Source organism: Blastopirellula sediminis, assembly GCF_020966755.1.
Lineage (GTDB): Bacteria > Planctomycetota > Planctomycetia > Pirellulales > Pirellulaceae > Blastopirellula > Blastopirellula sediminis.
Map to the genome: position 1 here is coordinate 3,858,642 of NZ_JAJKFT010000010.1, position 57,671 is coordinate 3,916,312.

The 57,671-nt window shown below is 58.9% G+C and carries 45 protein-coding genes and 1 pseudogene; 18 read left to right on the forward strand and 28 right to left on the reverse strand.

Annotated features, from left to right (window positions below; all coding sequences use genetic code 11):
* Positions 1 to 147: 147 nt before the first annotated feature.
* The 8 genes from LOC68_RS27245 to LOC68_RS27280 all read right to left on the reverse strand — a co-directional run bounded on the left by LOC68_RS27245 (position 148) and on the right by LOC68_RS27280 (position 8,590).
* On the reverse strand, positions 148 to 1,305 hold the full coding sequence (locus tag LOC68_RS27245; RefSeq protein ID WP_230224963.1) for a DUF3472 domain-containing protein: 1,158 nt from the start codon (positions 1,303 to 1,305) through the stop codon (positions 148 to 150).
* Positions 1,306 to 1,598: 293 nt separating this feature from the next.
* Positions 1,599 to 1,784: a hypothetical protein gene (locus tag LOC68_RS27250; RefSeq protein ID WP_230224964.1), complete on the reverse strand. Its 186-nt coding sequence runs from the start codon at positions 1,782 to 1,784 to the stop codon at positions 1,599 to 1,601.
* 346 nt (positions 1,785 to 2,130) lie between these two features.
* Positions 2,131 to 3,324: a type II secretion system F family protein gene (locus LOC68_RS27255; protein WP_230224965.1), complete on the reverse strand. Its 1,194-nt coding sequence runs from the start codon at positions 3,322 to 3,324 to the stop codon at positions 2,131 to 2,133.
* A gap of 25 nt (positions 3,325 to 3,349) precedes the next feature.
* Entirely contained in the window at positions 3,350 to 5,083 is a 1,734-nt protein-coding gene (locus LOC68_RS27260) for a GspE/PulE family protein (protein ID WP_230224966.1), read from the reverse strand.
* 22 nt (positions 5,084 to 5,105) lie between these two features.
* Entirely contained in the window at positions 5,106 to 5,432 is a 327-nt protein-coding gene (locus tag LOC68_RS27265) for an STAS domain-containing protein (protein WP_230224967.1), read from the reverse strand.
* Positions 5,433 to 5,453: 21 nt separating this feature from the next.
* Positions 5,454 to 5,939, reverse strand: coding sequence for a response regulator (locus LOC68_RS27270; protein WP_230224968.1), 486 nt, complete (start codon positions 5,937 to 5,939; stop codon positions 5,454 to 5,456).
* A 27-nt stretch (positions 5,940 to 5,966) separates the two neighbouring features.
* A complete protein-coding gene (locus tag LOC68_RS27275; protein WP_230224969.1) occupies positions 5,967 to 7,454 on the reverse strand; it encodes a sensor histidine kinase in 1,488 nt (495 codons plus the stop codon).
* A gap of 242 nt (positions 7,455 to 7,696) precedes the next feature.
* A complete protein-coding gene (locus LOC68_RS27280; protein WP_230224970.1) occupies positions 7,697 to 8,590 on the reverse strand; it encodes a methyltransferase domain-containing protein in 894 nt (297 codons plus the stop codon).
* Positions 8,591 to 8,860: 270 nt separating this feature from the next.
* Between LOC68_RS27280 and LOC68_RS27285 the strand changes: the two genes are divergently transcribed.
* Entirely contained in the window at positions 8,861 to 9,103 is a 243-nt protein-coding gene (locus tag LOC68_RS27285) for a hypothetical protein (protein WP_230224971.1), read from the forward strand.
* Between the two features lie 210 nt (positions 9,104 to 9,313).
* Positions 9,314 to 9,499: a hypothetical protein gene (locus LOC68_RS27290; RefSeq protein WP_230224972.1), complete on the forward strand. Its 186-nt coding sequence runs from the start codon at positions 9,314 to 9,316 to the stop codon at positions 9,497 to 9,499.
* Positions 9,500 to 9,549: 50 nt separating this feature from the next.
* Here LOC68_RS27290 and LOC68_RS27295 read toward each other — a convergent pair whose 3' ends face one another.
* Positions 9,550 to 9,720, reverse strand: coding sequence for a hypothetical protein (locus LOC68_RS27295; RefSeq protein WP_230224973.1), 171 nt, complete (start codon positions 9,718 to 9,720; stop codon positions 9,550 to 9,552).
* Between the two features lie 306 nt (positions 9,721 to 10,026).
* Here LOC68_RS27295 and LOC68_RS27300 point away from each other — a divergent pair, with 306 nt between their 5' ends.
* On the forward strand, positions 10,027 to 11,355 hold the full coding sequence (locus LOC68_RS27300; RefSeq protein ID WP_230224974.1) for an AAA family ATPase: 1,329 nt from the start codon (positions 10,027 to 10,029) through the stop codon (positions 11,353 to 11,355).
* An 83-nt stretch (positions 11,356 to 11,438) separates the two neighbouring features.
* Positions 11,439 to 11,687 carry a hypothetical protein gene (locus tag LOC68_RS27305; RefSeq protein ID WP_230224975.1) on the forward strand — a complete coding sequence of 83 codons (249 nt, stop codon included), beginning with the start codon at positions 11,439 to 11,441 and terminating at the stop codon, positions 11,685 to 11,687.
* Positions 11,688 to 11,783: 96 nt separating this feature from the next.
* Here LOC68_RS27305 and LOC68_RS27310 read toward each other — a convergent pair whose 3' ends face one another.
* On the reverse strand, positions 11,784 to 13,187 hold the full coding sequence (locus tag LOC68_RS27310; RefSeq protein ID WP_230224976.1) for a diguanylate cyclase: 1,404 nt from the start codon (positions 13,185 to 13,187) through the stop codon (positions 11,784 to 11,786).
* Positions 13,188 to 13,230: 43 nt separating this feature from the next.
* On the opposite strand from LOC68_RS27310, the gene LOC68_RS27315 reads away from it, so the two are divergent.
* The 3 genes from LOC68_RS27315 to LOC68_RS27325 all read left to right on the forward strand — a co-directional run bounded on the left by LOC68_RS27315 (position 13,231) and on the right by LOC68_RS27325 (position 18,154).
* Positions 13,231 to 13,473: a hypothetical protein gene (locus LOC68_RS27315; RefSeq protein ID WP_230224977.1), complete on the forward strand. Its 243-nt coding sequence runs from the start codon at positions 13,231 to 13,233 to the stop codon at positions 13,471 to 13,473.
* Between the two features lie 25 nt (positions 13,474 to 13,498).
* A complete protein-coding gene (locus LOC68_RS27320; protein ID WP_230224978.1) occupies positions 13,499 to 14,626 on the forward strand; it encodes an FHA domain-containing protein in 1,128 nt (375 codons plus the stop codon).
* A gap of 108 nt (positions 14,627 to 14,734) precedes the next feature.
* Positions 14,735 to 18,154, forward strand: coding sequence for a protein kinase domain-containing protein (locus tag LOC68_RS27325; RefSeq protein WP_230224979.1), 3,420 nt, complete (start codon positions 14,735 to 14,737; stop codon positions 18,152 to 18,154).
* An 11-nt stretch (positions 18,155 to 18,165) separates the two neighbouring features.
* On the opposite strand, the gene LOC68_RS27330 is transcribed toward LOC68_RS27325, so the two are convergent.
* Together LOC68_RS27330 and cls are read right to left on the reverse strand one after the other, a co-directional pair.
* Complete coding sequence (locus LOC68_RS27330; protein ID WP_230224980.1) at positions 18,166 to 20,139, reverse strand: hypothetical protein; 1,974 nt, start codon at positions 20,137 to 20,139, stop codon at positions 18,166 to 18,168.
* A gap of 170 nt (positions 20,140 to 20,309) precedes the next feature.
* Positions 20,310 to 21,731 carry a cardiolipin synthase gene (gene cls / locus LOC68_RS27335; RefSeq protein ID WP_230224981.1) on the reverse strand — a complete coding sequence of 474 codons (1,422 nt, stop codon included), beginning with the start codon at positions 21,729 to 21,731 and terminating at the stop codon, positions 20,310 to 20,312.
* Positions 21,732 to 21,932: 201 nt separating this feature from the next.
* Between cls and LOC68_RS27340 the strand changes: the two genes are divergently transcribed.
* The 7 genes and pseudogenes from LOC68_RS27340 (at position 21,933) to LOC68_RS27365 (ending at position 31,198) form a co-directional block, all read left to right on the forward strand.
* Positions 21,933 to 23,453: a sulfatase family protein gene (locus LOC68_RS27340; RefSeq protein ID WP_230224982.1), complete on the forward strand. Its 1,521-nt coding sequence runs from the start codon at positions 21,933 to 21,935 to the stop codon at positions 23,451 to 23,453.
* Positions 23,454 to 23,671: 218 nt separating this feature from the next.
* A complete protein-coding gene (gene typA, locus LOC68_RS27345) occupies positions 23,672 to 25,483 on the forward strand; it encodes a translational GTPase TypA (RefSeq protein WP_230224983.1) in 1,812 nt (603 codons plus the stop codon).
* 14 nt (positions 25,484 to 25,497) lie between these two features.
* Positions 25,498 to 25,590, forward strand: a pseudogene (locus tag LOC68_RS28820) (hypothetical protein); the annotation flags it as partial.
* 94 nt (positions 25,591 to 25,684) lie between these two features.
* Positions 25,685 to 27,010 (forward strand): SHD1 domain-containing protein, encoded by a 1,326-nt coding sequence (locus tag LOC68_RS27350; protein WP_230224984.1) that lies wholly within the window; start codon positions 25,685 to 25,687, stop codon positions 27,008 to 27,010.
* An 85-nt stretch (positions 27,011 to 27,095) separates the two neighbouring features.
* Positions 27,096 to 28,295: an SHD1 domain-containing protein gene (locus LOC68_RS27355; protein WP_230224985.1), complete on the forward strand. Its 1,200-nt coding sequence runs from the start codon at positions 27,096 to 27,098 to the stop codon at positions 28,293 to 28,295.
* Positions 28,296 to 28,399: 104 nt separating this feature from the next.
* Positions 28,400 to 29,314: an alkaline phosphatase family protein gene (locus tag LOC68_RS27360; protein ID WP_230224986.1), complete on the forward strand. Its 915-nt coding sequence runs from the start codon at positions 28,400 to 28,402 to the stop codon at positions 29,312 to 29,314.
* A gap of 267 nt (positions 29,315 to 29,581) precedes the next feature.
* A complete protein-coding gene (locus LOC68_RS27365) occupies positions 29,582 to 31,198 on the forward strand; it encodes an HNH endonuclease (RefSeq protein ID WP_230224987.1) in 1,617 nt (538 codons plus the stop codon).
* A 222-nt stretch (positions 31,199 to 31,420) separates the two neighbouring features.
* Here the strand turns inward: LOC68_RS27365 and LOC68_RS27370 are convergent, their stop codons facing one another.
* From LOC68_RS27370 to LOC68_RS27395, 6 genes are all read right to left on the reverse strand, one after another.
* The gene (locus LOC68_RS27370; protein WP_230224988.1) at positions 31,421 to 32,179 is read right to left on the reverse strand and encodes a 3-keto-disaccharide hydrolase; all 759 of its coding nucleotides are present in this window, start codon (positions 32,177 to 32,179) and stop codon (positions 31,421 to 31,423) included.
* 66 nt (positions 32,180 to 32,245) lie between these two features.
* Positions 32,246 to 33,646, reverse strand: coding sequence for a neutral/alkaline non-lysosomal ceramidase N-terminal domain-containing protein (locus LOC68_RS27375; RefSeq protein WP_230224989.1), 1,401 nt, complete (start codon positions 33,644 to 33,646; stop codon positions 32,246 to 32,248).
* Between the two features lie 340 nt (positions 33,647 to 33,986).
* Positions 33,987 to 34,556: a hypothetical protein gene (locus LOC68_RS27380; protein ID WP_230224990.1), complete on the reverse strand. Its 570-nt coding sequence runs from the start codon at positions 34,554 to 34,556 to the stop codon at positions 33,987 to 33,989.
* Positions 34,553 to 36,007 (reverse strand): sulfatase family protein, encoded by a 1,455-nt coding sequence (locus LOC68_RS27385; protein ID WP_230224991.1) that lies wholly within the window; start codon positions 36,005 to 36,007, stop codon positions 34,553 to 34,555. Before LOC68_RS27385 ends, LOC68_RS27380 begins: the two co-directional genes overlap by 4 nt.
* A gap of 287 nt (positions 36,008 to 36,294) precedes the next feature.
* Positions 36,295 to 36,480 carry a hypothetical protein gene (locus LOC68_RS27390; protein WP_230224992.1) on the reverse strand — a complete coding sequence of 62 codons (186 nt, stop codon included), beginning with the start codon at positions 36,478 to 36,480 and terminating at the stop codon, positions 36,295 to 36,297.
* 362 nt (positions 36,481 to 36,842) lie between these two features.
* Positions 36,843 to 38,270 (reverse strand): serine/threonine protein kinase, encoded by a 1,428-nt coding sequence (locus LOC68_RS27395; protein WP_230224993.1) that lies wholly within the window; start codon positions 38,268 to 38,270, stop codon positions 36,843 to 36,845.
* A gap of 943 nt (positions 38,271 to 39,213) precedes the next feature.
* On the opposite strand from LOC68_RS27395, the gene LOC68_RS27400 reads away from it, so the two are divergent.
* From LOC68_RS27400 to LOC68_RS27410, 3 genes are read left to right on the forward strand one after another with little or no spacing between them, the layout of a single operon-like run.
* Positions 39,214 to 41,427 carry a DUF1549 domain-containing protein gene (locus tag LOC68_RS27400; RefSeq protein WP_230224994.1) on the forward strand — a complete coding sequence of 738 codons (2,214 nt, stop codon included), beginning with the start codon at positions 39,214 to 39,216 and terminating at the stop codon, positions 41,425 to 41,427.
* A gap of 12 nt (positions 41,428 to 41,439) precedes the next feature.
* Entirely contained in the window at positions 41,440 to 43,698 is a 2,259-nt protein-coding gene (locus LOC68_RS27405) for a serine protease (protein WP_230224995.1), read from the forward strand.
* On the forward strand, positions 43,695 to 45,113 hold the full coding sequence (locus tag LOC68_RS27410; protein WP_230224996.1) for a DUF1501 domain-containing protein: 1,419 nt from the start codon (positions 43,695 to 43,697) through the stop codon (positions 45,111 to 45,113). Before LOC68_RS27405 ends, LOC68_RS27410 begins: the two co-directional genes overlap by 4 nt.
* Before the next feature lie 208 nt (positions 45,114 to 45,321).
* On the opposite strand, the gene LOC68_RS27415 is transcribed toward LOC68_RS27410, so the two are convergent.
* Both LOC68_RS27415 and LOC68_RS27420 read right to left on the reverse strand, forming a co-directional pair.
* Complete coding sequence (locus LOC68_RS27415; RefSeq protein WP_230224997.1) at positions 45,322 to 45,888, reverse strand: hypothetical protein; 567 nt, start codon at positions 45,886 to 45,888, stop codon at positions 45,322 to 45,324.
* 568 nt (positions 45,889 to 46,456) lie between these two features.
* Entirely contained in the window at positions 46,457 to 46,978 is a 522-nt protein-coding gene (locus LOC68_RS27420) for a hypothetical protein (RefSeq protein ID WP_230224998.1), read from the reverse strand.
* A gap of 291 nt (positions 46,979 to 47,269) precedes the next feature.
* On the opposite strand from LOC68_RS27420, the gene LOC68_RS27425 reads away from it, so the two are divergent.
* On the forward strand, positions 47,270 to 48,142 hold the full coding sequence (locus LOC68_RS27425; RefSeq protein WP_230224999.1) for a transposase: 873 nt from the start codon (positions 47,270 to 47,272) through the stop codon (positions 48,140 to 48,142).
* A 47-nt stretch (positions 48,143 to 48,189) separates the two neighbouring features.
* Here LOC68_RS27425 and LOC68_RS27430 read toward each other — a convergent pair whose 3' ends face one another.
* The 8 genes from LOC68_RS27430 to pilM form a co-directional block, all read right to left on the reverse strand.
* Positions 48,190 to 50,922: a c-type cytochrome domain-containing protein gene (locus tag LOC68_RS27430; RefSeq protein WP_230225000.1), complete on the reverse strand. Its 2,733-nt coding sequence runs from the start codon at positions 50,920 to 50,922 to the stop codon at positions 48,190 to 48,192.
* 202 nt (positions 50,923 to 51,124) lie between these two features.
* Entirely contained in the window at positions 51,125 to 51,589 is a 465-nt protein-coding gene (locus LOC68_RS27435; protein WP_230225001.1) for a MarR family winged helix-turn-helix transcriptional regulator, read from the reverse strand.
* A gap of 258 nt (positions 51,590 to 51,847) precedes the next feature.
* The gene (locus LOC68_RS27440; protein WP_230225002.1) at positions 51,848 to 52,351 is read right to left on the reverse strand and encodes a hypothetical protein; all 504 of its coding nucleotides are present in this window, start codon (positions 52,349 to 52,351) and stop codon (positions 51,848 to 51,850) included.
* Entirely contained in the window at positions 52,348 to 54,585 is a 2,238-nt protein-coding gene (locus LOC68_RS27445; protein ID WP_230225003.1) for a type II secretion system protein GspD, read from the reverse strand. The genes LOC68_RS27440 and LOC68_RS27445 overlap by 4 nt, the downstream gene beginning before the upstream one ends.
* A gap of 36 nt (positions 54,586 to 54,621) precedes the next feature.
* Positions 54,622 to 55,260, reverse strand: a complete 639-nt coding sequence (locus LOC68_RS27450; RefSeq protein WP_230225004.1) for a hypothetical protein — start codon at positions 55,258 to 55,260, stop codon at positions 54,622 to 54,624.
* A gap of 59 nt (positions 55,261 to 55,319) precedes the next feature.
* Entirely contained in the window at positions 55,320 to 55,886 is a 567-nt protein-coding gene (gene pilO / locus LOC68_RS27455) for a type 4a pilus biogenesis protein PilO (protein WP_230225005.1), read from the reverse strand.
* Positions 55,887 to 55,900: 14 nt separating this feature from the next.
* Positions 55,901 to 56,596, reverse strand: coding sequence for a hypothetical protein (locus LOC68_RS27460; protein WP_230225006.1), 696 nt, complete (start codon positions 56,594 to 56,596; stop codon positions 55,901 to 55,903).
* 21 nt (positions 56,597 to 56,617) lie between these two features.
* The gene (gene pilM / locus LOC68_RS27465) at positions 56,618 to 57,661 is read right to left on the reverse strand and encodes a type IV pilus assembly protein PilM (RefSeq protein ID WP_230225007.1); all 1,044 of its coding nucleotides are present in this window, start codon (positions 57,659 to 57,661) and stop codon (positions 56,618 to 56,620) included.
* Positions 57,662 to 57,671 lie beyond the last annotated feature (10 nt).

Below are 57,671 nucleotides of genomic sequence, written 5' to 3' on the forward strand. Positions count from 1 at the left end.
GTTGCCTGATCAACTTCGGGCGCTCCAAGGAAAGTGCTACAAGCGCGGTGGATGCGTGCGAACGAAGCTAGATATGCCAGTTTGCCTCTGGAGTCAACCCCAAGTGGCGGATTCTCGCCCCGCTGCGGATGGGCGCTGCGTAAGGTGCTATTGCGCGTCGGCCGCCAGCAGCGACAACGTCCGTACCTCTGACTTGCGATCGAAAATGTCGATCAATTGCAGCCGTATGCTGCATTGGCGCTGGTCGACCTGGAGTGAAGAAAGGTCGATCACCACTGACCGGGCATGAGGAATCTTTTCGGCAACGCGAGCCAGCGGCTCTCCTGCGGCCGAATCGTCCGCGAAGAGTTGAATCTCATAGGCGAACTGCGGCGTGGTCGTCTCTTCCGTTTCCCAAGCGACCAGCAGATTGCCGTCATCGTTTTGCGTCAGCTTGGCGCTTTGAATCTTGATTGTCTCAAAGGCGGGCTCAGTCTCGGTTCGCTCGATGGCGAAGTTTGACGGGTTGGTCGTTGACATGGCGGTGTCGGCGCCGCCGCTCTGCATGAAGTAGTACTTCCCCGTGCTATCGCTCTGCACGCCGCCGTCCCAGTTGGTGCGGTAGTTGTACGACCGTTTCCCCTCGACCAGATCCCAACTATTGACCGAGTAGTGCGCTTTGCCAAAGGGGAACCACGTGCCGTCCGCTTTTCGTTTCCAACCGTTGCGGAAGTTGACGGTGCGGGCGTTCTTGCCGGTGTCGAGCCAATCTTCCAGGAAGGCGTCGGTCTGTCCTTCGAACATCGTTTCCGCCGCGACGTCCATGGTGACCAGATGCGTCCACTTGCCGGTATCGCCGGCGCGGGCCCAAAAACCGAACTGCGTGTGGTCGCCGACCGGCCAGGTCCGCGCGACCAGCGTGTACCAAACGTCGACGTTCCAGCCCAATTCAAAATTCCACGACTTCAGGCCTGTCCCTTCGCCCCCAAATTTCTCGGTCTTCGTGCCCGGGCCGTGATGTATCGCCTTGATCGGAGCGGATTGCGCTTGGTTATCCCAGATCGAAAAGATGAAATTGTGCGCTTTCGGATGGGCTTGAACGCCTGCGTAGCCGCCCCCTTTTCCGCTCCACCCCAACGTTTCGTAATAGGTGTAGGTCGCTTCGCCGGCCTTGGGCACGCGGACCTCGTTAATGATCACGTCGCCGGCAAAGCGGTCGTCGAAATGCATGTGCGACGAGGGAGCGGCGTTCTGGGCGTTCGCGGCTGGCGAACAAAATCCAAGCAGTGAGAGCAGCGCCAAAGCGACGCAGATAAACCGGTTCATTTCCAAGAGACTCGCGTTTGGGATCGTCTGTTCCGCCCACGAAGATGGGCGAGAACGCTACGATCATCGTACTCGGAACGCGATGCTTCTCAACACGGCGGGCACTTCGGATGGCTAGACTGGCCCAGAGATACTAGCCCGAGGCGCGAGCCGAGGGAATGGGGTTAGAATCATTTGAGAGGAGCGCGTCTTCTCCAGGCCGCAGTGCGAACGGCGTCTCTTTTTGTAGCGCAAACCACTCTCCCTCGGCTCGCGCCTCGGGCTAGTATTTTGCGCTGCGGCCTACCCTGCCCTTACGCAGCGCGGCGTTGGTCTTCTTGGACCGGAACCGGGACGGGAATCAGTTCCGGTTCGGGGCGAACGACGAGCGTCGCGAGCAGTTCTTCGAGACGGCGGTTGAGATTATCGAGCTCTTCCAGCACGTAGTCTTGGCGGGCGTTAATCTCTTCGACGATGTTGTTGCCGAGCGGTAACTTCAAAGGGAGGCTCCTCGTCGATGGTTGGCTCAAATCTGCCTACCGAAGATCGTCCAGCCGAGCCGCCAGAATGAACGTGCGGATGCGCCTCTTGTGAAGATCGCGCCCCCAGGGTGAGAAACTTTGCCGCCTGGGCAAAGCTTGTCTGGCTGCTGGCGTGCCGAATTGCTAGCGATTCGGCGTAGGCGATAGCAGCTAGACGTTCCGCGACAGCGACTGCGTTGGATGGTGACAAGCTCTTGCGGCGTCTTCGCCGGATGAGCATGTCTTCGCCCTATCGAAACGCATTGAAGACATGCTTACCCGGCTATCGCCGTGAAAGCATGGCGCCAAGTAAGAGGGCGAGTCGCTAGACGTTCCGCGACAGCGAGAAGATCGGCAGCAGCAGCGCCATCGCGATGCCGCCGACCACCGTTCCCATCACGGTGATCATCAGCGGTTCGATCAGGCTGGTCGCCGTCTTGATCGACAGGTCAACTTCCTGCTCGTAGTGGCGACTGACCTTCATCAGGACGTCGTCCAAGCGTCCCGTCTCTTCGCCGGCCGAGATCATTTGCACCACGGTCGGCGGGATCAGCTTGCTTTTGGCGAGGGTCTCGTGAATCTGATGACCCGAGGTGACCGAGTCGATCACGTTCCGCCACAGCTTGTCGTAATAGTAGTTCTGGCTGATGTCGGCGGTCAGCTCAAGCGATTGCAACACCGGCACGTCGCTGCGAACCAGCGTACCGAGCGTGCTCAGACTGCGCGCGATCGTGATCTTGCGCATCATCGGGCCGATGATCGGCACGCTGATCTTGATGCTGTCGATCGTCTGCCGACCTTTTTCGGTCTTCCGGAAGAAGTAGAACCCGATCCCGGCGGCAAGCAACCCAATCAACCAGGCCCACCAATAATCAAGCAGCACGTCGGACGCGGTCATCATAATAATGGTCGGCGTCGGCAGCTTGGCGCCTTTCCGCTCGAACAGCGGAGTGAACTTCGGCAGGACGTAAGTCAGCAGGAAGATGGTGACCGCCGTCGCTAGCACGACCATCACCGCCGGGTAGGCGAGCGCGGCGCGGACTTTGTTCCGAATTTCGACTTCGTTGCGGAGGTAGGCGGCGATCCGTTCCAACATTTCCCCGAGCATACCGGTCTGTTCGCTCGCTTTGACCAGCGAGATATAGGTCCGGTTGAAATGCTTTGGGTAACGGGCCAAGGCGGTCGAAAAGTCTTCGCCCCCTTCGACGCTGCGGCGGATGTCGGTCAGCAGCGTCTTGAGCGCTTCGTTCTTCTCTTGCGACGCGACCGATTCGATGGCGGTCGACAAGTTGATGCCGGTATCGACCATCACCGCCAGCTGGTTGGTGAAGTAAATGATGTCCGACCTGCTGATTCGGGACGGAAAGAGAGAGCCCGCTTCTTCTTCCTGCTCGAGCGACAGGACGTGCATCCCGTCGCGGTGCAGCATCATCGCCGCTTCTTCCGGCGAACCGGCTTCAAGCGCGCCTTCGTGCACATGGCCGAGCGAATCGCGAGCTGAATAGGCGAAGCTTAACATGATTGGGATTCTTACCGACTTGGGGTTACGTCAAATTGGCCATCGAAACGTCGCCGGTGGCGTGGAGCACTTCTTCAATGGTCGTGATTCCTTCGCGAACCTTGCGGAAGCCGTCGTGCTGCATGGTGATCAAGTTCTTGCTCTTCACGGCCAGTCGTCGCAAGTCGCCGATCGAGACGCCGGCCACGATCGCGTCGCGCAGTTCGTCGTCGATCGTCAGCATTTCGTGCACGCCGAGACGACCGCTGTAGCCGGAGTTGCGGCAATAGCGGCAGCCGATCCCTTTGCGGAAGACCGGGATTTCGTACCCCATTCGCTCCAGCGTTTTGCGCAAGTTGCGGGGAGGTTCGTACGGTTCGCTGCACTTCGGGCAGATGCTGCGGACCAGTCGCTGGGCCAGCACCATGTTGAGCGCGGCGCCGATCAGGTACGGTTCGACCCCCATGTTCACGAGTCGCGTCACCGCCGAAACTGCGTCGTTGGTGTGGAGCGTGCTGAATACCAAGTGCCCGGTCAGGGCCGCTTGAATCGCCGTACGCCCCGTCTCCTCATCGCGGACTTCACCGACCATGATCACGTCCGGGTCTTGGCGAAGCAGCGTGCGAAGCGCTTTAGAGAAGGTCAGGCCGACTCGCTCCTGCACCTGAAACTGGTTGATCAGCGGCAGATGGTATTCGATCGGGTCTTCGACGGTGCAGATGTTGTTTTCCATGGTGGCGATTTCGTTGAGCGCCGCGTAAAGCGTCGTCGACTTACCGCTACCGGTCGGACCTGTCACCAGCACGATGCCGTTGGGAGCGTGAATGTTGGAGAGGAAGCGGTCGAGAATGTCCTCGGCGAAACCGAGATGCTTCAGGACCAGCGTCACCTTTTTCGTATCGAGCACGCGAATCACGGTCTTTTCGCCGCGATTACCGGGGAACGTGCTCACACGCAAGTCGATCTTGCGAGAGTCGAGCATCACGTGGACGCGACCATCCTGCGGCAAACGCCGCTCGCTGATGTCGAGCCCGGCCATAATCTTGATACGACTGTTGACCGCGTTCAAAAGGTGCTGAGGAACTTCCAGCGATTTGTGCAGCTTGCCGTCGATGCGATACCGCACCCGCATGCAGCGCTCGGCCGGTTCAATATGAATATCGCTGGCGCCTTCTTTGACGGCGTTGTAAATCACGTAGTTGACCAGGCGAATGACCGGAGACTGGCCCGCGATTTCCTCGACGTCGCCGATGTCTTCGATCGCGTCCTCGATCAGCGTCACTTCCGACTGATCGCTATCCTCGATGATGTCGTCGATGACGAACACCTTCGAGTCGGGCAGGTTCTGGATCATCCGCCGCACGTCGCGCGGCGACGAAGCGACGATCTGCACCTGCTTGTCGGTGAGGGTCTGGATTTCGTCGATCAGAAAGAGATTGGAGATTTCGGTGACCGCGATCGTCAGGACGTCGTCGATCAAAAAGAGAGGGAAGACCAGGTTCTTTTCGATGTAGTCGCGCTGCAGGATCCCGACCACCTTGGGATCGTAAAGTCGCGCTTCGAGCTTGGCGTAAGGAATGCCGTATTCGACCGCCAGGCACTCGATGATCTGGTCTTCGGTGCAATAGCCGAGGTCGACGAGGATTTCGCCGAGAAGCTTGTTCTTTCCTTTGTTCTTTTGGTGGTCGAGCGCGAGCTCCAATTGCTCGATCGTAACGAACCCACGCTTGGTGAGAACGTTACCTAATCGCATCGGGGCGCTCGTGGTGGGCGCGTTCATAGGGGCATGTTTCCAATGACGATTAGACGAAGCTCTTTACCGCTTCGATCATGTTTTCAAATACCTCCAACCGCTTGTCCAATCGGGTGATCTCCAGGATCTTGCGATTGACGTGATTGGAAGTGGTGATTTTCAATTCTCCTCCCCCTTCACGCAGTCGCTGCTGCGCCGAAAGGAGGCAGGTCAAACCGGCGCTGTCGATCGTTTCGGTCCCGTCCAGGTCGACGATCACCCGATTGCGTTCGCGCGAAAGCAGGAACGCTTCGACGCCGTCCGCCTGGTCCTCGCCCAACTCTTCCGGCGTGTGAACCACAACGACTTCACCAAAGATTTCGGTTTGCAAGCTCATGACGATCTAGGGGAGAACGGTTTAACGGAGGAAGCTGACCGGCGGCTGCTCGAACGAACCTGTCGTGAGAACCGATTCGACGCAATTGACCAGGCCGCGGGGACTGAACGGTTTCGCCAGGATCGCGGCGATGTCGAGCGACTCGAGGTTGTCGTCCGACGTCATCTCAAAACCTTTGGCGGTCAGCATGACGATCGGCAGTTGGCGAGTCGCAGCGTCGTCACGAACGCGGCGGCAAAGGCCGAGGCCGTCGAGTCGCGGCATGTGGAAGTCGGTGATCAGCAAGTCAGGTATTTGCTCCTGAATCGCCTCCCACGCTTGCTCGCCGTCTTCGACGCATTCAATTTCGTAACCGCTTCGCTTCAGTTTGAACTCGGCGGCGCGGAGGATGTGCATTTCGTCGTCGACCAGCAAAATGCGCTTGCCGACGTTCGCGGCCGAAGCGGCGTCCGCCGGATCAGTCGCCACTTGATGGAACTCTTGGAGGGATTGTTGAGGAGCGCTCATCTTGATTGCCTTCAAGTGAAATTGGGGCTACGAGACGGTTTCGGCCACTTGGACCGTGGGGAGGCGAATGCGGAATGTCGAACCGACGCCCGGTTCGCTGGTGACGTTCAGGTCGCCGCCGTGAACGTCTTCCACAATATGTTTGGCCAACGGCAAACCGAGCCCGGTTCCGGAGGCCATCTTTTGATCTTTCTTCACGCGGTAGAACTTCTCGAACACGCGATCGCAGTCTTCCGGGCTGAGGCCGACGCCGGTGTCTTCCACCTCAAACACGACGTCGCGGTCCTGCATTCGACTGCGGAGCGTCACTTTGCCGTTGTCGGGGGTGTACTTCAGGGCGTTCGACAGCAGGTTGATCGCGGCCTGCATAATCATGTCGCGATCGACCAGCACGCCCAGGTACATCGGGCTGAGGTCGGAAATGAGCGTGATGTTCTTTTGCTCGGCGGTCGGTTGCACGATGCGGAAGGCTTCTTCCAGCAGTTCGTTAAGCGAACGCGGCTTTTTGTTGACGTTGACGACCCCTGCTTCGATCCGGGCCAAATTCAGCAGGTTATCGATCAACCGTTGCAGGCGATCGGCCTGGCTGTTGATCACTTGCAGGAACTCGTCCCGCGTCTGTTCATCTTCCGCTTCGCCGTCGGCGAGCAGTTCGACGTAGGCCTTGATGCCGGCCAGCGGGGTTTTCATTTCGTGGCTGACCGCCGAAACGAATTCGGCGTTGCGGCGTTGGATCGCTTTGTAACCGCTAATGTCGCGCAAGACGGCGACGGCGCCAAAGTTCGGCTCGTCGGCGCCCAGCTCGTTTTCGAGCTGCTGGCCGATCGTGCTGACGGTGATGCGGTACCAATGTTTGTCGCCGGTCGAGTCGAGCAGCTCGATTTCGCTGACGCGCTGCGTTGGCGTTTTGCGGAGCCGGGTCTCTTGCAGCAGTTGGACGATTCCTTCCGACGCGATCGCTTCTTGGGCCATCTTCTTTTCGATCAGGTCGGTGATGCCGAAGATTTCGCGGGAGATTTCGTTGGCGAAGATGATCTCGTCGTACTGGTTCGTCATCAGAACCGGTTCCGACAGCTTCTCGACGATCTCGCGCATCTGTTCGTGGCGGAGTCCGGTCAAATGCGCCTTTACTTCGCTGCGGACGCGCGATTGTTGCAGTTCGAGCGCCTCGTCCGACAGCGCCTTCATCCGCCGATAGCAGAGTTCGAGCGGCGATTTCCAGCGGGGCAAGTCGCGAGCTTGCGGGCAAGCGGCGTGCAGATCGTCACTTTCCAATTGTTCGATTGTCGCGTTGGCCAGCATTTGCAGCTGGCGAATCGCGCGGTCTTCGGTCGATCGTGCGGTGCGCCAGATGACGAACAGAGCGACCGTAGCGACTCCGCCCGCTCCGCATGCGAGCATGCTGCCGACGCCGAGCTCACCCGTCACCAGGCAGACGATAGTCGCCGTAGCCAGTAGCAGCGCGCAGGCGATTGCGGCTATTAGCTCATTGGCGATAGGCGACTTTTTGATCATCGTATTAACTCGATTTCAATGACACATTTGCCCCTGTAGCGCGACGGCGGCGGAATCTAGGCGCATTAGCGCCCACCCGCGTTTGACGCAACATCTTTGAAAAACTAGGTCGGACAACGGGTTTGTCCAAGAAACGGAGTCCACCAACCCGGTGGGAAGATACCCCTTTTCGGGGCTTATGGCGCCGAAGATGCCGATTATGCCTGTGGCGCCGAGAAAATCAGATGCCGCGACGGTTTCCCTTATGCGACCTGAGAACTGCGGCTCTCGCCGGTGCGGACCGCTCGCAGCGAAGCGGCGAGCTGCGACAGCTCTCCCCCCGCTTCATATTGAAAGGAGATTTCGACCACGTCCCCCGCTTCGACCTGCTGGGGGCGATCGAGCGGCATCACCAGGAACTGGTTATGCCAGGGAACGACTCGCTGATCCTCGATCAAGACGGTCAGCGCGTTCTTGGTGATGAAACGAACGCCGTTCATCATGCCCGCCTTGGCGATTCGGAACTTGCCGCTCCAGGCAATATTGGTGCGCAGCGGTCGGTCGTACCAGACCATGTGATGCACCGCCGTCTCCGCCAGCACGCTAGTGTCAGCATGCTCGTCGGCCGGAGCCTGGAAGAGGGGCCCGGTCGCCAGGAAGCCTTCAAACTCAAAGCATTGCTCGACCGGTTGGCATGCCAGCAGCGTCCCTTCGGGAATGAAACGCGGAAGCTGCGGCCCATGCGCGGCGATGTAATTCTTCTGGAACGCCGAGATCACTTGGACCTGCTTTTCCCGCAGCAGTCCGACGTGCAGCATCTCGCAAACGACCGCATCGACCGGCGTCGGCGGTGCGAATTCGGCCGCGTCGGCCTGGACGATATGAACCTGGTCGGCGACGTTATTCGCTTGCAGCATTCGTTCGGCCGCTTCGACCAGTTCCGGGTTCCGCTCGCAGTACCAGACTTCAGCCCCGGCCCGAGCGGCGAAGAACGACATCACGCCGGTACCGCCCCCAAGATCGACCACCTTGTCGCCCGGTTGAACGCTCGCTTCGATCGCCTCGCGAAAGCTCTTCATGCGATAGCTGTCGCGGAGCATTTCAAAGTGATAGTGAAGCGGAATGTACTGTCCAAGGACCTCAGTTTCTTTGGGCATAATCTCTCTTCGGCAAAGCTGGCAAAGAACGGGCGCAGAGCGAGGGTGGGAAAAATAGCAGGCGCCAGCATTTGACGCAAGCGAGAAATAGCGCACGCATTTGGCGAGAAAATGCAAAAAGACGCCCTAAGAATGCCAGGAAAGGAGGTTTTTCCGGAAATTAGCTCGTCTTTTTCCTCGGGTATGGAATAAAATTAACAGGGTAGGAAGCGATGAGGTCGCATACCCTCTCCTGCAGTCGCACCACACGCGAAACGGAGTTCTTCAATCATGCCTCTGAAAAGCTTATTGCTGATAATCGGAGCCGGCTGGATCATGCTTGGCTCGCTGGCGCTAGGTCCAGGATTGATCGTCTATCCGCTGGCCTGGACGGCGGTGGCGGTCGGCTTCTACCTGCTGCACCGGATGCTGGGGGGCCAAATCTCGGGCATCAGCACGCAAGCAGTCGCGTCTAAAGGGGCTGCGCCGCATGCCGGCGCCAGCGGATCGTCCTCGCGAGCTTCGACGGCGTAACGTCTTCGACCGAATAACCATGACGTTTTAACATCGCGTGCTATCAACACGCGCTGGATGTGCCGATCGCTCCGATAAAAATTTCGCGCTGCATCGCGATCTGGAAGAACGTGGGAAACCGACGGAAGCCAATCTCAATCCGTCGCATCGGCTCGCCGATACTTCGGGATAGTTTCGCCCCGATTGGTTTCTTACTGCTCAGGATCGCACATGCTGAAGGAATTGGACGTCGAGAATCTGTCTGCCGAAGAAATCGAGATCTTGCTCTCGTGCGGCAGCGACATTTTGTCCCCCTCGCAAGTGCTCGAAGTGCAACTCTTCGTGCAGCGAATTGGCGGGATTACGAACGCTTACGAAGCGGTACGCGTTCTGAAGAAGTTGGAAGCGGCCGGTTAGCTGCAAATGCAGCCGGCTGCCGTCGGTAAGACGGTCAGCCCGAATAACGACTACTCCGCGGACCCGCTTGAGGTTTCGTACCGCATCAGCTCGACCCAATCGAGGTAATCCTCGATCTCGTCATACGGCATACCGAGCTCCAGCGCCGACTGAATCGCAGCGATTCGTTCTAAGTACGAGTGCGACGACTCGAGCAGCAACTTCGCTTTTTCATGAGCCATGGGCGATGTCTCCCCCCAAGGTACGACCTGTTCGTTGCAACCATAGCACCGAATAGGCATTCAAGAAATACGAACTTTAAAAATCGTCGTGCGCTAGCCCTCTATCGACCTGCGCGCGGGGCTAACAATAGTTATCTGCAATAAATCTATGGCGCTAGCGGCGCTGTCGCGTTAGCTGGTGCGTTCCGGTTATGACGGTCGCGCTAATTATAGGAGCGCCGCTTATGCAGGGAATGGTCGGCACGTCCCGTTTTGGCGAACTAGACTTCAAAGCCCAGTCTCTTCTGCCATTAACGGAGGTTCGCCGTGTCCGCTTCTGCAACGCTTGATCTGAAGAACAGCCTGCTCGCATCGCTGATGTCGGACGAAAACTTTCGTCCTGAAGAGCCGAAGTCGCTGGAAGAGACCCGTCTTTCTCCGCAGCTGATCGAATCGTTGATCTGCAAGTTGCTGCTCAACATCGGGTCGGCCAGCGGTCGCCAGATCGCCGAAAAGATCTGCCTGCCGTTCGGCATTCTCGATTCGCTATTCGCTTCGCTCCGTACGCGCCAGATCTTGCAACATACCGGCTCGGCGGCGCTGAACGACTACGTATACGCGCTAACCGACCAAGGTCGTACCCGCGCTCAGTCTTATATGGCCAGCTGCACGTATTTCGGCTCTGCGCCGGTCATTTTGGAAGATTACATCACCTCGGTCGAAGCCCAGTCGATCCGCAACGAATCGCCCCAACGCGACCAGTTGGAAGAAGCGTTCGCGGGACTTTCGGTCGACGACGACCTGTTCGATAACCTGGGACCCGCCGTCAATTCAGGCGCCGGGCTCTTCCTCTACGGAGCCCCGGGGAACGGCAAGACGACGCTAGCGAAGCGGATTACCGCTTGCTACGGCCAGCATATCTGGATCCCACGGACGATCATCGAAGACGGCCAATATGTGAAGCTGTTCGACACCGTCTACCACGAGGTGATCGAGGAAAACCAGAACAGCATTCTGAAGGCGGACAGCTTTGATCATCGTTGGGTTAAGATTCGGCGACCGACCGTGATTGTCGGCGGCGAATTGACGATGGACAGTTTGGAAATCAGACACGACGTCATCAACAACATCGGCGAAGCCGCGCTGCAGATGAAAAGCAACTGCGGCTGCTTGTTGATCGACGACTTTGGCCGCCAGCGAATGGAGCCGACGCAGTTGCTCAACCGCTGGATCGTGCCGCTCGAAAACCGCGTCGACTACCAGGCGCTAGCAAACGGCAAGAAGATCCAAGTGCCGTTCGAGCAGTTGATCATCTTCTCGACCAACCTCGAGCCGAAAGACCTGACCGACGACGCGTTCCTCCGTCGTATTCCGTACAAAATTGAAGTCCGTGACGCCGAGCTCGACGAGTTCCGTACCCTCTTCCGGATCTTCGCTAAACAGTTCAACTGCGAATACAACGCCGCCGCCGTCGACCACCTGGTCGAAAAGCACTACCAACCGGTCAATCGCCCGATGCGACGCTGCCAACCGCGGGACTTGCTCAGCCAGGTCCGCAATTACTGCATCTACAAAGGGATCCCGATGGAGATGAAGCCCGAGTATTTTGATCGGGTGGTGAAGAGCTACTTCACGGTGGTCTCCGGAACGGACTAATCCGATTCGTAGCACAAAGCGTTAGAGCGGAGTGATACAATCGTTGAGCAAGCGGTTTCCTACCGAATCGGGACTTGCCAACGATGCTCCGCGAAGAAGAAATCCAGACCCATGCCGGCGGCGCATCGCACGGCGGCGACTTCCCGCGACTCGTTCATGCTCCTACCGGAATTGAACGATGTCATCCCGGTCCCTTAGCAGGCGTCAATCGCTACGAACTTACGCAGCAATGGTTGGCGGAAATCGAAGCGGAATTGGTCGCGCACGGCCTTCACCAATACGTCATTCCAGAGTATCGAACGAAGAACCGGCGGCAGCAGAAGCGGCCGTAATTGGTGCGCCGACCGCATTTCCCTCGCTTGCGCTTCAGGCTACGAAGATAAAAAAAGGGTGCGTCGAAACGCACCCTTAGTTCACCGTTTTGTCGATTACGCTTCGGCGCCCATTTCCACCATCAGCGGCCGACTGACGACGTAGAATTCGGTCGTCGGGATGTCGTCGCGAGATTCGGCGTAGCTGGTCGAATCGATCGGTTCGCTCAAGAGGGCCAAGTCGTCGCGAGAGACGAAGCCGAGCGGTTTTCCTCGGTCGACGATCGCGACGCAAGGAGTGGGATGTTCCGAGAAGTAGTTCACCAGCTCGCTGAAGGAAGCGTTCGATTCCATCTGCGGGAAGTTGGCGTCGACCAGTTCGGCCGCCGTCAGTTCGCGGGAACGGACCGCACGGTTTTGGACCACGTCACGGGTAATGGCGCCGGCGAATTTCCGCTGGGCGTCGAGAACCGGGGCGACGTCCAGGTCATGCTTGGCGAACGCCGCAATCACCTCGTCGGCTGGAGTGGTAGAGGCCAATTGAACGAAGGTGGGACGAAGGACGTCGGCGGTTGTGGTGCCGTCAAACAAGCGGCCGTGCGAACTGCCGCCAGCGGCGTCTTCGTTCTGCAGTTGACGCAGCGAAGCGACGAAGTTGCCCCCTGATTTTTTCGCGAATTCGAGCCGTTCCTGGACGTTTTCCCACAGTTCCTCGGCGATCGGTCCCGAATCGGCCGAAGCGGCGACGCCGACGCTGACCGACAATTTGAGGGTGCTGTCGGCATGTTGGAAATCGGCGGCGGCGATCGTTTGCCGGATTTCCTCGGCCCACTGATACGCCTCATCCGAGGTCGAATTGGGAAGCAGAACCGCTAACTGATCGACCGAAGGCTGACACATGCGGTAGGTCGGCAGCATTTCGCTGCGAATGATCGTCGTCACCTGTTCGACGATCCGATCAAAACCGGGATCGGGACCAAAGCGAAGCGCGTAATCGACGTCAAACAGAACCAGGCTCACTTCGTTGCCGGTTGTAGCGGCGTCGCGCAAATCTTCACGCAAGAGACGGAGGAGAACCCCGGAGTTCCCCAAACCCGAACCCGAACGCCGACCGACCCGACGATGAAGACGGCTTTCGACTTCCAAAGAGCGAGCTGCGGCCCGAATGCGGACCAGCAGTTCGGTAAAACGCAGCGGACGCGGAATGATGTCGTCAGCCCCCCCGGCCAGCGCGTCGAAGACCCGCTCCGGCGAGTCGCTGTCGGTGATCGCGATCGCATAGACGTACGCTTGGGTGGAGTGCTGATCCCGCCGTGGACTTTGCAGAACGGCGGCCGCCCGCGGCGTGTTGGTGTCGACAATGACCAGGTCCGGCTCACGACTAGCGAGGGCCCATTCGGCCTGATCAGCGTCGGCCGCCACGTACGCTTCCAAGCGGCAAGCGCTCAAGAATTCGGCCGTACGTCGGAGAAAAGAGCGGTCAGGCGATACGAGCAATACGCGGAGCGGTCGGCGTTGCATAAGCGTCACTTGCTGAATAGCGGTCGAAAAGAAGAGAAGAGCGTTGACTTTTGGCAACATCGCCGCCGAAGCGACTTTGCAAGCCATCGATAACATAGGTCAAAAAGATTCGGCAAGCGGAGCAATCTTGGGAAACAAATTGGCAGGATTCTGGAAAATCCGTCGGTCCGGAGAATTCAATGCTATGTTTTCGATGCATGTCGCTCCGCTGCGCGTGCGCATAACCTTATCCAATGTCCCCTTTCTCGGCAAAAACTCGATGTCGGAAGGGTTCAAATCGACGTGACTTTTCGCCTGCGAGAAGGTTCCCCATGCACACAGAAGTCCTGTTCGATCCGCAAGTAGGCGCCCCGTACTTCGAAATTATTTCGGCGGAGAGCGGCGAGACGCGCAAACTGGCGATCGAAAAGTTTCCTTTTTCCATCGGCCGCAACGACTCGTGCGACTATCCGGTGGAATCGGGACGCGTATCTCGCGAGCACGCCTTGCTGCTGAAAGAAGGCAACCAGTATCTGCTTCGCGATTTGAACAGCACCAACGGGACCTTCGTTAACGGCGAGAAGATCACGGAGAAGGTAATCTCCGACGGCGATACCTTGATGGTCGCCGACATCGAATTTGACTTCCACAGCGGCAATCAGGCGCAGCAGCGGCAAACCGTCACGCTGCAAATGGACGGAAGCCCTCCTGCGGCGCCGGCGAGCGAAGGAACTTTTTTCGATTCGCTGCATGCGTTCCGCCGCTGGCAAGAGATCGCCGCCGTGGGCGGAGTTCGCGTCGATTTCGACGGCATCTACGATCTAACTTCCGGCGATCCCTTCGGCTTTCTTGTCCGCCGCATGATTGACGGCAACGTCAGTCCGGACGATCCGATCAGCCGCAAGATTCTTGATACCGAGTGCCGTTTGACCGAACGTCTGCTCCGTTTGCACCGGCTGCGGGCTTACTCGGCGGCTGAGATGCTGCCGGAGAACGCCTGTTTGTTTCTGCGGCCGGAGCAATACGAGATCGGCTCGACCAGCTTTCTCGATTCGGTCGCCTACGCGCGTGATCAGTCGCCGGAAGCGCGGCGGACCGTCATCGTCATTCCGGACGAAGCGGTGTGCGAACTGCCGTTCTTCCGTGAGTTTATGAACGAATTGCAGTCGATCGGTTGCGAAACGGCGTTCGCCGGGTTCCATCCGTCGAAGTCGCGGCTGGAGGATTACCTGGACCTGGCGCCCGACTACATCGAATTCCACGAAACGGTCGCCCGCGAAATCGACGACGATGCGCGACTGCAAGAGGCGATGCGCGAAGTGATTCGCACTTGCCAGGAAAAACACATTACTACGATTGCGACTGGGGTGCATGCCGAAGCGAGCGCGCAGCGGTTCCGCGACCTGGGAGCGAATATGAGTCGAGGAAGGTATCGACGTCGCGACGCTGGGCAAGCGTAGCAAAGACGTCTTACAAATATCGCGTTGATAGAGTAACCGGAGCGCGTTTCCAGGCCGGGCCGTCTGGAGACCATCGCAACCATGAAAGCGTTTTAAGGCGAACTTTCCGTGTCAACCGAAGTTCCAGCGCATGTACGCGAAGTAGCAGGCTACCGCGTGCGCCAAAGAATTGGCGCAGGTGGGTACGGCGAAGTATGGATCGCCGACGCCCCTGGCGGACTGCAAAAGGCCGTGAAGTTCGTCTATGGTTTCCATGACGAAGCCCGCGCCGCTCGCGAATTGAAAGCGCTTTACCGTATCCGTAGCGTGCGACATCCCTTCCTCCTCTCTCTCGAGCGGGTCGAAGTGATCGAAGGTCAATTGGTCATCGTGACCGAGTTGGCCGACAAGAGCTTGAAGGATCGTTTTGAAGAGTGCCGCACCGCCGGGTTGCCGGGCGTTCCGCGGGCCGAGTTGCTTCGCTATCTCTGCGACTCGGCCGAAGGTCTCGACTACATGAGCGAGCAGCACTCGCTCCAGCACCTCGACGTGAAGCCGGAGAACCTGCTGATCGTCGGCGATCACTCGAAAGTGGCCGACTTCGGCCTGGTGAAACATCTGCAGGACGTCACCGCTTCGATGATGGCGGGGCTGACTCCGGTCTATGCGGCGCCGGAAGTCTTTCACGATCAGCCCTCCAAGCAAAGCGACCAATACAGCCTGGCGATCGTCTTCCAGGAAATGCTGACCGGCGCCCTCCCCTTCCCTGGGAAAACTCCGGCGCAATTGACGGCGCAACATCTCAGCAGCAGACCGCGACTCAACTCTCTGCCGGAAGCGGATCGTCCGATCATCGATCGTGCACTGGCCAAGGATCCCGCTCAACGCTATCGCAGCTGCCGCGAACTTTTGCAGGCGCTCGTCGCCGCGTCCGATCCGTCGTCGAATCTGCCGGCGAGCGGCGTCAGCGTTCCGCTGGAAACGACCAACACGGATACGAAGACGATCTGCGCCTCCGACACGCGCACCACCGAGCCGACCGACGAAGAAACTTCGTGCGAACAGTCGGCGACGATGGATATGTCGGCGCCGGAACCTTCTCCGCTCAATCACCAGCTGTGGGACCATCTTCCCGAGCTGCAACCGACTCGCAAAGGGCCGGCCGCGTGGAACGCCGCCGAGTCGAAGCATCGCCCGACCTTGGTGGTCGGCGTCGGTGGGATCGGCGTCCGTTTGGCCTACTCGATCGAGCAGAAGTATCGCGACAGCGGTAAAGAACAGGGACAAGCCTGGTATCGTGCGCTCGCGGTCGATACCGACTCGCGGACGTTGAACTCGATGGAGATTCCGCCGCCGCTTCCGGAAGCGACCGACATCACGCGGGTTTTGATTCCGCTGCGCCGACCGCAATCGTATCGAAGCGAATCGGCTCGCATTATGCAGTCGGTCAGCCGCCGCTGGCTCTACAACATTCCGAACTCGCTGGCGACCGAAGGTTTGCGACCGCTGGGACGGATCGCCTACCTCGATCACATCGACACAATTCTGCAACAGATCGGCGATGCGATTGACGATGTCGGCGAGCAAGCGCAGCTTACGCCGAACGCCGTCGCCGGCGATCCGCGCGTCATCGTGCTGGCGTCGATCAACGGCGGCGCCGGCAGCGGAATCGTCCTCGACCTGGCCTTCGCGATCTGTAATTTGTTGCAGAAAAGAGGACAGGATCTGAGTGATCTGGAAGTGATGCTGGTCCATGCCAGTCCGCGCAAGACCGACGAACAGGACCTCGCACGCTCCAATGCGCTCGCCTGTTTGACCGAACTGCATCAGGTCTTGGCGTCTCAGAAGTATCCAGGCGATCCGTCGGCACGAGTTCCTGAAATTGATCTTCGCGGCGTCCGTCGCCCAATTTTCCAGTTGCTGCACTGGGGGGATGAGCTGAACGAGGGTGACTACGATCGCCAGATCGACGAGCTGTCCGACTATCTGCTAATGCGAGCTCGCAGTCGCAGCGGCTGCTATCTCGACAATCTGAACGCCGAATGCTCGCAGAATGAAGGGGGCGTACCGACGGTCAACACCTTCTCGACCTACACCGTCCCGCTCAGCTCACGCTCGGCGACCGAACGCTATAGCTGCGAAATCGCCAGCGCCGTCGTCCAACGTTGGTTGGGGGGCGAAGAGCTCTCTGGCGGCGATCGTCGCCGCATGGCGATGCTCAACAAGCAGGACGAAGAGGGGGAAGAACGCCAGAATCGCTTCGAACGAATCCTGCAGCAGCATGTCGAACAGCTGGTGAGCGACGAGAACCTGTCGCTAGATCCGCTGTTGCAGACGATGTTCGTGATGGTCCACAACGAACTGGGGGCCGATCCGGACGAATACTTCCGCGCGATCTTGTCGCAAGAGTTCAAGCAACTCGACCAGCCGTGCGATGATCCGCTGCAGCGTTCGCTGAAAGTCTTTGAGTTCCTGGATCAGGTAATCGGTCAGGGCGCGGCCGAAATGGAATCGACCGAAAAACGAGGCGTATCGCTGCGCAGCGAAATCTCGCCGAAGCTGCGTGGACATGGCGAAGAGACCGCGCATCGCGTAATCGCCTGGCTGCTGTCCCACTTGGACCAGGAGGAATTCCGGCTGCAGCGAACGCGCGAATTGCAACACGCGGTCGACGACTATTTTCGCCAGTTGGAAGACAAAGCCCGCGCGATGGCCGAGCGTCTGCAAGGAGAAGTCTATCGGCATCGGCAGAAACTGCTTGACGCGAACTTTGACGGCAAAGACGCTCGCAGCCGCGATCGGGCGAAGAACGCCGCCAGCGATTATGAAGCGTGGATCAAATACGCCCACCTTCGAACGCATGGCGTAGCCCTGCTCGGCGTATGTCAGTTTGCGCAGGTCTTGCGAGCGAAGCTGCTCGACACGAATCTCGCGCTCAAAACCGTCGAAGGTGAGTTGCGTCGGCTCGCGAACTTCTTCGACTTAGAGATCGGCGCCGCTTCCGATACGTCGATTCGAGCGGTAGAGCCGCGTTTCCATGAGTTTCTGCTGGTCGCCGACCGCGAAGCGCGCGCCCGAATCTGCGAAGAGTATCATGGCCTCCAGAATCTGCTGGTTTGCACACGCGATGGAGCGATGAAGGGGGCGAAGATGTTGGAGAATATCTGCCGGACCGTCATCATTCGAGCCCAAACCGATCTTTCGCAATCGGTGAGTCCCGTTTCGCTGACCGGCGCTCCGCCCCGTGACGAAATCGCAAGGGCGCTGACCGATTGTCGGCCGCGACTCGCCTCGTTGGGAGGCGCCTGCGCCGTGAGCGTCTTTTTCCCCTGCTCGAACATTGGGGAATCGGAAGTTGGCAAGCTGCCGACGGCGGAAGGCGCCGCCGGGCTCGTTCCGTGCGATGTGCCGGAAGTCGTTTACTGTCAGCACGTCGAAGGGACGCCGTTGCGCGATGCGGCCCGGATGTTGGTCGACAACCGTCCCGAGTACCGCGATATCGCAGCGCGGTTGCACGGGCGAATTGACGTTAACTGGCGCGAACTCTAGTCGCGAGCGACTTAGTAGCGACGCGTCGCCTGATTGCGCTTCGCCGCCTGCATGCGGCGATATTCTTCGACGGTAACGACCGGCGCCAAATGGGGCGTCGCGACCGGGTCCGCTTTCGGAATCAACTTCTGTTGCGTCGGCATCACGACCGGTTCCGGGATCGAAGGCGTCTGGCGTGAAGCGACCTGCGGAACTGCGGCCGAAGTCGGCGGCGAGGCGACGCGGGGAACGGCACGCACCGGATTGGCGGGCGTCGTCGCAAGTTGCTCATGCGGCGCGGCATATTCCGGCTCAGACGTCGGTTTCATCCCCGGTTGCTCCAAGTTGCTGACCCCGGTCGACATCTCCGACGGCGACAGTTGAGCGAACGCTTCGGGGCGAACGGGCGCGGGCAGCGGCTGCGTCATTGGCTTCGCCGGATTGGCGAGCGGAGTTGACGAGGCCAGGTCGGTCGGCAGTTGCGGCGCGGCCAGCTGTTCGGGCATGGGGATTTCGACCGGAACCGGAGTCGCCGCGACAACGGTCGGGCGAGCAGGAGTCGCCACCGGTTGGGCCGGCGTCGGGACTTCTACCGGAGCCGGAGTCGGCTGGGCCGCAACAACGGTCGGTTGAGCGGGCATCGTTACCGGAGTCGGTTCAACAACCGGTTGAGCTGGAGCGGGAGCCGGAGTCGGAGCAGCGGCGACAACGGCCGGGCGAGCCGGCGAGGTCGGAACTGCTTTCACCGCTTCCGCGGCGGCTTGAGCGGCAGGCGATGCCGTCCCGTTAGTTTCTCCCTCGAACATCGGGCGGAACTTATCGACGCGACGGCTTTGTTTCAGCTGATCGATGATCGAGTCGCCAGCGTGAACTTGCGTTTGAAAGGCGACCAGCGTCGTCGCTTCGGACCGCTTCCCAGTCGATTCAGCAGCTGGCGCCGCATCTTGCGTCGGGTAGACCGCTTGCGGTTTCGCGGCCTTGGCGCCAATCGGGCTCGATGCAAGTTCGGTCATCGACGATTGCGGCATGCCTGCATCGCTACGCAGCGGATTGGCGTCTACTTTCGGAGCGGCGGTGACGACGCGCGACGAATTGACGGTCGGATTCTCGATCACCTGGGCTGCGACCGGCGGCTCCTTAGCGGTCGTGACGACCGGGGTGTTGTCCGGTTTCGGCGCGCTGAACGGCGACGAATTCAGTTCGACGATTTGCGACGGGGCTTGAGTCGGGCTAAGCGATTGCGAAGCGATCGCAGGGTTCGTGGCCATCTGCGGCTGAGCGGTCTCGGCGACGGCCGGCAGTTGACCGGCGGGAGAATCTTGAGCCAGACCGTCCTTGGCCGCGTCGTTCAGCGCGTTGCGGAGGGCGGCGGTCAACGAGCCCGATTGCGAACGGGGCGATTGCGAAGCGAACGTCGGCTTGGTCGGCGAGGCGAGCACTTCGGTCATCGGCGGCGCCCCGTTTTCTTGCGGCGCGTTGGCGACGGCGTGAGGATTCGTGATCGCGGTCGGCTGCGATGATTGGGGAACGACCGTTTGTTGTTGCGGGGCGGTGACGCTCGGCTGCATCTCGGCCAGGTTGCTGACCTGCGGCACAACGACCTGCGTCGGCTGCTGGGTTTTCGGCGCAACGACTCCAGCGCCGACGTCGCCGGTATTGTTGTACTCGATTTTCGGCTGCGTCGTGTTGGCGACGCTCGCTTCTTGCGGGGCTTCGGTCGCCGGAATGGTCGAGATCGGATCGGCCTGCGGCTTCGATTTGCCGCGACCAAACAATCCGCCAAAGAACCGCGCAATCGGCGGCATCGGCTTTTCGCCGTTTTCGGCGACTTGCGGCGCAGGTTCGGCGGTCGTTTTCGCGTCGACCTTTTCTTCCGCCATGCTTTCGACGGCTACCACTTCTTCGAGCGATTTATCTTTCGAACGGAAGAAGGGAAAAGCGCAGCCCACATTCAGCGCCAGAGCGAGCATAGTAAGGCGAAGAAGCAGCGAGTTCGCACGCGGCATTGGGACGACTCCGTCGATGATGCGTCTGATTCAAAGCGGAGATCGCTGCTAGCAAGAATGCCGGCGCGTCTCCCTTTTTTGTTTCGGTCACATCAACTGGGCAAATTCAGGCGAGCTTGTCGTTTTTTTCGATTCTGCCGAATATACCGCTGCCGTTGCTAGCGGCTGCCCTACTGAATAGGGGCCATTAAACGGGAAAGAGCCACCGTGAGGCGGAAAAGATACGACTGTTTCTCTAGTTCTTCCGCATGAGCTTCGCGGCAGTGCGTGAAGTCGGCTTCCAGCATCGCCGCAACGTCGGCAGCGAACTTGGTATCTGCGGCGGCGATCATGATCTCGAAATTAAGATGGAACGAGCGGTTGTCGAGATTCGCCGTACCGACCGCCGCGAAATCATCGTCGATCAACACCACCTTTTGGTGCAAGAAGCCGGGCTCATACCGAAAGAACCGCACGCCATGCGGCGCCGCTTCGGCGATGAACGAGAAGGCCGACAAATAGACCAGAATATGGTCTGGACGTTCCGGCAGCATGATCCGGACGTCGCACCCGCGGATCGCCGCCAACTGCAGCGCCGCAATCACCGGCGGATCGGGCACAAAGTAAGGAGTCGCGATCCAGACCCGTTTCTCGGCCATGTTGATCGCTTGGACGAAAAAGAGCGTGCAGCGTTCAAAGTCGTCAGCCGGACCGGTCGGCAGGACCAGCACTTGCTGATCTTCGTCCGTCGGCCGCGGCGCCCAATCGACTTGCGGCAGTTCGTGGGTCGCCCAGTTCCAGTCCTCCAGGAACGAACGCTGCACCGCTTGAACGGCGGGACCGCGGAGCACGACATGCGTGTCGCGCCACGGGCCGAACGTCTTGCTGCGTCCCATGTACTCGTCGCCGACATTGTGTCCGCCGACAAACGCCGTCTGACCGTCGACGATAACAATCTTGCGGTGATTGCGGAAATTAAGCTGAAAACGGTTGCCTCGTCCCTTGGTCGTATGAAACGGGACGATCTCGATGCCCGCTTCGCGCAGTTCGTGGACGTATTTGCGCGAAAGTCCGTAGCTGCCGATTTCGTCGTACAAGACGTAGACGCGGACGCCTGCCTTGGCGCGTTCGATTAATCGCGTTTGCAGCGCTCGTCCCAGTTCGTCGTCATGAATAATGTAGAACTGGACGAGGACGTATTTCTCGGCCTTTTCGATCGCGGCGAAAATTGCGTCGAAGGTCGCTTGCCCGTCGATCAGCAACTGAATCGAGTTTCTGCGGCTGAAGGGGAAGTCGGCGAGGTTCTCAAACGTCCGCAATTGATACGGCAACTTGCCGTCGACCAGATACTCGCTGGCCACGCCGCGTATCGTCTGGGTCATATGTTCGACGCCGCGGTTCTCGCTCCGACGCGCTTCGACGTAGCCATGGAAACGATTGCGGCCGAAGATCCAGTAGGCCGGCACCGCAATGTACGGAAACATGAAGAGGGTCAACGCCCATGCGATGGCGCCCTGCGACGTACGCGTTTTCATGATCGCGTTGATCGCAGTCAGGATCCCAATCGAATGGGCGCAGAGGGCGATGAGCCCGATTTCTTGGATCCACTCCATGTAGCAATTCCAGGCACGCGAAGCGTAAACTGATAGAACGTAAGGCGTTTAAGCATAGCATGATCGCCAAAACTGGCCGATACGTTCCGCCCGAAACGACCCAGAAACCGGTGCGGTTCGCCGGTTTGAATCGATCGCCACGGCGCCGCATACTAGTTACGTGACTCCCGCCCCGCCGAAAACTCCCCCTGGAAGCTTTCCATGTCCCGCCCTGCTCTGCTGGTGATCGCACTGTTTGGATCGCTGTTGGCGACCAATCTTTTCGCTGACCAGCGTCCCAACATCCTGTTCTGCATCTCGGACGACCAATCATGGCTCGATACCTCGATCGCCGGCAGCAAAGTGGCGGCGACTCCCACTTTTGATCAGATCGCCCGTCGCGGCGCCTATTTCAAGAACGCGATTTCGGCCTCTCCCGGCTGTTCGCCGTCGCGGGCGGCGCTGCTGACCGGGCGATACCCGTGGATGATTGAAGAAGCGGGGACTCACGCCTCTTCCTTTCCGCAGAAATACGTCGTCTATCCCGATCTGCTCGAGAAGGCAGGCTACTTTGTCGGCTTCACCGGCAAAGGTTGGGGACCGGGCGATTTCAAAGTAAGCGGGCGGACTCGCAATCCGGCGGGCCCTGCCTACCAAAAGCGGAAGCTCAAAAAGAAGCCGGCCGCCGGGATCAGTAACAATGACTACGCGGCGAACTTCGCCGACTTTCTGGCCGATCGCCCCGCAGACGCTCCTTTCTGCTTCTGGTTTGGCGCCATGGAGCCCCATCGCCCCTATCAACTTGGTAGCGGCGAAGAGGCGGGAAAGAAACTGGCCGACGCGACGCTGCCTCCCTTTCTTCCCGACGCCGATCCGGTCCGAGGGGACTTGCTCGACTACTGCCGCGAGATTGAGTGGTTCGATCAGCAGCTAGGAGCGATGCTGAAGCAGTTGGAGGAGATTGGCCAGCTCGATAACACGATCGTCGTGATCACCAGCGATAACGGAATGCCGTTTCCCCGCGCGAAAGCGAATAACTACGAATATGGCGTCCATATGCCGCTGGCGATCGCGTGGCCGGCGAAGATTACCGCCGGGCAAACGATCGAAGAGCCGGTCAGCCTGGTCGATCTGGCGCCGACGTTTCTCGCCGCGGCCGGAATCGCTCCCGCCGCCGACTCGCCGATGGTTGGGCGCAACCTGCTGCCCCGTTTGACCGGCGAGCAAAAGCAACTGACCGGCGGCGCCTATAGTTCCCGCGAGCGACATTCCTCGTCGCGCTGGAACAACCTTACCTATCCCCAGCGTTCGCTCCGTACCGAACAGTACCTGTTGATTCGCAACTTCCAGCCGCAGCGCTGGCCGGCCGGTGCTCCCCAGGTTTACGAGAAGAAGGGCGTGCTCGGGCCGATTCACGGTGGATACCACGATATCGACGCGTCGCCGACCCTCGACTGGATGGTCAAAAACCGAGAGGAAGCGGCGGTAGCGCCGCTGTTCCACGCGGCGGTCGATATTCGCCCGGGAATTGAGCTGTTCGACATCGAGAAAGATCCCGGCTGTCTGCATGATCTGGCCGAAGATCCGACGTACGCCAAGACCCGAGAGTCGCTCGAAAAGACCTTGGACGACTATCTGGCGAAGACCGGCGACCCCCGCGTCAGCGGATCTGGCGACGTTTGGGAGTCGTATCCCCGGTATAGCCCAATTCGCGACTTCCCGAAGCCCGATTGGGCGAAGTAATTCGGTAGTCGATTAGCGGAGAACGCTCCAACCGCCTTGCCGGTTTATGCTTATCGTTTTCCCATTCTGGGGTGGTGATAGCGAAAGTTCATCGAAATTTCTCGGTTCCTTGCGGCAACTCACTTCTAGGTTGCGGCGACTCCCCTACCGCTGAATTGCCCCCATTTGGTACCATTCACGATTCACTTTGTCCCAATTTTAGCGCTAGAGATACGTCCATGCGTCGCGACGACATTCGCAACATCGTCATTATCGCCCACGTCGACCACGGCAAAACGACTTTGGTCGACTGCCTGCTGAAGCAAAGCGGCCAGTTCCGCGAGAGCCAGCTGAGCAGCGAACGCATTCTCGATTCGAACGATCAAGAAAAAGAACGCGGCATTACGATTCTGGCCAAGAACATCGCGCTGCCGTTCAAAGGGGTGAAGATCAATATCATCGACACTCCGGGCCACGCCGACTTCGGCGGCGAAGTCGAACGCGTGCTCAGCATGGCGGACGGCGCCCTGGTGCTGGTCGACGCGGCGGAAGGCCCAATGCCGCAGACGCGGTTCGTGTTGTCGAAGGCGCTGGAATGCAAACTGAAGCCGATCGTCGTCATCAACAAGGTCGACAAGCCTGACGCGCGTCCGATGGAAGTGGTCGACGAAGTGCTCGATCTCTTCCTGCAATTGGGCGCCGACGACTCGATCGCCGACTTCCCCTATATCTTCGCCAGCGCGAAAGAAGGCTTCGCGTCGCACGATCCGGCCGATCGCAGCGGCACGATGGAGCCGCTGCTCGACCTGGTGCTTGAGCATATTCCTGGCCCGGACGTTCAGCCGGAAGAGCCGCTGCAGATCCTTTGCACGACCCTCGCCTGGTCGGAATACGTCGGCCGGATCGCGATCGGACGCATTCAGTCGGGGCGGATCAAGAAGGGGCAAAACGTCGTCGTCAGCAAAGTGGGCGACAAGTTTGAACGAGCCAAGATCACCGCGGTGCAGGTCTTTGAAAACCTCGGCCGCGTCGATGTCGAGCAATCGGAAGCCGGCGACGTCGTCGCCGTGTGCGGGATCGAGAACATCGACATCGGCGACACGATCTGCCATGTCGACAATCCGTCTCCGCTGCCGCGGTTGCTCGTCGACGAACCGACGCTGGAGATGGTCTTTACGATCAACACTTCGCCGTTCGTCGGCAAAGACGGCAAGTACGTCACGTCGCGTAACCTGCGCGAACGTCTCTACAAAGAGCTGGAGCGAAACGTCGCCCTCCGCGTCCGTGACGCCGGTTCGGCCGACGCGTTCGCCGTCTCGGGCCGCGGCGTGTTGCACCTGGCGGTCCTCGTCGAAACGATGCGCCGCGAAGGTTACGAACTGGCGGTCAGCAAGCCGCAGGTGATCACGCGGGAAGTCGACGGCACCAAAGAAGAGCCGTTTGAAAACCTGGTGGTCGAAGTCCCGTCGATCAAGATGGGCCCGGTTATGGAACTGGTCGGCGAACGTCGCGGCGAAATGGTCGAAATGAACCCCCGCGGCGATTTCACGCAGGTCACCTTCTCGATTCCGGCTCGCGGTCTGATCGGACTGCGAACCAAGATGCTCAACGCGACCCAAGGGGAAGCGATCATTAACCATCGTTTCGACTCGTATCGCCCGATGGGCGGCGACGTGCCGCGTCGCGCCAACGGCGTGCTGATCTCGAACTCGACCGGCAAAGCGGTCGGTTTTTCGCTCTTCAATCTGCAGGATCGTTCCGACTTGTTCATCAAGCCGGGCGAAGAGCTGTACGAAGGGATGATCGTCGGCGAGAACGCTCGCAACGAAGACATGGTGGTCAACCCGATCAAAGAAAAGAAGCTGACCAACATGCGGGCTTCCGGCTCGGACGAAAACATCGTCCTGAAGCCGCCGCGTCAGATGTCGCTGGAAGCGGCGCTGGAGTACATCGAAGACGACGAGCTGGTCGAAGTGACCCCGAACTTCATTCGCCTGCGCAAGATGATGCTCAAAGAAGCGGATCGTCGTCGCGGCGGACGGCGTAATTAAGCGCTGACGGCACAGTTAGCCTGGAAAAGGAAGACGGCTCGAAGATCAATGCGCCGCTGGCCAGCCTCAGCGATGAGGATCAGGCCTACGTCAATTCGATGCAGTAGCGGCAAACGATTTCATAGGATATTGGTTGATTTTGCCCCTCTGTATAGCTAACCTTGCGTCTTATTGCAGACGCAGCAGCTTCAGAGGGGTGAGATGAACAACGGAATCTTGTTACTGGCCGCAGAAGGCGAAGAGGGACGATACGCCTTATTCGCCTTCCTGATGAGCATCGTCTTTGTTGGCGTCGGCCTCTATGGAATCTTCACCGGGAAGTTGATGATCTGGGGACGCCAGCGGTGGCTCTTTTCCCTGGTGGGCTTGGACGAATCGTCCCCCGGTTTTCCCCAACTGATCGGCGGTTGCTATTGCGCCGTAGGCGGGATCGTCTTGGTCGCGATGACCGTTCAGGCAATGAAGGCGCCGGAAGAACAGCAGCAAGTGGCGCGGCCTGATATTGACCTCTCGCATCTGCCAGACCTCTCGAAGATTCCGGTCCACATGCCCCCTGGGACGAACAATCCCCGCCCAAGTTCAAGTCCTCCCGTCAGCAGCGTTCCCAGCACCGAAGCGCCTAAGCCGCGTGAGAACCGGTTCGATCCGGAAACGACCGAGCGGTTGCGCGCTGAGCGGATGAAAGCCGAAGCGGAACAGGAAGCGGCCAAGCGAGAAAAAGAGCGGCTCGCCCAGGTCGCGAAAGAAGCGGTCGAACAAATGAACCGCGAGAAAGAAGCGGCCCGTCAGGCGGCCTTAGAATTGCCCGACCCGCCGCTGCCGCTCAGCTACTTCACCTATGCCGACGTCGCGCTGCAAGAGAGTCCGGAGCTTGGAGAAAGTGGGAGCGAACGCTTTGCCGATCATGCGCCCCCGGGAGGCGTGATGGTCGGGGCGATCTTCTTTGTCGGAAAGAATTACGGCGCCTCGATCGCCGGCATTCAACCGATCTACCAAGTCGGCGACAAGTACGTCAAAGGGAAGATCTGCGGCGACGAGACCGATCAGCCGGTTCAGCAGTTGGCCGAAGCCGGCGGCGTCGTCGCAGGCTTCAAGTTAATGACTGGTCGGATCATCGACGCCGCGCAATTGGCATACGGGCCGCTGGACGGTACCAAAATTGATCCGAAGCAAGGATACTTTGGCGAACAAATCGGCGGCGACGGCGGCTACCCCGGCAACTACTACGCCGAAGGGAGAGCGATCAGCGGCGTCTTTGGGACGTACGAAAAAGGGAAGAGTCTCAAGTCGCTGGGAATGTACGTCATTCGCCGGATGCAAGTAACCGGCGCGGCGCCTCCATCCTCGATGAGCGCCGAGCTGCGGACTTTTACCAGCTCCAACGGAAAGTTTTCGGTCCAAGCGAAGTTCGTCGCGCTCAACGACGACGGCACGGTCAGCCTCGAAAAGGAGGATGGCTCGAAGGTGAAAGCGCCGCTGAGCAGCCTTAGCGCTGAGGATCAGGCCTACGTCAATTCGATGCGATAGCGCATCGGGCGAATGGAGAGTTTGCTTCCCGTTTTCCGCTCGGTTAAGTTGGGGGCACACCCCAACTTTTCTCAGGCAATTCGCGATGAGTAGCTCGTCCAACACGCGCGATCCGGTCGTCATGGTTCTGGCGGTCCTGGCCGGACTCTTTATTCTCATGCTGTTCGGTTGCGGCGTCGCATTGGCGGTCTTTATCCGCGTTACTTACGACAAAGATCTTGGCAAGCCGGCCCCAGGCACGGGGAAGATTCCGCCGCCGATTGTCGTTTCCCCCAATCGCGTCGAAGAAGATCGAATTCGCGAGTTGGAGCGACGGCGTCTTGAGCAGGACCGGCAACACGCAGCAGAGCAATTGCGCAGGGCGCAAGAGCAGAACCGAGCGGACGCCCAAATGCGCAGGGAAAACGAGCAACAACTCGCGGACGAGCGGAAGCTGACCGAGGAGGAAGAGCAGCGGCGATTGCTACGGATAGCGGTACTGGGAGATCCCGCGGTTCCTGGCTCGACCGGACGGTTTGGAGAGCCGTTGGCTACTGCGCCGGCCGCGGTCGAACTGCCGACGCCCCCAGCCCCCTTGCCTCCCCTCGCCTATGCGGAAGAAGCGGTCCAAGCAGGCGAGCGATTGGGTTGGACCAACATCGGTTCGCGGGAGAGCAAATTTATCGATCGCGCTCCGCCTGGGGGCGTTTTGGTTGGCGCCATCGTCTTTAAGTCGAGTCGATTCGGGACGACGGTCGCCGGCATTCAACCGATCTACCAACGACAAGATCAATATGTTGCGGGAGGGATTTGCGGAACTTCCACCAGCGATACGGCATTCAGTCTCGCCGAGGCGGGCGAAGCGGTCAGCGGGTTCCGCTTTCGTTCCGGATTGGTCGTCGACGTTATTGCACTAACGTTCGCTCCGCTGGAGGGTCTGCAATTGAACATCGACGATGAACGGCAAGGAGAACGCCTTGGTTCGCCCGATCGCGACCTGCCAAAAGTGTGGAGCGGCGACTCCAAGCTGATCGTCGGCATCTACGGCACCTATGAAAACAATACGAACGTCCGATCGCTGGGCATGCTCTACGCCGACCAGGTGACGGCCGGCGAACTGGGACCTCCGCTTCAACCGCTGCGGACCTTCTCCAGTGCGAACGGTAAGTTCACCGTCGAGGCGAAACTCGTAAAAATCAATGACGACGGCACGGTCAGCCTGGAGAGGGAAGATGGCTCGCGCGTGTCGGCGCCGATCGCCAGTCTGAGCGAGGAAGATCAAAAGTACATCGAGTCGCAGCGTTAATTTTTCGGACGCGGCCCCCAGGTTTGGTCGACGCAGCGCTCGCGACGGAGCAGAATAGGGACTTCCTGTTCCCTCCTCGCTTTTCCCGCCGGAGCCTTCGAGCCATGCGTATCGCCCCGCTATTGTCCTTGCTACTGTTGACCATCGCCGCTCCGTTATTGGCGGCCGAAAAAGAAAAGCATGTCCTGCTGCTGGGGATCGACGGTTGCCGGTTTGACGCCGTGCAGAAAGCGAAGACGCCGAATCTCGATCGCCTGGTCGCCAATGGAACTTATTCGCCGACGGCCCTGATCCTGGGAGATCGCTATCGCAAGAACGATACGATCAGCGGTCCCGGTTGGGGGAGCATCAACACCGGCGTCTGGGCCGACAAGCACAACGTGCAAGGGAACGAATTCAAAGAGCCCCACTTTGACAAGTTTCCCCACTTCTTCCACTTCGTGAAGCAGGCCTTCCCGGACGCGAAAACCGTTTCGATCGTCGACTGGGATCCGATCGCTAAGTACATCGTCTCCGACGCCGACGTCTCCCTCTCGACCAAACCGACTGGCGCCAACGTCGTGGCGACCTACGCCAAGGGAGACGAAAAGTCAACCGCCGAAGCGATTCGCCTGATCGAAGAACTCGACCCGAAAGCGATGATGCTCTACCTCGGCCAGGTCGACGAAACGGGACACGCCCATGGCTTTCACCCGAGTGTGCCAGAGTACATCGCCGCTATCGAAACGGTCGATGGACTAGTCGGCCAAGTCCTCGACGCGATCGCCAAGCGAATCGACGAAGAGTGGCTGATCGTCGTCACCAGCGACCACGGCGGCGAAGGCCGCGGTCACGGAGGTGGCCACAACAACCCGAACATCCTCCACAGCTTCCTGATCGTCAGCGGCGAAGGGGCCAAGAAAGGAAAGTTCGAAGAGCAAGTCTACATCGTCGACGCCGTCCCGACGCTGCTAACGTACCTGGGCGTGAAGCTGGACGACGCGTGGCAGTTAGATGGGCATGCGGTTGGGTTGAAGTAAGTCAATGTGCAGGCGTCATGGTCACGGCCTTGCGTGGCCATGAATGGGGTGACGCGTTCGCATACGCGCGTCAGGCGTGTCCAAACTGGCTATAAGAAGGTTAATAGGGAATTTGATACGTTTCCATCAAGTGTTGTCCCTAAACTTCCCATCGAACGATCTAGCAAATAGTGTTCTTTGGTCGTGGCTTTTGCTAAAGGAAAATGCTCTCCATTTCCCTTTCTTTTCGTTTGAAAACTACTTTGAGTTAGGGCTTTGCAAGAAATAATGGCGACTGAAACGCACCCGGAGAAGCGATCATGGATTTTCCAGGCCATTCCACAGTACTTCGATCTGAACGAAGCTCTAAAGCACATTCGCATATTCCGCTGGCGAATTAAGCAATTTAAGAATGAAATTCGAGCTGGTGACGACGTGTTTCTATGGCTTGCTGGGAGCGACGGCGGAGTGGTCGCTCGCGGAACGGTCGTCACCGATCCGCTGGACATGGAAGATTCGCAAGAGGAATTGCCCTTCGTCAAAGAAGCGGACAAAGATAAAGACAGGCTCTCTGCAGCAGTTGAGATCAATACGGTTTTCGGCGTCCCTGTTCAGCGAGAAGACCTCAAGGCCCATCCCGTTCTTTCGTCAATTTCAATTCTTAAGCAATCGCGAGGGACGAACTTTGCGCTGACAGAGGATGAGGCAGATTCGCTTGACGCACTTTGTCCGCGGTCTGAACTTCACGGTGCGTCGCTGTTTGAAGCCTTTTCCCTATTTCATGCGACTCCCGTGGAACAATTACGCGTGAGGATACGCCGCGAACGTGCTGCTCAACTTCGAGAGTTTCTCGGTGATATCGACGGCATTACTCTTGATGGATTCAATCGTGAAGTATGGGTTCTAGAGTCGGCAACACTCCTTGGCGGCGAAGACATCCGTGGCGCACTATTTGACTCCAGCCTTCTTGATAATGAGTTTGCCGTTCAGGTTGCCGTCGCGCTTGATGCTGGCGATCTGGAGTTGCACGGTAATTACGTTTGGCGTCCTGGATCAACGGTCTATGGTTCTCCACTCGCGAACGTAACCGATCAAGAAAAGTTAAGTCATGTAAAGCACGCGCTCCGATTGTTAAACGATCCGACGCTGTCGCCAAGTGAGAAGGTCGTTCAGATTGAGTCCGTCCCTGGGTTTGGCTTTCCGACCGCGACCGGCCTCGTTATTCTTCTTCATCCCGAAGAAATTGCGATAATGAACAAGCAGACGGAGGGAGTATTCGAGAAACTTCGTGTCAATTGCAAGGGGTTCGCTGCCTTCCAGGCGGCCGCGAGCCAATTGAGGTCTGAACTCGGTGCAGATGACTATTTGGAATTGGACTGGTTCCTGTACCAGATCAATCAAGGGATGATTGAAGTCGCGGATCGAGAGCAACACGAAAAGATGCTCCGGGACATTGACTGTCAAATCGAAGCGAGCATCGAAAAGTCTACGGCCGTGAACCAAACCGAAAAGGAGCAATTGGTAAAGTCGAGGATAGGGCAAGGGCAATTTCGGCACAACATCCAAAAGCTTGAATTGTCATGTCGGGTTTCCGGTGTTGACGATGTCCGATTTCTGATCGCTAGCCATATTAAACCTTGGCGAGCTTGCGATAATGTAGAGCGACTGGATGGAGCGAATGGACTGTTCTTGTCGCCAAACATCGACTTATTATTCGATCGAGGCCACATTTCATTCGAGGACGACGGTACGCTTCTGATCGCGTCCGTTGTCGACGAGAAAACGCTTAGATCACTCGGCGTACCTAGCGACATGACGAACTGCGGACATTTTTCGTCCAAGCAGAAGCGATACCTCGCCTACCATCGTCAGCATGTCTTTCTCGGATCGAACAAGTCTGAGTAACAAAACGACGGAGACGTTTCAGGGATTAAAACTTGGCACGGCAGCAGCCTTTAGTTCGCCCTGACTCGGACGACTAGTGCAGAGAAAGTTGGTAAGTCGCTGCAAAACGGATGATATCCAACGCGAGCTGCTTCCGCAGTAATCGTGACTCTTCAGCGAGGAGGGAAGAAAAGGACAGTGGTCTTTTTCGCGACTTGCCACGTCCCCTTGGATTCGTCCTGCCTATTTTTGCTTCGCATTGGCGAGAATTTCTTTTGCTTCCGACGCCCCGATCTCGCGTACGAAGAGGTTTCGCCATTCGATTTTGCCGCCATGCGTTTGCAGCATAATTGGCCCTTTCGGTGGAAGCGGTTGACTTCGGTCCCAGTAGTTTTCCATGACGGCATTGTTCACAACCAGTTTTCCGTTCAGCCAAACCGACGTCCGATCGCCAATCTGTTGAATACGGAGTTGATTCCATTCGCCAAACGGGAGGTCGGCTAATTCAAGCGGGTCGCGACCAGCCGCCCCAGGCGTATTGTTGAACAAGCCGCCGGAACCAAGATGAGGTTTCCGAGTTGGTCTTTGCGGATCGAACTCTTGATTGGCGTCCCAGATCTGTACCTGCGGCGTGCCTCTTAAATAGACTCCGCTGTCAGCTCCGGCGACCGTCTTGTATTCCAGTAGGAATTCCATGTCGCCAAATTCGCGTTCGGTGGTTGCGTATGGCCCCTCTCCATCATTGACAAGACTTCCGTTCTCAACTCTCCAGTATTTTGAAAACTCCGCTTGCTGCTTGAGTAAGTTCTTACTTTTATCCTCTCCAACAAGTTTCTGACTTTGGTGCGGGTTTAATCCATACCATCCGCTTAGGTCATGGCCATTAAATAAAGCACGGAACCCTTGAGGCGGCTTGGGTTCCTCGGAACGCCCTGAAGTGGGCGCCAAGGCCAGAGAGAGGCCGAACAAACACATTGTTGCAACAGTGAACTTCGTGGTCATAAGTCAATCCGAAGAATAGGGAGGCGTTTTTTTCGTAGCGGTCTACAGTGCGCAGAGGAGCGGGAATTAATTCGTCGAAACTGCAGCTTGGGTCGCCGCTTCACGGAGAAGAGCTACGGCCGTTTCTACGAGCATCTCTCCGGAACCTGGTTGAAGATTGGAATTGGTCACTTCGTAGCTCCCCCCGGCGTACGCTGCGCGATGTGGGACGTAGATCGTTTCAACGGCGTTCGAGAGTTCGATCAACAGCGTGGTGCGAAAGGGGGACGCCTTTTTGATGGCCAGGCCGAGGTCGACAAAGACCTCGCCCGGTAGGCAGACGATCGCCACGTCGCGGCCTACTGCGTACACCGTAACGTTCATAGGGAGCGTATCGCCGACGCCAGCCAGCGATCGGCTGAGTCCCCAGGTTATCTGCTCGGCAGCGTTTGCATGCGGCTGCTGATGACGGAACTGATCCAGCATTAGTTTTTTGTAGGCGGTTACGTGATCGAAAAAGTCAACTTTTTCATGGTTTCTGGCCAACTTCAAAATCGCCAGCGACCGCTCGACCTCTTGCGATGTGGCGTCCTGAAGCGGCAACTCGACGGTTCGTGATTTTACGAACAACGGCGTGGCCCCAGTCGACTCGAGTCGGTCGAGTTGTTTCGAGATTGTCTCTCCGAGCGAACGGCCAATGAAGTTGGTCTTGTTCCGCTCGCTGCGCGAGGGGTCAGAATGGTTGATGTCGCCGCAACAGCCGGCGCCAAAAATCGAGATTGTTTCAGGTCCCACCGCATCGCGCACAGCTTGCTCAATGAAGTAGGGATAATCGGCGCTCCAGTTGGTTCCCCCGACCGTGTCGAGGTGCAAAGCGAAGTTGCTTAGGACGCCGCGTGTGACGCTTCCATCGGCAGAGTCGATGGCAAGAATTCCTACGTCCGGATCGATCGGACCAGCAGCGCGAACGACATCCGGATTGGCCAGATTCATCCACGTCCGAACGCTGCCGTCGCGCATGACGAAACGCCGATTGAACGAGACGGGCGTTTTTTGCGTCGCCACACCGGCCCGCAACTGCGAAGGAGCGGCCGCTGCATGGGCTTGTGCGATCGCATCGACGGGGCCCGCGATCAGCTTCTTGATGTATTCGGCCCGCAAGGGATCTTGTCGCTCGCCCCCCAAGTGCAGGTACAGTTCCTTCGTATAGTCGGGGGCGGTATGCGAATGCGTGGCTGCGACGACGATATTCTCCGCAGGAATTCCCGTCCTTTCCGCCGCTAGTTTACGAATTTCACGCGACAGGTCGGTGGTAATTCCAATCAAGTCGCAAACCACGAGTGCACCAGCCGTAGTTCCATCATCCAGGACGATCGCTTTCGCCTTCAGCGAATCAACTGTCCCTTCCGCCAACCGTTCGTGATAGTAACCCGCCATCGGGAAGCCATTGGGCGGCGTAATATCGACTTCCGCTAGGCCTATCTTCAAGGAAGAAGTTTGCTCTTCCGCTCCTGCGACTGCCGCAATAAGGATCGCTAGAATTACGACGAGCAAGGGCGTCTGTAGGAATTTTCGATTCATTTGTCTCTTTCTAAATAGCCTTGCGCGAACCTGAGACGGTTAGACAAAACAAGACCTCGTATTCACTTGCGTTGATTGTCAGACCTTGAGAAGTGAAAGGAGTTCTTATGCGTATTGTTGAAGATGTGCGTCGGTTTTGGAAGATACTTTCCAAGCGAGAGCGACGGTAGCTTCATCTGCAAGCCATCTCGGATCAAAGGGGACGGGGGTCTTTTTCGCGACTTGCCATAACGTCCCCTTTAGTTTTCTAAGCGACAAACAGCAAGTAACCGATCGTCTCAAGCGCAAGCGTCCCCACCAAAACTCCCGCGGCGATCGAAGCCCCGCGCGACGTCACCGTCTGAGCCCCTTGCCCAAAGCCAAAATACCCGCCGCGTCCATTCCAAAGCCACAATCCCAGCGGCACGCAGACCACACCGAACAGCGCCAGTTGCCAGGACGCTCCTCCCAACTTCAAAATCTCCGCGGCGTCGCCGACCGGCAGGAAAACCGCCGCGCCCAAGTACGCTCCATTCGCAATCAAGCAAAAGCCGGCGAAGAAGGCGGCGAGCGGCTCTTGGCTGCTCTTGAATAGTCGTAGCGTCAGCCAGACGATGGCCGGCACGAGCGCTCCGAAGATTGGCCCGGCCCAGATGATCGGCAGTTCGTGCTGCGGCGCATGAAAATCGGTTCGCGAGATATCCCACGGGACCAGGTAGACGAGTTCTACCTGGCCGCCGAAGTAAAGGGTTGCCAGTGCATGGCCTAGCTCGTGGATGATTTGCATCCAGAGCCAGCAGGTAACGCAAATGGCGAAGGCGAAAACGCCGCGTCTCATTTCACCCGGCCGACCGGACGGAGGCCGGAGCCCTTCGTCTTGGTCAAACCGTCGCCAAGGTCGGCTCGCGCTTCGTCCGCCAGTTTCTGCAGTCGGGCGACGACGTCGGGATGCGAGTCCTTCACATCGATCGTTTCGCCGATGTCGCTTTCCAGGTCGTACAGGGCCAGGCCGGTGTGGGCCTGCTCGTAGTTGACCGGCAAGCCGTCTTTGCCGCCGGGGCGACCATTCAGGGTGCGGTAGCCGTGCGGAAAGTGAAGCTTCCACTTGCCGCTGCGGATCGCTTGCAGCTGGTCGCCGTAGTACATGTAGTACGCTTCGTGCGGGCTCTTCGCGCCGGGCTGGCCGGTGACGATCGGCCAGATGTTTTTGCCGTCGATCTTGTGGTCAGGCAGCTTGGCGCCGATCAGCTGGGCGACAGTCGGCAGAATGTCGATCGTCATCATCGGCGTGCTGACGCTCTTGCCGGCCGGAATCTTGCCCGGCATCCAGAAGATCGTCGGTTCGCGGCAACCTCCGTCCCACATCGTCCCCTTCCCTTCCCGCAGCGGACCGGCCGAGCCGGCATGTTCGCCGTACGAGAGCCACGGGCCGTTGTCGGAGGTGAAGATCACCAGCGTGTTGTCGTCCACCTTGTTACGGCGAAGCGCTTCCATGATCTGGCCGACCGACCAGTCGACTTCCATCACCACATCCCCAAAGAGCCCAGCGCCAGACTTGCCGGCGAACTTGTCCGAGACGTAAAGAGGCACGTGGACCATCGAGTGCGGAACGTAGAGGAAGAAGGGCTGCTTGGCGTGATCGTCGATGAACTCGACCGCTTTCTCGGTGTAGAGGGTGGTCAGGTTCCGCTGTTCCTCCGGCGTCACTTCGGCGTCGATGATTTCGTTTTTCGAGATCAGCGGCAGGTCGGGATAGGTCTTCTTGCGCTGCTCGAGCGACTTGTCGCGAAGGCCGGGATGGTAGGGCCACATGTCGTTCGAGTACGGTAGGCCGACGTAGTCGTCAAAGCCATGCTGCAGCGGCAGGAACTCTTTCTCGTCCCCCAAGTGCCACTTGCCGTAGATCGCGGTCGCATAGTCCTTCTGCTTGCAAATTTCGGCCAGGGTCGTTTCTTCCGGGTTAAGCCCGATCTTCGACTTCGGACCGAGCGCTCCCAAGATGCCAAGTCGATTGTTGTAGCAGCCGGTCAGCAGTCCGCACCGCGAGGCGGAGCAAACGGCCTGGGTGACGTAAAAGTCGGTGCAGATCGTCCCCTCTTTGGCCAGCTCGTCAAGATGCGGCGTCGGATAGGCGGTCGCGCCAAACGGGCCGATGTCGGCGTAGGCCATGTCGTCAATAAAGATGACGACGATGTTGGGAAGCTTGGCTTCGTCGGCGGCGAAGCTGACGGACGAACAGGCGAAAACGGCAACCAGAGCGGCCGCCGCCAAGGTGAAGGTGCGAAGCATGCGATTCTAGCCGGGTTGGGGGGCGAGATGGGCGATTTGGAAGGAAGTTCTCATTCTCGTCCATCCTGTCACATGGGTCAACTTTCTTAGCAACGCTTCGCCAAGACAAAATTGTTGTTTGAAAAGGGAAAACGGCGAAAATGAAGGGATTTGCTGCGACGGAATGCGGCGTTGGCAGCGAATTGATTCTGAGCGTCCCCCGCTTTAACGGCCCCTAAGTTGCCAGAAGATTTTGGTTCGAGATCTTATAGTAGTCGCAGCGTTAGCAGGGACGGCTAAGGTCGAAACTAGTCGCGAGTAGAGGATGGATTTAAAAACCGTTCGCGGATAACCCGCTCTGGAATTTCTAACAACCTTGCATGCGACAATGCGACATCTTCCGATGCTTTCCCAAACCGATAGGTGAATGCGACGAGAATGATTGAAGCGATCAACAGCAGGGAGCAGACGACGATTAGCCAGACTGCAGACATGATTGGGTCTTCGTCATGTGACGCTACGATTCCTAACCTTACAATGCCAAGCGATTGGAGGAGTAGACCAATGCCGAGAGATGTATCCACTAGCATAGCGATCGCGAGAAGATAGGCTACCGCTCGGAACCAAGCGAGCTGCACAGATTTCCATTGGAGCGGGATTCGTAAGCCTCTTGCCGGTGAAGCACTGTCGTCTCCTTCCAGGACCAGCCACGATTCCCGAGGTATGATCGGAAAGAAGCAGATGTGAATGAAACGCGTCTTAACGTGGAATAAACCCTTTAAGCGGTCAATTCTGCCGTAGTATCCATCTCCACCGAACATCGAATGTACCCTACCAACAAAAATGTATTACGGGGCTAAAACATTTCCGACGCAGCGCCAAATGTGATCGCGGCTATAAACGCAAAAATCCCTAGAACGAACGAGACAAACGCAATCAGCAAAAGTTTTACGCCTTTCAATTGGCGCAGCGTGGACTCAAGGAACGTTTCGCGATAGCTTGGTACCGGCTCATGCGCAAGCCAAGCTTCTATTTCCATCGCCAGTTCCAAGGGAGTCGTATAGCGGAGCCACGGTTCGAGTTTCATCGCGCGCAAGCAGATTGCTTCTAATGGGCGTGGGATTCCACGCCAGACCGAGCGAGGTCGTCGAAAGTCTCCTGCACGTACTTTCTGAACCATTCGTAAGGCGTTCTCATCCGAAAATGGAGCCTCGCCAGTAAGCAATTTGTAAAGAGTTGCACCAAGGCCATAGACATCAGACCGGCGTCCGACTTCGTCGGTTCGTCCCATCGCCTGTTCTGGGCTCATATAAGCAGGGGTCCCCAAAATGGCGCCCGAACCGGTCATTTCCGGCTCATTCACCACCCCTTCGATTTCTGTATATTGCGGAAACTGGGGATGATCGGAGACGTTCATTCGCTTTGCCAAGCCCCAGTCGAGGAGAAACGTTTCTCCCAACGCTCCTGTGATAATATTTAGCGGTTTGATGTCGCGGTGAATGACTCCGCGACGGTGTGCATATTCGACAGCCTCGCAGACGCGCATGAAGCTCTGTAGAAGTTTACGAAAACGTTGATCGCGTTGAATTGGGAGCAGTGGACGCTTTTGGTGAAAAAGACCGATCGCTTGACTAAGCGTGATGCCATGGATGCGTCGCATCGCGTAAAAGACGTCTCCATTTTCATCGCGACCGATGGCGTAAACGGGCACGATACAGGGATGTTCCAATTGCCCGGTGAGCTTGCCCTCCTGCACAAAGCGTTTGATGGCCGCTTCATTGTTGAGTCCGCCGTGGATCTGCTTCAGTAGAACCTCGCGTCCAATGTCTTCGTCGTAAGCGAGGTAGACGACGCCCATTCCTCCCTTCGCAAATGGACGCACCTTTCGAAAGCGAGGGAAGTTAGTTCCCGACTTGGCGGCTTCAATTCCCGTTCGCCCCTTCAGGGGAAGCGTGTCGTGCAATATCGGACCGGCGAACGATGATGTCGTTTCCACTGGTCCGGCCGATGCGTTCTCCAAGTCGTAGTTTGATAGTACTAAGTCGATGGTATCGAGGTACAGAGGATACCGAGCGCTGTAAAAAACGTGGTCGCAGTGGAATGACCGCTTGCGGCGGTGTTGCACGTCTATCGTTAATAGGGACTTAAAGAGATCCTTTCGTTGTGATTCCTCTACATTCTCAAGATACGAATCAATGTGGGGAGGATCAGAATGTTCGCCCCAGGCACAATCGAATTGTCCGCATATGGAGTCCAGGCGGGACGCATCTTCAGAGTCGCGCATTGATGCTCATCCAAAATGGTGTCCATTGTTGAGCCAATCGAGCGTAGCTTCTAGCGTTGTAACGACGTGCCGCTAGGAGCGACGTCAGACGCGTGCGTTATCGACGAATTGCAGAGGCAAAAATATTGGCCTCGGCAGGCCTGTTCGGCATTCTATCGTTGGGAATCACGGTCTGTGAAATTCTGTTTGAAGAAATGCAACGGTTTCGAAGGATTTCGCTCTCGTTAGAACAAGTTAACTATTTGCCTGCGGAATTTTCGTTCGCTTAGAATTGCCCGCCATAAACTCCTCGTACTTTTGCGATAAATGCCATACGACTTGTTGTGTTGGCTCTGTCGAATCCAATTGCTGGACCAGCTTAAGGCAGCGTCGCGAAGCGTCGTTAACCGCCCAACGTGACTCCATGCCGGAATAACCCATGTCTTCGTTTTCGATTTTTTGACCTCCTTGGAAAACGGACTTCGCTGGTTGTGGAATTCGTCAAGCGAACGCGTTGCCTTTCGAAATCGGCGTTAATCGAGATTTTGCGTTGTTCTTAAAAGGATCTCCCCGAGTCAGCCAACCATAGTGATTTGCGAAACATTCGACCTTCCAATACGCGGGTTCCAATTGGGGGGCGGTCATCGGCGCGATTTGCCCCGGTCAAATTGACTATTCAATCGGCAAGTCTAAATGCGCACACTAGCAATTAGTTTGTGCAAATTAATGCGGATTTGATGCCGCGTGCAATCTTCTCGCTTTAGGTTGCATGAAAGTTAACCCAGGTTGCAAGAATATTTTCTAGACGAAGATTGCACCTACGGTTAAATTCAAACTCACAGCCCACCCCTACCTTTCGCTTAGTTCGGCTTTCGGCCGCCACTAAGTCCCTCCTGCCAACTTACTGCGAACCATGATGGTCATCCCTACCTACCATTCGGCCAGGGACACCCGACGCTGCCGCATGTTTGGCGTCGTACTGGCGTTGCTCTTCTGTCAGCTGGCAGTCGCAGCAGACTCCGTTCCCGAGCAGGTCGCTCCCAAGAAGGTCAGCTTCGTTAACGACGTTGTGCCGGTCCTTACCAAGGCTGGCTGCAACATGGGAACCTGCCACGCGAAAGCCGGCGGCGGTCAAAACGGTTTCCAACTCTCGCTGCTCGGCTTTGAGCCGCTCGAAGATTACGAAAGCATCGTCCGTGAGGGACGTGGTCGCCGCTTGTTCCCCTCCGCTCCGGAAGAGAGCCTGCTGCTTCGCAAAGGGGCGAACGAAACTCCGCACAAGGGAGGCGTTCGCCTGGCCAAAGATACCGAAGGTTACGAAATCATCCGCCGCTGGATCAGCGAAGGCGCCGCTTATCAGGTCGAAGCCGATCCGACGCTCGAGTCGATCGAAGTTCAGCCCCCGCGCGGCGTGGTCAACATGGGCCAAGAGCAACAGCTGAAAGCGATCGCCACCTTCTCCGACGGCAGCAAGAAAGACGTCACGCCGTTTTCGCTGTTCGAGTCGAACTCGGAAGCGATGGCAGAAGTCTCCTCGACCGGCCTGGTGAAAATGCACGACATTCCGGGACGCGTGGCGATCATGCTGCGCTACCAGGACAAAGCGGCGGTCTTCACTGCTGCGGTTCCGCTCGGCGCTCCGATGGGCGAATTGCCGACCGCGAATAATTTTGTCGACGAGTTGGTCTTCGCCAATCTCAACGAAATCGGCGTCCCCCCTTCCCCGGTCTGCGACGACGCGACGTTCCTTCGCCGCGTTTCGCTCGATCTGACCGGGCGTTTGCCGACTCCAGCCGAAGCGGATGAGTTTCTGGCCAGCACCGATCCGGAGAAACGCAATCAGGCGATCAACCGCTTGCTGCAAAGCCCCGGCTACGCCGACTTCTTCGCCAACAAGTGGACGGCGCTGCTCAAGAATCGCCGCGACGATGCGAGCGACATCACTTCCAACTTTGCGTTCCACGCTTGGATACGCGATAGCCTGCTCCAGAACGTGCCGTATGACCAGATGGTCCGCGAACTGTTGGCCGCCACCGGCACGGTCGTCGCCAATCCGCCGGTCGCGTGGTACAAGCGGGTCAAAGAGCCGAAGGATCAAATGGAAGACGTCGCCCAATTGTTTTTGGGGGTTCGTCTGCAATGCGCCCAGTGCCATCACCATCCGTTTGAACGCTGGAGCCAAGACGACTATTACAGCTTGTCCGCCTTCTTCGCCCAAGTCGGTCGCAAACCGTCGGGCGTCCGCGGCGAAGATTTGATCTTCCACAAGCGCGGCATGGCGACCTCCAAGAACATCAAGACCGGCGAATCGCTGAAGCCGGCCGCCCTTGGCGATGACGTTGGCGAGATTCCCAGCGATCAAGACCCGCGGCTCCGTTTGGCCGACTGGATCTCGAAGCCGGAGAATCCCTTCTTCGCCAAGTCGCTGGTCAATCGTTACTGGAAGCATTTCTTCAAGCGAGGCCTGATCGAACCGGAAGACGATATTCGCGACACCAACCCGCCGTCGAATCCGGAATTGCTCGCCGCCCTTGAAGAGCACTTCATCCGCAGCGGCTTTGACCTGAAGGAACTGGTCCGCGTCATTACGCAGTCGAAGGCGTATCAGCTCAGCTCGGTTCCGAACGACTACAACCTGGTCGACGAACAAAACTACTCTCGCTATTACCCGCGTCGCATGCAGGCCGAGGTGATGCTCGACTCGATCGACGATCTGACCGGATCGCCGACCGCGTTCGCCAACTTGCCGCAAGGCACGCGAGCGGTCGGGCTGCCTGACAACAGCTACAACAAGGCCTCCCTCTTCCTCCGCGTTTTCGGCCGTCCCGACAACGCGAGCGTTTGCGAGTGCGAACGGGTGCAGTCGTCGAGTCTCGCTCAGAGCTTGCATCTGATCAATTCGTCCGAAGTCAAAGGAAAACTTGGCGCCGGCGCTGGTCGCGCCGCCGACATGGCGAAGAGCGACGCTCCGCCGGAAGCGAAGATCAAAGAGATTTACCGGGTCGCCTACTCACGCGATCCTAGTGCCGAGGAAATGCAGATCGCGCTCGAGTATCTGCAGCAGATTCCGACCGACGCCGACGGGAAACCGATCGCAGCTAACGTCGCCGCCCAGCAGAACTTCCAAGACCTGCTCTGGGCGATCATGAATTCCAAAGAGTTCCTGTTTAACCACTAAATAGAGGATGCGATGAACGACAAAGTGCTGGACGTCGTCCCCCGCCTACTCGTTTTGATTCTGGCGTTTACCGGACCTTCCGTAGCGATGGCGCAATCGGTTTGTCTGCCGGCGCCACGTCTGTTGACCACGATGCCGATGGGGGGACAAGTCGGCACGACGCTCGACGTCACCATCACCGGCGAAAGCCTGGAAGAGCTTGATCAGCTCCGCTTTTCGCATCCCGCGATCACCGCGACTCGCAAGCTGGCCGACGACGGCTCGCCGGTCGCCAATCAGTATGTGGTGACGATCGCCGCCGATTGCCCGCCGGGGATTCATGAAGCTCGCGTCATGACGCGGCTTGGCATTTCGTCGTCGCGCGTTTTCAGCGTCGGCGCGCTTCCCGAAACGACCGCAACCACGCCGAACACGAAGCTCGAAACGGCGTTGCCGATCGCGATCGACTCGGTCTGCAACGGCAAGATGACCGCCAAGGCGATCGACTACTACTCGTTCGAGGGTAAACAGGGCCAACGCATCATCGTCAACTGTGCGGCCCGCGGGATCGACTCGAAGTTGAACCCGGTTTTGGTCGTCGCCGACGCCAAGGGGAACGACCTGCGGGTCGAACGCCGCGGCGGTTCGATCGACTTCACGCCCGAAGCGGACGGCAAGTATGTGATCAAGGTGCATGACCTGACGTTTGACGGCGGGCCGTATCACTTCTATCGACTCACGCTGCAAACGATCCCGGCCGACGCGCCGTTGCCGCTGTTCGCTTCGACTCGCGATGTGAACGCTTTCTCGTGGCCGCCGATCGGCCTGGCCGCGACCGCCGCGATGACCGAGGTCGAACCAAACGACAAAGCGGAAGAGATCCAGAAGATCACCTTGCCGTGCGACATCGCCGGCAGCTTCTTCCCGGCGGCGGACGTCGACGCCTACGAGTTCACCGCCAAGATGGGTGAAGTCTGGTGGGTCGAAGTCGCTTCGGACCGTCTTGGCCGCCCGACCGATCCGTCGATCGTCGTTCAGCAGGTCAATGACAAAGGGGAAGCGGTCGACCTGGTCGAGCTGAGCGACATCCCGAGCCCGGTGAAGGTCTCGAGCAACGGTTACAGCTACGACGGCCCCTGCTACAACGCCGGCTCGGCCGACATCCTCGGCAAAGTCGAAATCAAACAAGATGGCGTCCATCGCCTGCGGATCACCGACCTGTTCGGCGGCACGCGTAACGATCCTCGCAATGTCTACCGCCTGATCATTCGCAAAGCGGAGCCGGACTTCGCGATTGTCGGTTGGGCGCTGCACATGAATCTCCGCAACGGCGACCGCAACGCCTTGTCGAAGCCGATGGCTCTCCGCGGCGGCGCGACGATGGCGTTTGAAGTGGTGGTCGTTCGCCGCGATGGATTCGACGGCCCGATCGAGTTGGGACTCGACAATCTGCCGGCTGGCGTGACCGCCGCGGGTTTGACGATTCCGAAAGGCGCCTCGCGCGGCATCCTGCTGTTGACCGCCGATGAAAAAGTAGAGCCGGGCCTGACCAGCGCCAACTTCTTTGGTCGAGCCGAGATCAACGGCGAGATGGTGACCCGCCAGGGAAGCTTCGCTTCGATGACCTGGCCGGTGAAAGACCAGTGGCAAGAGATCCCGACGCCGCGTCTGCTGGCCGACGTGCCGGTTTCGGCGTGCGGCGCGGAAGCGGCGCCTCTGACCATCGCTGCGGCCGAAGAAAAGGTGTACGAAGCGAAGGCCGGCGAAAAGCTGACGATTCCGCTCACGCAAATCCGCCGCAACGAGTTCTCCGGCGCGATCCTCAACCTGCAAACCTTTGGCCCTGGCTTTGAAGGGAACGCCGCGTTTGACGTTTCGCTGAAAGACGACGCGACCGAAGCGGTCGTCGATCTGACCAAGCTGAAGCCGCAGCCGGGCGACTACACGATCGCCTTCTACGGCAGCGCCGTCGCCAAGTACGCCGATCATCCGCAAGTCGCCGCCGTCGCCGACGCGGAAGAAGCGTTGGCCAAGGCCCAAGCGAAAGCGGCCGAAGCGGCCAACCTGGCGCCGGAAGCTCCGGCCGTTACCGAAGAAGAAAAGAAGGCGGCCGAAGTGCGAGCCAAGGAAATCGCCGACCGGCAGAAGAAAGCGGCCGAAGCGGTCGTCGCCGCCGAAAAGAAACTGCAGACCGCCCAAACCCAGGCGGCGCCCAAAGATATCGTCGACATCGTCGTCTCCCAACCGATTCAAATTCGTGTCGTTCCCGCCGTGGAGGTTACCCAGAAATGACTCACCCCTTTAACGCTGCGTCGGCCATTTGCCCTGGCCCTGTTTCGCGTCGCGGTTTCATGCGGATGGGATTGGCTGGCTTCGCCTCTCTCAGCTTGCCGGGCGTGATGCGTCTGCAAGCCGCGACTCCGGTCGCCGAAGCGAAGAAAAAGAACGCCGTGATCATGGTCTGGAAGCCAGGCGGCTGTTCCCACATCGACACCTACGATCCGAAGCCGAACGCCCCGGTCGAATACCGCGGCCCGTTCGCCACCATTCCGACCAAAGTCCCCGGCATGCACTTCACCGAACTGCTGCCGCGACAAGCCGCGATCGCCGACAAGTTCACCGTCCTCCGCTCGATGCGTCAAAACGCCGGCGGTCACCCGGCCGGTTCGATGCAGCTCCTCTCGGGCGATCCCGACACGCGCGACAAACCGGCGCCGCGCCTGCCCGACTGGATGTCGGTCGCCAACTACATCCGTTCGCAGCAAGGCCCGCGCGATAACCCGCTGCCGATCTACGCGGGGGTGAATCCTCCGGGCAATTACACCGGTCCCGCTTATCTGGGGGACGCCTACGCGCCGTTTGCGGTCTCCGGCGATCCCAACAACCCCAGCTTCTCGGTCCCCAACATCGGCGTCTCGGATCCGCGTGAACTGTCGCGGCTCGAACGTCGCGCGACGCTGCGGCAAAAGCTCGACTCGCTCCATCGCGCGTTCGACAAAGCGGGCGAACTCGAAGCGCTCGACGAATTCGAGATGCAGGCGATGACTCTGCTCACCAATCCGAAAACCAAGATCGCCTTCGACCTGAGCCTGGAAGACGAAAAGACTCGCGATCGTTACGGCCGCAACACGTGGGGCCAGCAGCTGTTGCTCGCTCGCCGTCTGGTCGAAGCGGGCGTCGACATTCTCACCTCCAGCTTGCACGGTCCGCTTTGCGGTCGCGTCAGCAACTGGGACGACCATGCGGTCAACCATCACGTCTTTGACGCGATGCGGTTCCGCGCTCAAGCGTACGATCAGGCGGTCTCGGCGCTGATCGAAGACATTCATGAACGTGGCCTGCAAGAGCGAGTCCTGGTGGTCGTCACCGGCGAGTTTGGTCGCACGCCGAAGGTGAACTACCAACCGAGCACCGGCGCCGGAAACGCCAGCGCTCCGGCCGGAACGAAGCAACCGGGCCGCGATCACTGGCCGCGAGCTTTCTCCAACATCTGGTCGGGCGGCGGCATCGAAACGGGCCGCTTCATCGGCGCCACCGACTCCAAGGGAGAAGACTCGGTCGACCGGATCTGCCAACCAGGCGACTTCCTGGCGACGATCTATCACCACCTCGGCATCGACGGCCGCAAGGTCTTCATCAAAGACCTCAACGGCCGCCCGACTCCGATCGTCGACCACGGCGAGCCGATTCCGGAATTGATCTCGTAACGATCAGAGGAAAATAGTAGCCCGAGGCGCAAGCCGAGGGAAAGCGTCCGGATGAATGAATCCGGACGCAGCTGTTTCTTGGCAGCCTACTTCTGCCCGCACGATACCCGGCGTATCACTAGCCCGCAGCGCAAGCGAGGGAATGCGGCCGCCAATCGCCACGGGCTCGCGTGCCTTCCGACGGCGCGTGACTGCAAATTCACTCGCTCTACGGCGACGAAGAATCTTTTAGTCTTCGATACGTCTGCTCTGAGCTCGGAGGGAAGCAAGCGTCGCTCCCTTTTTCTGCGAGGAAGGCGAAAAATGCGTCCTCATCGGCGTCGATGCGAGCTCGCTCGTATTCCTTTTCGCGGAACTTCTCGGTAACGATCTCACCGCTGATCTTTCCTTCCTTCACGCCTTGTCGAAAAGTCTCCGGATCGGGGCTGCGCAGCGTAATGACGTCGTCGCCAAGTTGCGTCACCTCAGAAAAGAAATACTCGTCCGTTTTGCCGGTCCCGCAGACAAACAGAAACTTACGATCCGCGTTGGTCGTAATGATTCCTTCCAGCGTCTGGGCTTTAAACGTCCGCTCATTTTCGTCGAATTGCAGGACTCCAAAGTAGAGTTGACGCTCGACGTTCTTGATTTTGATCAAGTCGCCGTTGGGCATTTGCCAGACGCCGGTTAGCTTTTCCAAAGAAGGCTGTTCGAGCGGCGTCCCCAGCGGCTTCGTCACGCTCGGAGCGACGCAGCCCGACAAGCAAAGTGCGATAGCTGTGATCCATAGTCGCATGGTTTCGCCTCCCTTGGGGATTTGTGCGGTGCGGTAGAACTCCGCCTATGCGATTCATTTATTATGACGCAATCGCCAAAGGTTGCGAAGTTTTTTTTGGGGGGGCGGTCGGATCTAGCAACGAAATAGCTGCCCCTGGATGGAGTTGGAATTGCAAGCTAGGGAATGCGGTTGGGAAGAAGAATAGAACACGGACGCCACGGACGAGTCACCGTAAGACCACGGCCAGAGAAAGCCCCCAAGCAGCAAGCGCGCCCAAATAGTAGCCCGAAGCGCAAGCGAGGGAATGCGGCCGCAAGCAACCAACGCAAGCCGCAGCGCAACAATTCCAAATTGCCAAACAGCGCACGCTCTTCCATCCGCCCCAACGGGGCGAACTAACCTGGCCCGGGGTAAGTCGCCCCTGGCGACGCAGCCCTGGGTCACGATCTTCCATTTTTTCCGAAGCCCCAAAGGGGCGCGCTAAACGGGCGCCGGCGTTCGGTCAAAACCAACCGACTGGACCGCAACGACGATTTTTTTAACGCGACGCGAATGGAGCGTTTCCATTTAGATCGCCCCGTTGGGGCTACCATTTCAAACGCATGCACTTACCCAGGGCTGCTTTAGGTTGCCCCGTTGGGGCATTTTTAAGAGCGTCGGTTGAAGGTTGCGGATCGACTGGACCGCGAGTGCGATCTTTTTCGGCGCGTAGCGCATCTCCCGTAGGGTCCGCTGTGCGGACCGCAGATGCGTCGATCGATTTGGCCAATCCGTTTGCGCTTCCCATGGTCCGCACAGCGGACCCTACGAGCGGAGTGGACTCGGACGCGTCATTTTTTTTCGCGACCGGTTTGGCTAATCGATAACTCGGATAGTAGACCTGTTTCTCGTTGACGATCTTTTGGATCTCCCCTTCCGCAACCATCCGATCCCACGCCCGGGCGAACTTCGTACCGTTCATGCCGCAGTTTTCGCGGACCCGCAGCTTCGTCGCGTGCGCCTCGCCGAGGTCGGTCATCGCGAGGCGAATTCGTGAACGCATTCGCTGATCGAGCGCGGCGTCTTTCCAGCGTTCCGCTTCGTCTTGCAGCGCATCCGCGTCGTGCACGATCGTTTGCCAATGTCGCCCATTTGGGGTCGTAGGGCAGGCCGTGCCTGCCGCTCTGCTTGCGGACGCATTTCCCTCGCTTGCGCTTCGGGCTACTATTGGGCGCGCTGTGGGCTACTATTCTTGCCGTGTTCTTACCGTGACTCGTCCGTGGCTTCCGTGTTCTATTCTTTGTCCGGACGAATTCCCTTGCTTGCCAGCTTTTTGCGCCAGCCGCGATAAGGTATTGCGCAAAAAGAAGTTGGCGTTCATGTTAGTCTCTTTCAAATACCACTAAGAACGAGACCGAGCATGGAACGCCAACTCTGGAGATCGATTCTCGCTGCGTTTCGCGAGATTGGCAAGCCGCGGTTTGATCCGCGCAGCACGTTTACCGTCATCGAGGTCGTGCGGGTTTGGTTCTGGGCGGTGATTCATGACCGCCCGATTAGTTGGGCCTGCGAACGCGAGAACTGGCCGATTCATGAGCGACGTCAACGGTTGCCGTCGAACGCGACGATGTCGCGTCGTATGCGTTCGCATGACGTTCGTGCGTTTCTTAAAGAGGTTGAAGATCGCGTGCTACGGCCGAATTCGGCCGCCTGCGATACCTGGTTCATCGACGGCAAGCCGCTTGCGATTAGCGGCTGTTCGAAAGACAGGCAAGCGACGTACGGGCGAGCGACTGGCGGCAAAGCGAAAGGCTACAAGCTGCACTTAATCTTCGGGAAAAACGGCATGATCGGCGACTGGAGAATGGCGTCGATGAAGGACGACGAACGGGAGATGGCTCGCCGAATACTGCGTACCACAACCATCCAAGGACGTCTGGTCGCGGACGGCAATTACGACTCGAATAAGCTGTTCGCCATCTGCGATGAGCGGGGCGACATCGAGCTGATCGCACCGCGTCGTTACGGACCAGACAAAGGGTTCGGGCATCGCCCGCAAACGGCCGGACGACTGCGCTCGAAGGAGATTCTGGAAGACTCGGATCCGCAAATCGCGCAACAGATTATGGACGAACGCGTGGCGATCGAACGCTTCTTCGGCAACTTGACGAACTGGGGCGGCGGTCTCGCATGCCTACCGGCCTGGGCCAGAACCTACCGCCGCGTCCGCCGCTGGGTCCAAGCCAAACTGATCCTCAACGGCCTCAAACGGCGACGAACGAAAAGAACTTAGGGCGACTCGTGCAAAAAGCTGTTGCGCTGCGGGCTAGTTGGGGAGGACTACTCTCCGACTTTGATTACGTGCAGCTGTTTTGCATTGGTTCCGTCCCACAGGAAGAGGCGGCCGTCGTCGCTGCCGGCGGCGATTCGCTTGCCGTCGGGCGTCGTCGCGACGCAGTGGAGCCAGATGCCGGCGGCGAAATTGCGGACCGTGCTGCCGTTGGCGGCGTTTTGCAGGCGGACCGTGCCGTCGCCGCAGCTGGAGAGGACCTGGTCGGTTTCGCCCACGTAGGTAACCGCGGTATTGTCGCCGGCGAAGCCTTGGACGGTACGCTGCAGATCGCTCGATTCGGCGTCCCAGATTTTCAGCGTCTGGTCGGCGGAGACGGTGGCGACGGCTGTCGCGTCCCCTTTCCAGGCGGCGCCCAAAACATAGTCCCCATGTCCTTCAAACCGGCGGATCGCTTCGGTTTGGTTCACGTCCCACAACTTGGCGTACTTATCGGAACCGGCCGAAACAAATTCGGTTCCATCGGGCGAAAACTGAACCGAGTAGACCGTATCGGTATGAGCGGTCGCCCAATGATGGAGGCGTTTGCCGTCAGCGACGTTGAAGATGCTCAGCTCACCGCTACGGGAAGGAGCGCCCCCGCCGACCAAGAGTTGCGTCCCGGCCGAATTGAAGTCGAGCGAAGTGGCGCGATCGGAGATCAGTTCCGGCTGCTCAGCCGATCCAATCGTGCGAAGCAAATGCCACGACGGATTCAGGTTCCAGATGACCGCTTCTGTTTCGCCAAAAGCGGAAACGACGCGATCATCGGCGAGGAACGCCAGCGGGTAGCAAGGGGACGCTTGCTGTTTGAAGGCGTTGATCGCGGCGCCGGTTTCGGCGTTCCACGTTTCGACGCTGTGGTAATCGCCGGAAGTGGCGACGACCTGGCCGCTCGGCGAGAAGCGAACCGAGCGGAGCGGCTGCTGCGACTCGGCGACCGCTTGGTTGGCGGCTGCGACGCTCGCGACGGCCGCTTTGACCCGCTCTTCGGCGGCGGCGACCGACGCTTTTACTTCGTCGACATACTTCTGCGCGTTCTTAACGGCGATGTTGGCCGACTCTTGTTTCTGAAGAGCCAGCTTCTCGGCCGCTTCGGCGTCGGCCAATAGCTGCGCGGGGTCGGTTTTCGGATCTTTTTCCGCCGGCGGATCGGCCGGAGGCGTTTTGGCCGCTTCTTCGGCGGCGGTCTTTTGCTTTTGGGTTTCTTCTTTGGCGGCGGCTAGGGCGGTTTCGGTCTCTTTTTGCGCCTCGGTTCGCCCCTTCAGCGCTTCGTCGGCCGTGGTGAGTCGATTCTTCAACAACACGACGCGCTGCTCCGTCGCCTTATGATCGGCCGTCAGTCGGGCGACCTCCGCTTGTTTGGCGACGTCCCCCTTCATCTCGGCGATCTGCTTGCCGGCGTCGTCCCACAGCTTGGCGGTTCCGTTGTCGCTGACCGAGGCGATGCGTTTACCGTCGGCACGAACGTCGATCGCGAGAACCGGCGCTCCATGCGTCAGCGTGACGGTCGCTTTTTGCGTGGCCAGATCCCAGCGGCGAACCGTTCCGTCGAGGCTTCCGGAGTAAACCTGCGAAGGTTGTCCAGGGACCGCGACCAGCGAGGTGATCGCGTTGTCGTGAGCCGGAATCGTATGGATCGGCTCGGCCGGCTTCTCGGCGGTTGGCGCTTCTGCCGGAATCGTCCAGACGCGTAGCGTTTTGTCGGCGCCGCCGGCGACGAGTTGTTGCTCTTCCGGTTTGGCGGCCGGCAGCAGCGTCAGCGCATCGATCGGCGCGGGGGAAGTCAGGGTCATGGCCTGGGCGCCATCGCCGCTGTTCCAGACGCGGATTGTTCCATCTTGCGAAGCGGAGACGACTCGTTTGCCGTCGGCGGTAAACTCTACGGCGGTGACGCGAGCGGTGTGTCCGGTCAGTTTGGCGGCGGCTTGAGCGTTATCGGCGTTGTAAAGTTGGATCTCGTTGTTGGCGGCGGCGATCGCCAGTTGTTTGCTGTCGCTGCTGACGGCGATCGCGGTCGTGGCGGCGGAGGTGGTCAGCGTCGACAAACGCGCTTCCCGCGGCTTTTCCCACAGCTTCACTTCGCGGAAACCGCCCGAGGCGAGCAAGCGGCCGTCGCGGCTCCAGGCCAGCGCCTTCACCAGGTCCTGATGGGCGGCCGCCGGATTGAGCGACGTGTCTTGCAGCTGCGCGACCATCTTGCCGGTGGCGATGTCGTAGACGAAAAGCTGGTTGGCCCGCGTCACGGCGGCTTGCTGGCCGTCAGGGCTGACGACCAGCGCGTAGATCGGATTGAGGACGCCGGGGAGCGATTCCCATTTCAGCGGCGGCGCCGTGACGGTCGACGGTCCTCCTTTGGCTCCTTGATCAATCCAGAGACGGAGGAGTCCGAGCTGTTCGGAGGTGAGTTGCGGCGCGTTGACGTCGTTCTCCGGCGGCGGCATGAACGACTCTTCCTGATGCGCGGCGAGCTTCAGCAGCAGACTATCAAGTCCCTTGCCGGCGACGATCGCGGGACCGGAGTCGCCGCCGAGCAGCATTTGCTGCGGCGTCTCGAGGGCGAGTTCTCCCTGCTTTTCGCTCTCGCTGTGACAGGCGAGACAGCTCTGCCGCAAGATCGGCAGCACTTCCTGCTCGAACGAAACGGGAGCGTCTCGTTTGACGTCGGCGATCGTAATCGCCTGAGCGTACAGGGCCGAAGTGGAAAGGAGCACGACAAGCGAACAGAGCGCGATGCGTCGCATATTTCGATCCTGGCGGTCGGAAGAAGCAAGCGCCCAGAAGGGACTGGCTCATCCCGGGAAGGTTGGTAGGAAGGAGGGCTGGGGAGGCGGGGCACGCCGTAAATTATATAAAAACGGCGCCCTTGAATTCTAACACATCGCCTTCGCACTCCAAAGCAACCTTTTCGTGCATTCCGCCAGATCGGTCCGCTGTTTGCGCTCGCTAGGCGGTTGTTGCCGCGGCGTCTGGTTTTTCATCCCCCTTCAGGTTTTGGCGGACGATGGTCAGCAGTTGATCGAGCAACGTGACTTGCTCTGGGGTCATGCCGCGCGTGATGCGAGCACGCATCGCTCGGCTGGTGTCGACCACTTGTTCCCACATCGGCATCACTTCGGTGCGGGGAGCGATCCGGCGGATGCGACGGTCCTTCGGGCATGGCTGCCGCTGGATCAAACCGTCTCGTTCCATCCGATCGAGGATCGCAACCAGACTCGGCGGTTCGACCCCCATCCGATCGGCGAGCTCTACCTGGGAGAGATTCCCTTCGAGGGCCAAAGAGCCGAGAACTTGCGCCTGGCGAAACGTGATGCCGCGCGGCGCCAGGGCGGCGTTCATCTCACGCTGAATCAGGTGGGCCGTACTGCAGACCCAATGGCTGATGCTGTTGTGAAAGTCGTATTCAAGCACAGGCGAAGATCACAAAGATGGCAGGCGAATGATTTGCTCATGAAGCATCTTAAGGGGAGGCGGCGTTTTGAGAAAGCAGTTTTTGATGTAGCCCGGCAGAAACGGCCGGCTTTCGCCGTTTGGCGGAACGCAAGTAGCGAAATGGCCGAAGCTTACGAGACTAGCTGCGGATAGTCGCGATCTGCGCGAGAATCATGCGTTCGCGCCGGAAGAGCAACCCGCGGAGGCGACGTCGGTTGCGATTGGTTGACCAGCGGGTTAGCGAATCGGCGGGCCGGTCGGGATCTGGCTCATCCGGTAGACCGGGTTGTTGGGGGCGAGCTGCGCGGCTCGTTGGAACTGCTCGTTCGCTTCGATCACTTCCCCTTCAATCTCAAGAGCGACCCCTAACAGGTGACGCGTTTGGGCGTCCGCCGGTTCGAGTTCTACCAAGCGACGATAATAGGCGATCGCATCGGCGCCACGATCTTCGGCCAGCGCGACTTCGGCCGCCATGCGGAGCGCTGGAATCGAGTCTGGGCGGAGCGCCAGCGACTCTTCGACCAGCGGCCGACATTTGGCAGTTTCGCCGGAGGCGAAGTGGGCCTGGGCCGCTTTGAGGCGTGTGTCGGCTTGTCGCTGCGAAATGGATTCGGCCATTTCGGCTTTACGCTCTTCGATGTCGCGACCGGGATGCAACAGCGGCTCGCTCCAACTCGGCAGGTGAGAGCAGCCGACGGCGCCGGAAAATGCGAAGGCGAGAAGGCAAAATCGGCGGATCATCGGTTCACCTGCGGCGTTTGGGGCGCGGGAGCGAAGTGTTGCGGCGTGACTACCGGCGCCGGGGCGAACTCTTGCGGCCCGGCTTCAGGACCCGGACCGAACTCGGGCGGCGGCATCATCATCGGCGGCGGCGTCTGCACTTGCTCGATGTGCCAAGGGGAGACCTCGGGAAGGTGCGGCGGACTTGGGGGAACCCATCCTTCGCGGAGATGGGTGACGACGGAGCGATCTCCCAATCCCGATTGTTGCGTGATCACGTTACGCAGTTCGGCCGCCTCCAGGCTGCTGGTATCAAAGTGAATCGCCAGGTTGCAGTAGCGGAGCGCCGAGTAAGCGTCGCCGGTGGCCCAAGCGGCGGTCGCCATGCGATAGTACTTGCGTCCCAGGTAGCGTTTGCCGAGCGGCGACATTTTGTCGGCCAGGTTTTCATGCTGTTGTTCGAAGACTCCCTGCAACACTTCGCCGTCGCTGGGGATGTGGGCGGCGTCGACAATCCGCGGCGTCAGCAGCACGATAAGTTCGTCGCGCGAGGTCTCTTCCTGTTTTTGACGAAACGCCGGACCGATCAGAGGAATGCTGCCGAGATACGGAATCTGCGACCCGTTGCGACGGAGATCGCTCTTGATCAAACCGCCGATGATGATCGTGCGGCCGTCGGGACAAATGACGTTGGTCGTCACTTGCGTCACTACCTTGTTGGGCAACGTGATCTGGTTTTCGACTTTGACGTCCCCGTCGGAGATTTCGGGATGGACTTCCAAGCGAATCATCCCGTCGTCGGTGATGAACGGACGGAGACGAAGTTGCGTACCGATTTCGAGGAATTCGACCGATTGGGTCGACGCCGTTTCGGTGACGGTCGTGCTGATGTAACCTTTTTGTTCGCCGATCAGGATCTCGGCCCGCTGCTTGTTCAAAACGAGCAACTGCGGCGAAGCGATGACGCTGGTGTCGCCGAACGTTTCGAGGGCGTCGATGAAAACGGCCAGGCTCGAATCGAGGAAGCCGAACTTCAAACCGCCGTCGGTCAGTTTCAGGTTGTCGAGCGCCGAGAGCGGAAAGCCCGAGACGAGGCGAACCGTGTTCTTGTCGCGGAGCGCTTCAAAGTTGACGCCGATGTCGACGCCGTCATCGAGTTTCACCGAGAGGATGGTCGCTTCGATCGCCACTTGCAGCGGACGTCGATCGAGCTCGCGGACCGCCTGATCGATTTCGACCAACTTATGTTCGTAGTCGCGGACGATGACCGCTTCGGTGCCGGCGAAATCGTCGCCGCCGGCGGTGTTGCTGTTGGCGGCGATGCCGATCTGGGCGGCGGTCGAAACGCTGATCACGCCCACTTCCGGCGTGAGGAGCGGAGTAAGCAGGGTTTGCAGGTCGACGGCGCGAATGTAGTTAGGGCGATAGATGCGGGTCTGAACCCGGTCCCCCATGTTGTTCATCGCGTGTAGTTCAGCCGGCGTGCCGACGTAGATGAAGCCGCTCTCTTCCAACGTGATGTAGCCGGTCGAACGGAGAATTGCGTTCAGCGCGGTCCGCACGTCCACCTTCGTCAGCGACGCCGAGACGGTGCCGCGAACGTTGTTGGTCGGCAGGATGTTCAGGTTCCCCTGCTCGCTCAGCATTTCCAGCACTTCGCGAATGTCGGTGTCCTGGATGACGATCGTCAGGCCGTCGTCCCCTTCCCCGCGAATGATGCGGGGGCCGGTCGGCAGCGGATTCGGTTCGGGGAGTTCGCTCGGCGTCGGCTGGGCGTTGGCCAGCGGATCCAAGGCTCCGGGAGCGGCGCCGGCGACCGGCGGCGGAGCGAAGAGCCCGCCGTTCATCGGAGCGGCAGGGTTGGCCGGATTGACCAGCGGGTTCGCCGCGTTGTTGTCTTTTTGAGCGTTGATGCTGGACTGCGCGACGTCGCGGATCGAGTCGATCGCCTTGGTGAAGAACTGCATGTTCTCGTTCTGGCGATCGTTGGCCGCTTCGATCGACTTCTTCAGGCTTTCGATATCGACGTCTTGGGTGACGGCCGGAGCGTAAGCGGCGATGGCCGGAGCGTTTGCGAGGGGCGAAGTCGGCGCAGCGGCGATCGGCGAAGCGGAATCAGCGGCGTCTGCGACCGGCGGAAGCGCGAAGAGGGAACTGTCGAGCAGGTCGTCCGAATAATGAACCAGACCGATCGCCGCAGCGACGCCAGCGATGGCGCACAGAACGAAGACCGTCGTTCGGATTAAGAATTGCATTCGACTTCCATGTCGTTAGGAAAGTGACTTCCCGCGTTACGGTTGCAGCGTTCCCTGCCGCAACACCAACGTTTTGTCCGATTCGTTCACGTCGTAGGTTTTCAGGTGGAGATCAAACGTCTCCCCGTCGCGAGCGAGGATCACGCCGTTCGGTTCAATCGCGCTAATCACGAAACTGACCCCTTGGGCCGTCTGCACCACGTCTCCCACTTCGTAGTTCGCCTGGTTGATCCGCGCGATTGCTCGCGTGCGGCCGACAATCACCGAGCGAACAAACAAGTCGTCCGGCGTCGGTTTCACTTCTGCAACCGGCGCCGCGACGTTCTCTTTCGGATCTTCCGCAGCGGCGACTTGGATCTTACGGAACGGGTCGAGGCTCCCCTTCGGAAGTTCGGCCGACTTCATCCGAGGATTCTCTTTCATCCGCTTCGACCAGGTCCGCCAATTCATCTCGTTCCCGGCGCTGGACGCCTGCGGTTGCGGCGTCGCGGCCAACGGCTGCTCGATCGCGACGTCGCTTGGGGCCGGTCTCGATTTGCTGGCCGGCAGCCACTTTTTCACCAGCGGCGCCCAAAACCAAAGCGCGACCAAAAACAGTCCGGCAAGCACCGCCGCCTTCTGCGGGCTCTTCTGGACCTCTTTCTTGATGCGAGCAACCAGGGATTGCGATTTCATGGTCTCTACGAAACGTTTCCGCTCCGTCTTTCTATGTATCGGACGCTGATAGCGTCGAGCTAACCGGATTTGCCGTCAAAATCGACAAAAAACTCCAAGGTTAGCTCGCATTGCAGGGTGTCTTCGTTTGGTGCTAGCGGTGAGAGTTCGATGCTTCTCACCCAAAGGACGTAGGGAAGCTCTTCGAATCGCTTCAGCATCTCATGGATCTGGGCGAACTTGGCTTGGCAGCCGATCTGAACAGGCTGGGCGACCAAGCTGGCATGGCGTTGCTCGGGCATCGGAACAAGGCTCAACTTTTCGGCGCCAGCGGCGCGAGCTTGCGCCGTCAGCAAGTGGTAAACGCGTCCGGCGTCGATATCTTTTTCCGAGACCGCATGCCACGGGGCGAGAAACTCTTCGACCTGATCGACCTCTTCGCCGACTGCCTTCAATTGGGCGTCGAGGGCCGCTTCCGAGTCAATCGTCGTCTGCATCAGGTTGATCTCGTCGCGCAGCGCTGAAATGTGCTGCTGACGCGGCAGATAGACGAACGCGGCGTACGCCACGGCGACGCTGCCCAGCAGGACGACGTACTTCCACTTGGCGGTCTGCGGTTTTTTCGGAGCTTTTGCGGATTCGGCCATGTCCCTTGCTTTCCCTATCGCGAGGCGGTCGTCGCAGCAGGAACCGCATCGGCTCCCGGCGGCGGAGTCAGGACGACTTGCAGTTGAAATTCGGAACGTCCCGAGTCGTCTCCATGGGCGACCGGTTCGACCGATTCGATAATCGCGCGTTGGATCAGCGGGTGATCGTTGAGCTTCACGAGATACTCGTAAAGTTCTGAGACCTCCATCACGTCTCCATCGACGTCGATCTTGGCGGTCCGAGCCTTGCGTTCCGAGCGAAAGAACTCGAAGTCGCGCAAGGTAGGCGCCTTCGCCGTGGCGTTGGCCTCCTCTTCCTCTTCGCGACGTCGCGCGACCGACGCGATCTCTTGATACATTTTCAATTCGCGGAACGACAGCGACTCAGGCGTCGGCGCCGTGATGCAGACCAAGAGTTGCGTCGCCGGCCAATGGCTGCGGAGCGCGGCGTACAACTGCGCTTCGTTCCGATGTTCGGTTAGTTTCGACTGGAGCGTCACCAACTGATCCCGTTTGGCGACTGCGGCCAGGTATTGGGCTTCCAAGCGGTTGCGATGCGCCTTCAGCTGATGCTGTATGCCAAGTTGCAGCAGCGCCGCGACGGCCAGTAGCACGCCGATTCCCGCCGCGCCGACCCAACGATAGACGTTGGCTCGCCGACGGTTTCGCCGATCGCGGAATTTCTTCGGTAGGAAGTCGATGTCTTGCATGGTCGTATCCTGGCGGCGCCGTTACGTGGCTCGCAGAGCGAGTCCGACGGCGACGTCCCAGATGCTGCGCCGGGTGATTTGTTGCGTTTCGTCGTAGACGCGAAGCGGGTCGCCCAGCTCCGTGTCGAGCGACAGTCGTTTGCCGAGCGTTTCGGCCAATTGTTCGTTCGCTTCGCCGCCCGACAGAACCAGTCGGACCAGCGGCTTGCCGCGGAAGGTGACGCTGTGGTAGCGGACGCACATCGAAAGCTCGGTCAGCAGCTTCTCGACGATTGGCCGCATCGCTTCGGCCAAACTACGAGCGATTTCGGGGTCTTGTTGCGTGCGGCGGCGATCGCCGTTGTGCTTGCGGAGGTCGGCCGCTTGCTGGGCCGACATGTCGAGCCGCTTTTCGACCGCTTCGTCAAACTGACGCCCGCCGAGGTCGAGGTATTTGATGAACAGGATCTTGTCCCCTTCGGCGATCACGACGACGGTCGTGGTGTTGCCGATATGGACGTAGAGAACGCGATCGGTAGCGTCCGACTCGCGGCGATATTGATTGCAGTAGCTGCGCAAAATGGCGGCCGGTTCGACGTCGACGGCCAACGGACGAAGGCCGACCGCTTCGATCGTTTCCAGGCGTTGCTCGAGCGTCGGACGATGGCAGGCCATCACCACCACCTCTTGAGCGGCGACGTCTCCCTGGCGGACGTCGCAAGTGGCGAAATGGCGGATCTCGGCGTCGGTCACCGAGTAAGGAATGCGTCCCGCCGCTTCCTGCTGGACAAGCAGTTCGAGCGGCTTCGTTTCGCTTTTGGGAATGCGGATGTTTTGCAGGAACAGATCGCGTCGGCCCAAGCATACGACCGCGTCTTTGCCGCGAAACCGTCGCCCTTCCAGGCAATGGTGCAGCGCGGCTTGCAGCTTTTCGCCGCTCGGTACGCTATCAGATCCGCTGGGCAGGTCATACGTGGCGTATTCGTGCAGCGTCTTTCGATCGGCGCTGAATTGCACCATCTTGATCGAGCGCGAGCCGACGTCGACGCCGATCGGACCAGTCGAATTGAAGGGGAGGCGAATCATGCGAGCTAAC

What these genes read in the sequence shown, in the direction of transcription:
- LOC68_RS27340 (WP_230224982.1), top strand. Translation starts at nt 21,933, where the DNA reads ATGTCCCGCCCTGCTCTGCTGGTGATCGCACTGTTTGGATCGCTGTTG.
- LOC68_RS27390 (WP_230224992.1), bottom strand. Translation starts at nt 36,480, where the DNA reads ATGTCTGCAGTCTGGCTAATCGTCGTCTGCTCCCTGCTGTTGATCGCT.
- LOC68_RS27445 (WP_230225003.1), bottom strand. Translation starts at nt 54,585, where the DNA reads ATGCAATTCTTAATCCGAACGACGGTCTTCGTTCTGTGCGCCATCGCT.
- LOC68_RS27310 (WP_230224976.1), bottom strand. Translation starts at nt 13,187, where the DNA reads ATGCAACGCCGACCGCTCCGCGTATTGCTCGTATCGCCTGACCGCTCT.
- LOC68_RS27365 (WP_230224987.1), top strand. Translation starts at nt 29,582, where the DNA reads ATGGCGACTGAAACGCACCCGGAGAAGCGATCATGGATTTTCCAGGCC.
- pilO (WP_230225005.1), bottom strand. Translation starts at nt 55,886, where the DNA reads ATGGCCGAATCCGCAAAAGCTCCGAAAAAACCGCAGACCGCCAAGTGG.
- LOC68_RS27425 (WP_230224999.1), top strand. Translation starts at nt 47,270, where the DNA reads ATGGAACGCCAACTCTGGAGATCGATTCTCGCTGCGTTTCGCGAGATT.
- LOC68_RS27400 (WP_230224994.1), top strand. Translation starts at nt 39,214, where the DNA reads ATGTTTGGCGTCGTACTGGCGTTGCTCTTCTGTCAGCTGGCAGTCGCA.
- LOC68_RS27350 (WP_230224984.1), top strand. Translation starts at nt 25,685, where the DNA reads ATGAACAACGGAATCTTGTTACTGGCCGCAGAAGGCGAAGAGGGACGA.
- LOC68_RS27305 (WP_230224975.1), top strand. Translation starts at nt 11,439, where the DNA reads ATGCTCCGCGAAGAAGAAATCCAGACCCATGCCGGCGGCGCATCGCAC.
- LOC68_RS27260 (WP_230224966.1), bottom strand. Translation starts at nt 5,083, where the DNA reads ATGAACGCGCCCACCACGAGCGCCCCGATGCGATTAGGTAACGTTCTC.
- LOC68_RS27290 (WP_230224972.1), top strand. Translation starts at nt 9,314, where the DNA reads ATGCTGAAGGAATTGGACGTCGAGAATCTGTCTGCCGAAGAAATCGAG.
- LOC68_RS27255 (WP_230224965.1), bottom strand. Translation starts at nt 3,324, where the DNA reads ATGTTAAGCTTCGCCTATTCAGCTCGCGATTCGCTCGGCCATGTGCAC.
- LOC68_RS27450 (WP_230225004.1), bottom strand. Translation starts at nt 55,260, where the DNA reads ATGAAATCGCAATCCCTGGTTGCTCGCATCAAGAAAGAGGTCCAGAAG.
- LOC68_RS27385 (WP_230224991.1), bottom strand. Translation starts at nt 36,007, where the DNA reads ATGCTTCGCACCTTCACCTTGGCGGCGGCCGCTCTGGTTGCCGTTTTC.
- typA (WP_230224983.1), top strand. Translation starts at nt 23,672, where the DNA reads ATGCGTCGCGACGACATTCGCAACATCGTCATTATCGCCCACGTCGAC.
- LOC68_RS27430 (WP_230225000.1), bottom strand. Translation starts at nt 50,922, where the DNA reads ATGCGACGCATCGCGCTCTGTTCGCTTGTCGTGCTCCTTTCCACTTCG.
- LOC68_RS27355 (WP_230224985.1), top strand. Translation starts at nt 27,096, where the DNA reads ATGAGTAGCTCGTCCAACACGCGCGATCCGGTCGTCATGGTTCTGGCG.
- LOC68_RS27295 (WP_230224973.1), bottom strand. Translation starts at nt 9,720, where the DNA reads ATGGCTCATGAAAAAGCGAAGTTGCTGCTCGAGTCGTCGCACTCGTAC.
- LOC68_RS27360 (WP_230224986.1), top strand. Translation starts at nt 28,400, where the DNA reads ATGCGTATCGCCCCGCTATTGTCCTTGCTACTGTTGACCATCGCCGCT.
- LOC68_RS27330 (WP_230224980.1), bottom strand. Translation starts at nt 20,139, where the DNA reads ATGCCGCGTGCGAACTCGCTGCTTCTTCGCCTTACTATGCTCGCTCTG.
- LOC68_RS27285 (WP_230224971.1), top strand. Translation starts at nt 8,861, where the DNA reads ATGCCTCTGAAAAGCTTATTGCTGATAATCGGAGCCGGCTGGATCATG.
- LOC68_RS27320 (WP_230224978.1), top strand. Translation starts at nt 13,499, where the DNA reads ATGCACACAGAAGTCCTGTTCGATCCGCAAGTAGGCGCCCCGTACTTC.
- LOC68_RS27415 (WP_230224997.1), bottom strand. Translation starts at nt 45,888, where the DNA reads ATGCGACTATGGATCACAGCTATCGCACTTTGCTTGTCGGGCTGCGTC.
- LOC68_RS27410 (WP_230224996.1), top strand. Translation starts at nt 43,695, where the DNA reads ATGACTCACCCCTTTAACGCTGCGTCGGCCATTTGCCCTGGCCCTGTT.
- pilM (WP_230225007.1), bottom strand. Translation starts at nt 57,661, where the DNA reads ATGATTCGCCTCCCCTTCAATTCGACTGGTCCGATCGGCGTCGACGTC.
- LOC68_RS27270 (WP_230224968.1), bottom strand. Translation starts at nt 5,939, where the DNA reads ATGAGCGCTCCTCAACAATCCCTCCAAGAGTTCCATCAAGTGGCGACT.
- LOC68_RS27380 (WP_230224990.1), bottom strand. Translation starts at nt 34,556, where the DNA reads ATGAGACGCGGCGTTTTCGCCTTCGCCATTTGCGTTACCTGCTGGCTC.
- LOC68_RS27280 (WP_230224970.1), bottom strand. Translation starts at nt 8,590, where the DNA reads ATGCCCAAAGAAACTGAGGTCCTTGGACAGTACATTCCGCTTCACTAT.
- LOC68_RS27370 (WP_230224988.1), bottom strand. Translation starts at nt 32,179, where the DNA reads ATGACCACGAAGTTCACTGTTGCAACAATGTGTTTGTTCGGCCTCTCT.
- LOC68_RS27395 (WP_230224993.1), bottom strand. Translation starts at nt 38,270, where the DNA reads ATGCGCGACTCTGAAGATGCGTCCCGCCTGGACTCCATATGCGGACAA.
- LOC68_RS27245 (WP_230224963.1), bottom strand. Translation starts at nt 1,305, where the DNA reads ATGAACCGGTTTATCTGCGTCGCTTTGGCGCTGCTCTCACTGCTTGGA.
- LOC68_RS27440 (WP_230225002.1), bottom strand. Translation starts at nt 52,351, where the DNA reads ATGATCCGCCGATTTTGCCTTCTCGCCTTCGCATTTTCCGGCGCCGTC.
- LOC68_RS27405 (WP_230224995.1), top strand. Translation starts at nt 41,440, where the DNA reads ATGAACGACAAAGTGCTGGACGTCGTCCCCCGCCTACTCGTTTTGATT.
- LOC68_RS27275 (WP_230224969.1), bottom strand. Translation starts at nt 7,454, where the DNA reads ATGATCAAAAAGTCGCCTATCGCCAATGAGCTAATAGCCGCAATCGCC.
- cls (WP_230224981.1), bottom strand. Translation starts at nt 21,731, where the DNA reads ATGGAGTGGATCCAAGAAATCGGGCTCATCGCCCTCTGCGCCCATTCG.
- LOC68_RS27265 (WP_230224967.1), bottom strand. Translation starts at nt 5,432, where the DNA reads ATGAGCTTGCAAACCGAAATCTTTGGTGAAGTCGTTGTGGTTCACACG.
- LOC68_RS27460 (WP_230225006.1), bottom strand. Translation starts at nt 56,596, where the DNA reads ATGCAAGACATCGACTTCCTACCGAAGAAATTCCGCGATCGGCGAAAC.